A 40,761-nucleotide genomic window follows, 5' to 3' on the forward strand; every position below is an offset into this window, starting at 1 on the left:
GCATCGGGGGTCGATAGCTCTGCGATTGAGGCAAACTATGACCGCGACGACCCGGGGGAGTTTCTCAATAGCCTGTTAGGCGCCCTCACATTTCTCTACAACAAGCATCCTGCGGCTACATTGGTTCCACTGCTAGTTCTTGGCTATCTCAGTCTAGTTTTTTACTTCGGCGCGTTCTTCCTCAAGCACCGAATCACGATACCTGGTGTACACAGCAAGGCTCTGCAAGACCTCCTTTCTGGCTTCCTCGCGATTGCTCTGGGGTTTGGTGCAAATCGGCTTGTCCAGCTTGCTGTCTCCGCTTTTTCTATCGGTACGCCCTAACCATTCCGTAAGAGACTTCCCGTCAACGCCACGCGCTTGATGCTCTTGCCCTGAGCTTTCGAGCCAATGCTGGTCATCGTATTGTCCTCTCTGATGCGTCATGCGTGTCAGTGCTGCGCGGGTTGCAACGATAGTCAGACTGCATTTCCGTAAACGGTCTTGTTGCATCGGTGTGGCTGATGCGGACCAGGGTATAAACCGCGCCCGGGGACCTCGTTCATTCATCGGTGTCGTCGGTGTTCGGGGATCAGCCGAAACACGTTTAGCAGCGGTATTCATTTCAGGGGGAGTTCGTCGCAACATGAAGCAGATCGCACGCACCAGCATCAGAGCAGCCTCGGCCAGCGTCGTCGCAATCGTTTCGCGTGCGACCGACGTCCCCCGGTTTTGAGTAGCACCGTGGTTTGGAGTCCAATCCCCCACCCGGAAAATATTGAACGTGAAGACGCGTTTTTCGGAAGAACCGATCTTCGGCTTCTGGAGGAAGCCGGGTCAGGGTTGGCGATGAAAGAGCTGTGCCGTCGGCATGGCTTCTCGGAGACCATCTTCTACCTGTGGCGCAGGTGAGCAGACACCATGGCTGAAAAGAAACCGGCAGGAAACGCCACGCGAAAACCCACCCGCAGCGCCACCGCGCCCGGCGAGGCTCCCACGGGATTCACGGCGGAGGAGCGCGCCGCGATGCGGGAGCGCGCCCGGGAGCTGAAGGCCGCAGCGCGCCCGCACGCGGGAGGCGCGAATGAAGAGGGCGCCGTGCTCGCAAGGATCGCCGCGATGCCCGCTGCAGATCGCGCCATGGGCGAGCGGCTGCATGCGCTCGTCCGGGCCACCGCGCCGGACCTCGCGCCGAAGCTCTGGTATGGGATGCCCGCCTACGCGAAGGACGGCAAGGTCGTCTGCTTCTTTCAGGGCGCGCAGAAGTTCAAGACGCGGTATGCGACCTTCGGCTTCAGCGACAAGGCCGCCCTCGACGAGGGCCACATGTGGCCCACGGCCTTCGCACTGAAGGAGCTGACCGCCGCCGCCGAGGCAAGGATCCGCGAGCGCCTGCGGCGGGCGGTGCGCTGAAGGTTCCGCCCGGAAGACGCGCGACAGGCGCGATAATGGCCGCCCCGACCGGCGACGTACCCGTCCGCGCCGGCCGCCGGTCCGACCAACGAGGACAGCGTCATGAGCAATCCGAGCACCTTGGCATTGACCGGTTTCATCGCGTGGACGCTGCTGCTCCTGGTGCTGATGGAGGTGCTCCGGACCCGGCTTGTGCTGCACCGGAAGATCCCCGCCAACGGGTTCGTTCCCGACAATGCGAACCTTTCGCCATTCATGCAGCGGCTGGCCAGGGCCCATGCCAACTGCATCGAAGGCCTCCCGGTTTTCGGCGGATTGCTGCTGGTCGCCATCGGCACCGGGCACACCGCGGTCACGGACGGCGCGGCCTGCCTGTTCCTTGCCTGCCGCGTGCTGCAGTCGCTCATCCACCTCGCCTCGGTGAGCGCGGCCGCCGTCACGCTGCGTTTCACGGCCTTTGCGGTGCAGACGGCCATCGGCGTGTACTGGGCCGTCGAGCTGCTTGCATCGGCGTGAAGCGCGCCGGGCAACGGCGAGGCCGCCGACCGTACCGGGACGGGTGCGGATGCGCGTCGCCGCCGGCAGTGCCCGTGCGTTGGCCGCTGAACCGGAGGCCGACGGCTCCGCCGGTTTATGCATCGACTTAACCTGCCGGCGTGCAGGCTGGAAAGCGGACCCGAAGTGCGGCATGTTGGCGAAGCCCGCCATGCCCGTCGCCTGCCGCACGCCACCCCGGGCAGCGATGCCTGCCAGCCCCACGGAGAACCTCACCGCCATGCCGATCCCCCGCTCGGACGCCCTGGTCTTTTTCGGCGCCACCGGCGACCTGGCCTACAAGAAGATCTTTCCGGCGCTGCAGGCGATGATGCTGCACGACGGGCTGGACCTGCCGATCATCGGCGTGGCACATGCGGGCTGGGACGTGGAGCGGCTGCGCCAGCGCGCGCACGACAGCCTGACGCACGCGGCGCTGGAGCAGGGCGGCCGGGTCGACGAGGCCGCGTTCGCGAAGCTGGCGGCGCGCCTGCAGTATGTCGACGGCGACTACAACGACCCGGCCACCTTCCGGCAGCTGAAGCAAACGCTGGGCGGGGCGCAGCGGCCGCTGCACTACCTGGCGATCCCGCCCGGTCTGTTCGGGGTGGTGGCGAAGGGTCTCGAGCAGGCCGGCTGCGCCGGGGAGGCGCGGATCGTGGTGGAGAAGCCGTTCGGCCGCGACCTGGCCTCGGCGCAGGAACTCAACCGCACGCTGCACGCGGTGTTCCCGGAGTCGGCGATCTTCCGCATCGACCACTACCTGGGCAAGGAGCCGGTGCAGAACCTGCTGTACTTCCGCTTCGCCAACACCGTGCTGGAGCCGGTGTGGAACAACCGCTACGTGGACCGCGTGCAGATCACCATGGCCGAGCAGTTCGGCGTGGACGGCCGCGGCGCGTTCTACGAGGGCGTCGGCGCGATCCGCGACGTGCTGCAGAACCACCTGCTGCAGGTGACCTCGCTGCTGGCGATGGATGCGCCGATCGGCGGCGGGCCGGAAGCGCTGCGCGCCGAGAAGCTGCGGCTGTTCCGCGCGATGCGCCCGCTCGACCCGGCCGAGGTGGTGCGCGGCCAGTTCCGCGGCTACCGCGAGGTCGCGGGCGTGGCCGCCGATTCCAACGTGGAGACCTTCGTGGCGCTGTGCCTGCACGTCGACACCTGGCGCTGGGCCGGCGTGCCGTTCCATATCCGCGCCGGCAAGCGGCTGCCGCTGACCACCACCGAGGTGATGGTGGACATGAAGGCGCCGCCGCTGTCGGTGTTCGACCCGGTCGGCGCGGCGCAGTCGAACTACTTCCGCTTCCGGCTCAGCCCGGAGGTGATCCTCGCCGAGGGCATGCGGGTGAAGCAGCCGGGCGAGGAGATGCGCGGCGAGCCGGTGGAGCTGGTGGTGCGGCATGACCTGGCACCGGAGAAATCGCCGTACGAGCGCCTGCTCGGCGACGCGATCCGCGGCGACAACGCGCTGTTCACCAGCGATGAATGCGTGGAGGCGGCGTGGGCGGTGGTCGACCGCGTGCTGGCCCACGAGGGCGCGGTGGAGTTCTACGAGCCGGGCAGCTGGGGGCCGCCCGGGGCGGCGCGCATCGTCGGCGGCGACGAGGGCTGGCATGACCCGCGGGCGGAGGAGGGCAAGCCATGTTGAGCAATCACGCGGCCGGGGCCGCCGCGGTGGTGTTCCTGCTCGACGTGGACAACACCCTGCTCGACAACGACCGCTTCGGCGCCGACCTCGGCGCCACGCTGGAGGCGGCGTTCGGCGTGGCCGGACGCGAACGCTACTGGGCGATCTACGAGGAGCTGCGCCAGCAATTCGGCTTTGCCGATTACCTGGGCGCGCTGCAGCGCTTCCGCGCCGGCCTGGACAACGACCCGTCGCTGCTGCAGATGTCCGGCTACCTGCTGGACTACCCGTTCGCCGACCGGCTGTACCCGCACGCGCTGGAGACCGTGGCGCACCTGCGCACGCTGGGTCCCACCGCGATCCTGTCCGATGGCGACGTGGTGTTCCAGCCGCGCAAGATCCAGCGCGCCGGGCTGTGGGCCGCGCTGCGCGGCGAGGTGCTGGTCTACGTGCACAAGCAGCAGATGCTGGTGGCGATGCAGCAGCGTTACCCGGCCGCGCACTACGTGATGGTGGACGACAAGCCGCCGATCCTGGCCGCGATGAAGCAGCGCCTGGGCCGCAGGCTGACCACGGTGTTCGTGCGCCAGGGCCACTACGCGGCCGCCAGCGCCGGCGAAACCGTCGAGCCGGCACCGGACCTCACGATCGCGTGCATCGGCGATCTGCGCCGGCGTAAGCTTGAAGACTTCCTGCCGAGCGCACCCGCAATCAGCCTGCCGGCAGACTGAAATCATCTATCGATCGAACCGGAAACACGGAGCAAGCATGAAAGCGACCCGCCAATTGCACGACCTCGGCCAGAGCCTGTGGCTGGACAACATCACCCGCAGCCTGCTCGACGACGGCACGCTGGCGCGCTACATCGCCGAGGATTCGATCACCGGGCTGACCTCGAACCCGAGCATCTTCGACGCGGCGATCGGCGGCGGCGACGCCTACGACGCCGGCATCCACGCCAAGACGCTGGCCGGGCTCTCCGGCGAGGCGCTGTTCACCGAGCTGGCGCTGGAAGACCTGCGCCGCGCCGCCGACCTGTTCCGCCCGGTGTTCGACGCCACCCGCCAGGTGGACGGCTGGGTCTCGATGGAAGTCTCGCCGCTGCTCGCCGCCGACACCGCCGGCTCGATCGCGGCGGCGCGGCACATCCACCACCAGGGCCGGCGCGACAACCTGTTCGTGAAGATTCCCGGCACCCCGGAAGGCGTGCCGGCGATCGAGGAGGCGATCTTCCTCGGCATCCCGATCAACGTGACCCTGCTGTTTTCCTGCGCGCAGTACCAGGCCGTCGCCGAGGCGTACCTGCGCGGCATCGAGCGACGCCTGGAAGCCGGGCTGGACCCGCGCGTGGGCTCGGTCGCCTCGCTGTTCATCAGCCGCTGGGACGTGGCCGCCAACCCGCAGCTGCCGGCCGATCTGCACAACCGGCTGGGCATCGCGGTGGGCCAGCAGACCTACCGCGCCTACCGCGAGCTGCTGGCCTCGAAGCGCTGGCAGAAGCTCGCCGCCGCCGGCGCGCAGCCGCAGCGCCTGCTGTGGGCCAGCACCGGGGTGAAGGACCCGTCCGCGCCGGACACGCTGTACGTCAGCGCGCTGGCCGCGCCGGACACCATCGACACGATCCCGGAGAAGACCCTGCACGCGTTCGCCGACCACGGCCAGCTGCATGGCGTGCTGGCCGCCGACGGCGGCGATGCGGACGCGGTGCTGGCGCAGGTCGCCAAGGCCGGCGTGGACCTCGACGCGCTGGCGCTGAAGCTGCAGCAGGACGGCGCCGCGGCGTTCGTGAAATCGTGGCAGCAGCTGCTGCAGCGGATCGCCGACAAGGCCAGCGCGCTGGAAAAGGAATCCGAGCTGCCATGAGCGAGCCGCGACTGACCCGCCTGCCGCCATGGCAGGCGTTGCAACGGCATGCCGACGCGATCGGCCGGCGGCACCTGCGCGAGTGGTTCGCCGCCGATCCGCAACGTGGCGAGCGCTTCGTGCTGGAGGGTGTCGGCCTGTACCTGGATTACTCCAAGCAGCGGGTGGATGCCGACGCGCTGCGCCTGCTGCGCGAACTGGCGGTGGCCTGCGGGCTGCCGCAGCGGATCGAGGCGATGTTCCGCGGCGAGCGCATCAACACCACCGAGCAGCGCGCCGTGCTGCACGTGGCGCTGCGCGCGCCGGCGGGCGAGAAAATCCTGGTCGACGGCCACGACGTGGTGGCGGACGTGCACGACGTGCTCGACCGCATGGCCGCGTTTGCCGACCGCGTGCGCAGCGGCGCATGGCGGGGCCACGGCGGCCGGCGCATCCGCCACGTGGTCTCGATCGGCATCGGCGGCTCGGACCTCGGCCCGGTGATGGCGTACGAGGCGCTGCGCCACTACAGCCGGCGCGAGATGACGTTCCGCTTCGTCTCCAACGTGGACGGCACCGACTTCGCCGAGGCGGTGCGCGCGCTGGACGCGGCCGAGACGCTGTTCATCGTCTGCTCGAAGACCTTCACCACGCTGGAGACCTTGGCCAACGCGCACGCCGCGCGCGCCTGGTGCCTTGCTGCCCTGGGCGACGAGTCCGCGGTGGCAAAGCACTTCGTGGCGGTCTCCACCAACGCCGACGAGGTGGCGAAGTTCGGCATCGACACCGCCAACATGTTCGGCTTCTGGGACTGGGTGGGCGGGCGCTACTCGATGGATTCGGCGATCGGCCTGTCCACCATGCTGGCGATCGGCCCGGAGCATTTCCGCGCGATGCTGGCCGGCTTCCACGCGATGGACGAGCACTTCCGCCACGCGCCGCTGGAACGCAACCTGCCGGCGCTGATGGGCCTGCTCGGCATCTGGAACAACAACTTCCTCGACGCCGCCACGGTCGCGGTGCTGCCGTACGAGCAGTACCTGAAGCGCTTCCCGGCCTACCTGCAGCAGCTGACCATGGAGAGCAACGGCAAGCGCGTCACGCTGGACGGCGCGGCGGTCGACTACGCCACCGGGCCGGTCTACTGGGGCGAGCCGGGCACCAACGGCCAGCACTCGTTCTACCAGCTGATCCACCAGGGCACGCGCATCGTGCCGTGCGACTTCATCGGCTTCGGCCAGCCGCTCAACCCGCTCGGCCAGCAGCACGACCTGCTGATGGCGAACCTGATCGCCCAGGGCGAGGCGCTGGCGTTCGGCAAGACGGCGGACGAAGTGCGCGCCGAAGGCACGCCCGAGGCGCTGGTGCCGCATCGCACGTTCCCCGGCAACCGCCCCAGCAGCACCATCCTCGCCGCCAGGCTCACCCCGCACACGCTGGGCACGCTGATCGCGCTGTACGAGCACAGCGTGTTCGTGCAGGGCGTGATCTGGGACATCGACTCGTTCGACCAGTGGGGCGTGGAGCTGGGTAAGCAGCTGGCGAAGGCCACCATCGCCGAGCTGACCGCGCCGAGCGAGCCGCCGCTCGCCCACGACAGTTCCACCAACGCCCTGATACGCCGCTATCGCCGGCTGCGCGACAGCCAGACAACGGAAGGTCCATGAGCCAGAAGATCAGCCCCCTCGCCGGCAAGCCGGCACCGTCGTCGATCCTGGTCGACATCCCGCAACTGCTCGCCGCGTATGCCGACCTGAAGCCCGACCCCGCGGTACCGGCGCAGCGGGTGGCGTTCGGCACCTCCGGCCACCGCGGCAATGCGCTGGAGCGCAGCTTCAACGAAGCGCACATCCTGGCGATCAGCCAGGCGATCTGCGAGTACCGCCGCTCGAAAGGCATCGACGGCCCGCTGTTCATCGGCGCCGACACCCATGCGCTGTCGCAGCCGGCGTTCGAGAACGCACTGGAAGTGCTGGCCGCCAACGGCGTCGAGGCGATGATTTCCAGCGGCGGCGAATACACCCCGACGCCGGCGGTGTCGCACGCGATCCTGGTCCACAACAGGGGGCGCTCGAAGGGCCTCGCCGACGGCATCGTGATCACGCCATCGCACAACCCGCCGGACAACGGCGGCTTCAAGTACAACCCGACGAATGGCGGCCCGGCCGACAGCGACATCACCCGCTGGGTGGAGAACCGCGCCAACGCCCTGCTCGAAGGCGGCCTGAAGGAAGTGCGGCGGATGCCGTACGCGCAGGCGCGCAAGGCGGCCACCACGCACGAGCACGACTACCTCAACGCCTACGTCGCCGACCTGGCGAACATCGTCGACTTCGACGCCATCCGCGGCGCCGGCGTGCACATGGGCGTCGACCCGCTGGGCGGCGCCGGCGTGCACTACTGGGCGCCGATCGCCGAGCGCTACCGGCTCGATCTCACCGTGGTCAGCGCGGTGGTCGACCCGCAGTTCGCCTTCATGAGCGTGGACTGGGACGGCAAGATCCGCATGGATCCGTCGTCGAAGTATGCGATGCAGCGGCTGATCGGGTTGAAGGACCGCTATGACGTCGCGTTCGCCTGCGACACCGACCACGACCGCCACGGCATCGTCACCCGCAGCAGCGGACTGATGGAGCCGAACCACTACCTGTCGGTGCTGATCGACTACCTGTTCCGGCATCGGCCGCAGTGGAGCGCGCATGCCGCGGTGGGCAAAACCGTGGTCAGTACCGCGCTGATCGACCGCGTGGCGAAACGGCTGGGCCGAAAACTCTACGAGGTGCCGGTCGGCTTCAAGTGGTTCGCACCCGGCCTGTTCGACGGCTCGCTCGGCTTCGGCTGCGAGGAAAGCGCCGGCGCCTCGCTGCTGCGCCGCGACGGCTCGGCCTGGGTCACCGACAAGGACGGCCTGGTGCCGGCGCTGCTGTCGGCCGAGATCACCGCGCGCGAGGGCAAGGACCCGGGCGAGCTGTATGCGCAGTTGACCCGCGAACTCGGCAAGCCGTTCGCCAGCCGCGTCGACGCGGCCGCCACGCCGGCGCAGAAGGCGAAGCTGGCGAAACTGTCGCCCGATCAATTGAAAAGCGACCGGCTGGCCGGCGAGAAGATCGAGCAGGTGCTGGACAAGGCGCCCGGCAACGGCGCCGCGATCGGCGGAATCAAGGCGATCGCCGCCAGCGGCTGGTTCGCCGCACGGCCGTCCGGCACCGAGGCGATCTACAAGGTCTACGCCGAAAGCTTCCAGAGCGAAGAACACCTGCAAGCGTTGCTGAAGGAAGCCCAGAGCATCGTCGACAGCGCCCTGGCCTGATCGACGCGGCCGCTCGCGTAGGAGCCCGCTCGCGGGCGATGCTCCTGCTCTGACGTACGATGAAAGATGCGATCAAGAGCATCGCCCGCGAGCGGGCTCCTACGCGGACGATCAATCCACCACCGGAGATACCGCCATGTCCCACGCCCTCGACCAGCAATGCATCGACCTGCTGCGTTTCCTGTCGGTGGACATGGTGCAGCACGCGAACAGCGGCCACCCCGGCCTGCCGCTGGGCGCCGCGCCGATGGCCTACGCGCTGTGGACGCGGCAGCTGAAGCACAACCCGGCCAATCCGCACTGGCCCGACCGCGACCGCTTCGTGCTGTCCGCCGGCCACGGTTCGGCGCTGCTGTACAGCCTGCTGTTCGCCACCGGCTACGACCTCGCGCTGGACGACCTCAAGCAGTTCCGCCAGTGGGGCAGCAAGGCGCCGGGACACCCCGAGTACGGCCACACGCCGGGCGTCGAGATCACCACCGGCCCGCTCGGCCAGGGCCTGGCCAACGCGGTGGGCATGGCGATCGGCGAGGCACACCTGGCCGCGCGCTACAACCGCGACGGCCACACGGTGATCGACCACCGCACCTGGGCCATCGTCAGCGACGGCGACCTCATGGAAGGCGTGGCCAGCGAGGCCGCTTCGCTGGCCGGCCACCTGAAGCTGGGCAAGCTGGTCTGCCTGTACGACGACAACTACGTGACGCTGGCCGGCGGCACCGACATCACCTTCTCCGAGGATCGCGCGAAACGCTTCGAGGCCTACGGCTGGCAGACCATCCAGGTGACCGACGGCAATGACCTGGCGGCGATCGACGCCGCCTTGCTTGAGGCGCGCGCCGACAGCGCGCGGCCCACGCTGATCCTGGTGCGCACGCACATCGGCTACGGCTCGCCCGAGCAGGACACGTTCAAGGCGCACGGCTCGCCACTGGGCGTCGAGGACGTCCGGAAGACGAAGGAGAAGCTGGGCTGGCCGGTCGAACCGGACTTTCTCCTGCCGCCGCCGGCGCTCAAGCACCTGCGCGAAGCGCTGGACCGCGGCGTGGCGGCCGAACGCGCCTGGAACAGCCGCATGGACGTCTATACCAAAGCCTTCCCCGAGCTGGCCGCCGAGTTGCAAGGCCGCCTGGATGGCGAACTGCCGGCGGGCTGGGACGCTGACATCCCGGTGTTTCCCGCCGATGCCAAGGGCCTCGCCACCCGCGTCGCCGGCGGCAAGGTGATGAACGCGATCGCGCCGAAACTGCCCGCGCTGGGCGGCGGCTCGGCCGACCTCGACCCGTCCACCCACACCGCGCTGAAGGACCTGGGCGACTTCAATCCGCCGCTGGCGCCGGGCGAGGACAGCCAGGGTTCGGACGGCGGCGGCTGGAGCCATGCCGGCCGCAACCTGCACTTCGGCGTGCGCGAGCATGCGATGGGCGCGATCGCGAACGGGCTGGCCGTGCACGGCGGCTTCATCCCCTACGGTTCGACCTTCCTGATCTTCTCCGACTACATGCGCCCGGCGATCCGCCTCGCCGCGCTGATGGGCGTGCACGTGGTGCACGTGTTCACCCACGACAGCGTGGCGCTGGGCGAAGACGGCCCCACCCACCAGCCGGTGGAACAGCTGGCCAGCCTGCGCGCGATCCCCAACCTCAGCGTGATCCGCCCCGCCGACGCCAACGAGACCGCCGTGGCGTGGAAGGTGGCGCTGGAAACAAAGCGGCGGCCGGTGCTGCTGGCGCTGACCCGGCAGAACGTGCCCACGCTGGACCGCACCCGCTACGCCAGCGCCGACGGCCTGCGCCAGGGCGCGTACGTGCTCAGCGATGCGCCGAACGGCAAGCCCTCACTGATCCTGCTCGCCAGCGGCTCCGAGGTCGGCCTGATCGTCGAAGCCGCCGACCAGCTGCAGGCCGACGGCATCGCCGTGCGCTGCGTGTCGATGCCGAGCTGGGAATTGTTCGACGCGCAGCCGCAGAGCTATCGCGACCAGGTGCTGCCGCCCGACGTGCCGGCACGGCTGGCGGTGGAACTGGGCGTGTCGCAGGGCTGGGACCGCTACGTCGGCGCGAAGGGCGACATGCTCGGCATCGACCACTTCGGCGCCTCCGCGCCGGCCGAGGTGCTGCTGCGCGAGTTCGGCTTCACGGTGGACAACGTGGTGGCACGAGCGAAGGCGCTGCTGGCGCGGTAACACCGGAGCTCGCGCAATCGCACGGGATCACAAAACGTGTCCCGGCAAGCCATCAAGGCGACGGGCAGAAGGCATGCCCGGGCATTTACTAGCGGCTTATATTAACTTCTATGCAATTTTTGATATAAATGCCAAGAACTCGCTAGAGACGGCCATGGATCCCTACAGCAACCCCTTCAATCCCGGCGCCGGCGTCAGTCCACCCGAACTGGCCGGACGTTCGGAGGTGCTCAGCCAGGCCATCACGGCACTGGAACGCACCAAGCGCGGTCGGCATGCCAAGTCATTGATGATTCTTGGCTTGCGCGGCGTGGGCAAGACCGTATTGCTGAACGAGATCGCCCGGGAGGCCAGTGAACGGGGTTATCTCACCGAACAGATCGAGGCACGTGACGGCGAAGATTTACGCCAGCTGCTGATACACACATTACGCAAAGTGCTTCTGCAACTGGACCGAAGCGCGCAGGCCATCGAGGCCGTGAAAAGAAGTCTCCGCGTGCTGCGCAGTTTCATCGGCAATGTCACCGCAAGCGCCGGCGGCGTGGACGTGACCCTGGGCGTGGACCCGGAAGCCGGGCAGGCGGACAGCGGCGATCTGGAAGCAGACATCAAGGACGTTCTGGTAGCTGCCGCACGAGCCGCGCAGGCGGCCTCCCGTCCGGTGGCTTTGTTGATCGACGAACTGCAATACGTGCCGCGCGCGGAACTGGGAGCACTGATTCGCGCCATCCACGCCATCAACCAGGCGGGATTGCCGCTGTTGCTGTTTGGTGCGGGCTTGCCGCAGTTGGCGGGTCAAGCCGGCGATGCCAAGAGTTATGCCGAACGGCTGTTCGACTTTCCGCGACTGGACAGGCTGCAGGAAGAGGATGCATATAAGGCGATCCGCGAACCCGTGGAGGAAGAAGGCGCCCGTATCGAGGACTCTGCACTGGCGGAAATCTATGTGCAGACCCGTGGCTATCCCTACTTCCTGCAGGAATGGGGCTACAACGCGTGGAACGCGGCCGCCGACAAGGTCATCACGGTGGACGCCGCCACTGCCGCCACCGACCAGTCCATACGTAAGCTGGACCAATCCTTCTTTCGTGTGCGCTTCGACCGGTTGACACCGCTGGAACGCGACTACATGCGTTACTTGGCAGAGTTTGGCGAAGGCCCGCAGCGATCATCCGACGTCGCCAAGGCCATGGGCAGGGGCGGAAGCAGCCTGGGACCGACCCGCGACAACCTGATCAAGAAAGGCATGATCTACGCACCGGAACACGGCCTGATCGCTTTCACCGTGCCGCTGTTCGATGAGTTCATGCGGCGCGTCATGCCGTTGTCGCCGTAGCCGAGACGCAGCGGCGTCGCCTCGGCACGACGGCACAAGAATCCTCAGTTGCGCGACTGCAGCTTCGACAGCAGGCGCAGCAGTTCCAGGTACAGCCAGACCAGGGTCACCACCAGCGCGAAGGCGCCGTACCACTCCATGTACTTCGGCGCGCCCTGCTGGGCGCCGGTTTCGATCAGGTCGAAGTCGAGGATCAGGTTGAGCGCCGCGATCACCACCACCACCGCGCTGAACGCGATGCCGATGCCGTTGCTGCCGTTGATGAAACCCATCGAGTGGCCGAAGAAGCCCATCGCGAAGTTCGCCAGGTACAGCAGCAGGATGCCGCCGGTGGCGGCGGCGACGCCGAGCTTGAACTTCTCGGTGGCGCGGATCAGCCCGCTGCGATAGGCCAGCAGCATCGCGGCCATGGTGCCGAAGGTCAGCCCCACCGCCTGCATCACGATGCCGGGGTAGCGCATCTCGAAGATCGCCGACAGTGCACCGATGAACAGCCCTTCCGCCACCGCGTACAGCGGCGCGGTGATCGGTGCCCAGGTCTTCTTGAACACGGTGACCAGGGCCAGCACAAGGCCGCCGATCGCGCCGCCGAGCACCAGCGGCATCATCGCCGGCAGGCTCCCGGGGCCGGCGAACCGGCTCCAGCTGACCATCGCGCCGACCAGCACCAGGATCAGCAGCAGGCCGGTCTTGTTGACCGTGCCGTTGATCGTCATCGCCTCGTCGCCGCGGGTGAGGACCGCGCCGCTGGCGGCATCGAGGAAGGTGTTCTTGTTGAGCGCCGGATTGCCGCTTTGCATGATCTGCTCCCGTGGTTTGCCATCATCGTAGCGGCTTTGCCGCCGCCCTGCGCCAATGTGCCGTTGCGCCGCCGTACGCAAACTACGCGACAATGTGCGCCTGTCGAACGTCGCGGAGCCCCGATGAACCCTTCCACCCTGCGTATCGCCACCCGCAAGAGCGCGCTCGCGCTGTGGCAGGCCGAGCACGTCGCCGCGCGGCTGCGCGCCACGCATCCGGGGCTGGCGGTGGAGCTGGTGCCGATGAGCACCCGCGGCGACGAGATCCTGGACCAGCCGCTGGCCACCATCGGCGGCAAGGGGCTGTTCCTGAAGGAGCTGGAGGTGGCGATGCTGGAAGGCCGCGCCGACCTCGCCGTGCATTCGCTGAAGGACGTGCCGGCGCAGTTGGAGCCGGGCTTCGCGCTGCCGGCGATCCTGCCGCGCGCGGACGCCGCCGATGCGTTCGTCAGCAATCACCACGACAACCCCGCCGCGCTGCCCCACGGCGCGCGCGTGGGCACCTCGTCGCTGCGGCGGCAGGCGCAGTTGCGCGCACTGCGGCCGGATCTTGAACTGCTCGACCTGCGCGGCAACGTGGGCACCCGCCTGGCCAAGCTCGACGCCGGCGCCTACGACGCGATCGTGCTGGCCTGCGCGGGACTGGAGCGGCTGGGCCTGGCCGCGCGGATCCGCTCGCGGCTGGCCGCGCCGGACTGGCTGCCGGCGCCGGGGCAGGCGGCGATCGCGATCGAGGCACGCGAGGGCCAGCCCGGCGTACTGGCGCTGCTGGCCGCACTGGACGACGCCGACACCCGGCTCACCGTCAGCGCCGAGCGTGCGATGAATCAGGCGCTGGGCGGCAGCTGCACGGTGCCGGTCGGCGCGTGGTGCACGCTGGGCGAACACGGCCTGCACCTGCGCGGCATGGTCGGCGACGCGGCCAGCGGCCAGCTGCTGCATGCCGAGGCCAGCGGCCCCGCCGACCAGGCGATCGCGCTGGGCCGGCAGGTGGCGGCGGCGTTGCTGGCGCAGGGCGCCGCCGAGCTGCTTAGACTCTGAAAAACGGCGCCGATTTTCAACGCCGGTCGCAGCCTCGGCAGGGCGGGCACGGCCCGCCGCCTTTCGCGTTGCATGGCAAGAGCGGCGGGCGGTGCCCGCCCTGCAAAAACAAACGGCCCCGCCGCTCGCGCGACGGGGCCGTTTCCGTATCGGTGACACTCGAACTCAGAAGCTGTAGACCAAATTGGTGGTGGTCAGCGTGTCGGTCTTCTTGGTCTTGGTGGCGGCCACCACGTCGCTGTTGTGGCGCACCTGGAAACCGACCTTCAGCGCCAGCTTGCGGGTCATGCTGACCGCCAGGCCTGCGTCGTTCTGCAGGTAGGTGTTCTTCGAGCCCGCTTCCATCAGGAACGTGTCCTCGAACGCGGCGTTGTCGCTCAGCTTGTACTTGTAGTTGACCAGGCCGCGGGCAACCATCTCGCTCTGGCTCGGCTGCCGCTGCCTGGTCTCGACGCCGTTCACCACCAGGTCGATGTCGGCCGGACGGTAGCGCTTGTAGCCGGGGCCGATTTCGAACGACAGCTCGTTGCGCTCGTCCTTCAACGCGATGTAGCCGTAGCCGAGCGAGACGATGCCCTGCCACAGGTTCGCGCCGAAGTCGTCGTGCTCGTAGCGAGCCGCGCCCACGATGTAGCTGCGCGGGTCGAGCTTGAGGCCGACCGAAGCGCCGCCGTCGTAACGGTTCGCGGTGGTGTTGAATTTCTTGATGGTGTTGCCGCTGCTGTCGACCACGGTCTGCTGGCTCTTCGAGCGCAGGCCGTCGAGGAAGAAGGTGTTCTTCCACTGCTCGTTTTCCTGGCTCAGGCCGAGTTTCGCGTTGACGTTCTCCGAGCGCGAGTTGCCGGTGGACGAGGCGAAGCCGAATTCGCCCGAACCGCTCCAGCCGCCGTTGCTGGACGGGGTGGTGTCGGCATCCTGGGCCTGCACGGCGAAACTGGCGAAGGCGGCCAGCAGCAGGCCGGCGATCAAGGTCTTTTTCATCGGGAAAGAGGATCCATTTGTTAAGCAAAAGTAAGGCCGCTACCTTAACGCGGCGGCTTGAACTTGCAATGAACACCGCCGGCAAGCCATCGGAGGCGCTTCCATCGCACGCCCGGCGTACATTCGAGGCCGGTGTCGGGAGATGGCTCCAGCCAGCAGCCGTCCGCAGCACGGACGGCATGCACGCTGCACCCGCAGTGGCGGCGCGGTGACTTGCAGCCACCACGACCCGCCTCCATGCTACACAACGCCTCCCTCCCGACGATATGCCGACGCTTCCATGGATCGCTACGAACGCATACTGACCCTGCACCGGCTGCTGAAGTCGGCGCACTACCCGATCCCGCTGTCGCGCCTGCTCGGCGAGCTGGAATGCTCGCGCGCCACGCTTTACCGCGACGTGGCGTTCCTGCGCGATGCGCTGGGCGCGCCGATCGAGAGCGCCGGCACCGACCAGGCCGCGTTCCGCTACGAAGTGGGCGAGGGCGAGAAGTTCGAGCTGCCCGGGCTGTGGCTGACCTCCGACGAGCTGGCCGCGCTGCTGGCCTTGAACGAGCTGATCAGCCGTTCCGGCCCCGGCGTGCTGGCCGGCGCGCTGGCGCCGTTCAAGGCGCGCATCGAGGGCCTGCTGTCGCACCAGGACAACGGCAGGGCGCTGCCGATCGAGCGCATCCGCGTGGTCGCCTGGGGCGAGCGCAAGCTCGACCAGCAGGTGTTCCGCATCGTCGCCGGCGCGGTGCTGGAGCGCAAACAGCTGCGCTTCCGCTACCGCGCGCGCACCACCAACGCGGACAGCCGCCGCACGGTGTCGCCGCAACGGCTGACCCACTACCGCGACAACTGGTACCTCGACGTGTGGGACCACGACCGCCAGGCGCTGCGCAGTTTCGCGGTCGACCGCATCGCCGACGCGCAGGCGCTGGACACGCCCGCCACCGACGTGGCCGACGCCGACCTCAACGAGCTGCTCGCCTCCAGCTACGGCATCTTCGCCGGCAAGCCGAAGGCGTGGGCGACGATCCGCTTCTCGCAGCACGCCGCGCGCTGGGTCGCCGACGAGCACTGGCACTCGCAGCAGCAGGGCGAATGGCTGCAAGACGGCCGCTACGAGCTGAAGCTGCCCTACTCCAATTCCAAGGAACTGCTGATGGACGTGCTCAAGTACGGCCCGGACGCGGAGGTGGTGGCGCCGCTGTCGCTGCGCGAGGAGATGAAGATCCTGCTGCAGCTGGCGCTGGGCGGCTACCAGCAGTCGCCGCGCTGAGCACGGATCCGATGGCCGCCACCGATACCGCCGGTGCCGCGCCCGCCGCGCGCAGGCCGACCGTGGCGCTGGCGCTCGGTTCCGGCGGCGCGAAGGGGCTGGCGCACATCGGCGTGATCGAGGAGATCGAGGCGCAGGGCTACGCGATCGTGGCGATCGCCGGCACCTCGATGGGCGCGCTGATCGGCGGCATCCACGCCACCGGCCGGCTCGACGTGTACCGCGACTGGGTCTGCGCGCTGGCCAAGCTCGACGTGCTCAGGCTGGTCGACTGGACCTTCAGCGGCGGCGGCCTGATCAAGGGCGACAAGATCATCGAGACCATGCGCGGGCTGGTCGGCGACGCGCAGATCGAGGAGCTGCCGCTGGCGTTCACCGCGGTGGCCACCGACATCGAGCGCGGCCGCGAAGTGTGGCTGAGCCGGGGCGGCCTGTTCGAGGCGATCCGCGCGTCGATCGCGATCCCCACCGTGTTCCGCCCGCACACCATCGACGGCCGCCGGCTGGTCGACGGCGCCCTGCTCAACCCGGTGCCGGTGACACCGCTGATCCGCGAGAGCGCCGACTACCTGATCGCGGTGAGCGTGGACGGCCCGGCGATGACCACCGTGCCGCCGGAACCGCCGGTGCACGATGCGGCCACGCCGGAAGGCGGCTACCGCCAGCGCCTCGGCGAATTCATCGGCCGGATGCTCCCGCGCGGCGAAAGCCGCCCGCGCGAGCCGGGCACGCTCGAACTGCTGACCCAGTCGATGGACCTGATGCAGGCGAACCTGTCGCGGCTGCGCCTGGCTGCGTACGCGCCGGACCTGCTGATCCAGCTGCCGCACGACATGGCGCTCGCCTACGAGTTCTACCGCGCGCGCGAGCTGATCGAAATGGGCCGCGCGCAGGCGCGCGCGGCGCTGGCGAACTGGCCGCGGGCCGGCACGCCGCAGCGCGAGGCCTGAGCCGCGCCTGGGCACCCTAGCGTGGACCGTGCATGTGCAGCCAGTTGTCCAGGTACGCCTTCAGCGCCACCGCGTTGTTGTGCTCTTCGTCGCGCGCGCCGAAGAGCAGGGTGACGGTGTGCCGCGCGGCGCGCTCGGCCAGTGGCTGCCAGTGCTCGGCCAGCGCATCCAGCTCGCTGGCGTAGCGGTGGCGGAAACCGTCCCAGCGCGCCGGATCGTGGCCGAACCACTGGCGCAGGGCGGTCGACGGGGCCAGCTCCTTCGCCCATAGGTCCAGCGGCACCGCCTCCTTCTTCAGCCCGCGCGGCCACAGCCGGTCGATCAGCACGCGATAACCGTCGGCTTTCGCGGCCGGTTCGTAGACACGCTTGACGGCGATGCTCATCGGATGAGCCTCCCTGGGGGAAGATCCCCAGCATACGACCGGCGGCACCAGGCGGCGTGACGCGGATCAGAGTTCCTCGACTTTCGTCACCTTGCCCCGGCGCATCAGCCAGGCCACGCCGCGCAGGTCGGCCAGGCCCACCCACAGCCGGTCCAGCATGCCGTACTTGGACACGCCGGCGGTGCGCGGGCGGTGGCCCACCGGCACGCTGGTGCTCTGGAAACCGGCGCGCTTGACCAGCGCCGGCAGGTAGCGGTGCATGTGGTCGAAGTAGGGCAGGCGCAGGAACACCTCGCGCTCGAACAGCTTCAGGCCGCAACCGGTGTCCGGCGTGGCGTCCTTCAGCATGCGCGAGCGCACCGCGTTGGCGACCTTCGAGGAGATCCGCTTGTTGAAGCTGTCCCGGCGCGTGGTGCGCCAGCCGGCGAACAGGCGCACCTCGGCGGCGGCGGTATCGCGCGCGGCGAGCAGCTTCGGGATGTCGGCCGGGTCGTTCTGGCCGTCGCCGTCCAGCGTGGCGATCCACGGCGACGACGCCGCGCGCACGCCGTTCCACACCGCGGTGCTCTGGCCGCTGCGGGTGACGTGGTGCAGCACGCGCAGCTCCGGGTGCAGCGCCTTCTGCGCGGCCAGCACGGCACGGCTGTCGTCGGTCGAGTCGTCGTCGACGTAGACCACCTCGTAGTCGACCTTGCCGCGCAGCGCGGCGGCGATCTCGGCCAGCAGCAGCGGGATATTGTCGCGCTCGTTGAAGACGGGGACGACGACGGAGAGTTGCGGCATGGGGAGGCCTTGAGTATTTGCGTGAACGTGAAGCGTGTGGCGGAGCGAGGAGTGAGGGAAGAGGAGTGAGGAGTGAGAAAAGGCGTAGCGCCGGCCAGGCTTCCCTCTCGCTCCTCACTCCGCTTCCCTCACTCCTGTTCTTTCAGCGGATCTTGCCGAGGATGCCTTCGAGTTCGTCGTTGCTGTGGTAGTGGATCACCAGCTTGCCGTGGCCGCCGCGGCCCTGCGCCAGTTCGACCCTGGTGGCCAGGCGTTCGGCCAGTTCGCGCTCCAGCGCGGCGATGTTCGGGTCGCGCGCGGGCGGGTGCTTGGCCTTGCCCTTCGGCGCGGTCTGCGCGCGGCGGGCGGCTTCCTCCAGCTCGCGCACCGACCAGCCCAGGGTCGAGGCCTGGCGCGCCAGCGGCACGGCGATGGCTTCCTCCAGGGTCAGCAGGCAGCGGGCGTGGCCCATCTCCAGCTTGCCGTCGTCGAGCAGGCGCTTGATCGATTCCGGCATCTCGGTGAGCCGCAGCATGTTCGACACCGAGGCGCGCGAGCGACCCACCGCGTCGGCGGCCTGCTGGTGGGTGAGGTCGAAGTCGTCGATCAGCCGTTTCAGCGCGTCGGCTTCTTCCAGCGGGGTGAGGTCCTGGCGCTGGATGTTCTCGATCAGCGCCATCGCCGGCACCGCCGCCTCCGGCACCGCCTTCACCAGCGCCGGCAGTTCGCTCAGCTGGGCGCGCTGCGCCGCCCGCCAGCGGCGCTCGCCGGCGATCAGCTCGTAGCTGTTCCTGCCGATCTCGCGCACCACCACCGGCTGGATCAGGCCCTGCGCCTTGATCGAGGCGGCCAGCTCGTCCAGCGCCTCGTCGTTCCAGTGCCGCCGCGGCTGGTACTTGCCGGGCTGGATCTGCTGGATCGGCAGGATGCGCAGCTCGCCTTCCTGCGCCAGCACCGACGGCGCGGCATCGCCGTCGCCACCGAGCAGGGCGTCCAGTCCACGTCCCAATCCCCGTTTTTTCGCAGCAGCCATGTCTAGAGCCTGTTCATGATCTCCAAGCACCCCGCGCCGGAAGCTGTTTGCGCGCAGGCCAAGGAAGAGTGAGGGAGTGGACGTCCGTCCACGACCGAATGATGACGCCGGCCCGCACGCAAACAGATCCGGCCCGACAGGCTGTCATCCCATGGCCGCCATACGCAGCGCGGCTTGGCCTGCCGGCCAGACAAGCCGGCACCACGCACTGCCACCTGACAGCCACGGGATGACAACGCGGAGTGCTTGGTGATCACGAACAGGCTCTCATTCCTGGTGATTGGCGGCCGGCGCCTTGAGCGTCGGGCCGCTGTCGCCGTATGCCGGCGGTTCGATGTCGTCGAGCGCCTCGGCGTGGCTGGGACGCGGCGGCAGCCCGCGCTCACGCCGGATCACCTCGCCGGCCAGGCCGATGTAGGCGATCGCGCCGCGCGAGCTGCGGTCGTACAGATGGATCGGCTGGCCGTGGCTGGGCGCCTCGGCCAGACGCACGTTGCGCGGGATGATCGAGCGCAGCACCTTGTCGCCGAAGTGCTGGGTGAGCTGGGCGGACACTTCGTTGCCGAGGTTGTTGCGCACGTCGTACATGGTGCGCAGCAGGCCCTCGATCTCCAGCGCGGGGTTCAGCCGGTGGCGCACCGCCTTGATCGTGTCGAGCAGGCTGGACAGGCCTTCCAGCGCGAAGTACTCGCACTGCACCGGGATCAGCACGCCGTCGGCCGCGGTCAGCGCGTTCAGCGTGAGCAGGTTCAGCGAGGGCGGGCAGTCGACCAGGATGGTGTGGTAGTCCGCCGCGATCTTCGCCAGCACCTCCTTCAGCCGGTGCTCGCGCGCCAGCGCGTCCATCAGCTTCAGCTCGGCCGCGGTGAGGTCGCCGTTGCCCGGCAGCAGGTCGTAGTGCGCGTCGGTGGGCACGATCGCCGCGGCGATCTCCACTTCCTCCAGCAGCACCTCGCAACCGCTCGCCTTGATGTCGCGCTTGTTGATGCCCGAGGCCATCGTGGCGTTGCCCTGCGGGTCCAGGTCGACCAGCAATACCTTGCGCTTCGCGGCGGCCAGCGCAGCGGCGAGATTGACGGCAGTGGTGGTCTTGCCGACGCCGCCCTTCTGGTTGGCGACAGCGATGATGCGGGCCATGGATGGATAGCTACCGTACGCGGGAGAGGGTTAGTGTAATGCCTCGCCCTGCCCAGCGCTGCCCGTGCTCAGGCGCCGATCCGCGTCCCGCCGGCGGCGTCGAACAGGTGCAGCCGATCGGCCGCCAGGCCCAGCGCCAGCGTGCTGCCCGGCTCGGGCAGGGCCCGCGGCGACACCCGCGAAACCAGCGCCTGGTCGCCGTAACGCAGGTTCAGGAAGACCTCGTTGCCGACCGGTTCGAGCACTTCCAGCCGCGCGCCGAATGCGGCCTCGCCGGCGTCCTGCGGCTGCAGGTGCTCCGGGCGGATGCCCAGCACCACCTCGCGGTCGCGCCACGGCTGCCACGCCGTCGCCTGCGGCGGCTCGCCCAATGCGATGTCGCCGTGGGCGGTAGCCAGCTTCCAGCCATCGGCCAATTTGAGCGTGCCGCGTAGCTGGTTCATCGCCGGGCTGCCGACGAAGCCGGCGACGAACAGGTTGGCGGGCTTTTCGTACAGGTTCATCGGCGTGTCGATCTGCTGGATCACGCCGCCATCCAGCACCACGATGCGCTGGCCCAGGGTCATCGCCTCGATCTGGTCGTGGGTGACGTAGATCATGGTGGCCTTGAGCTGGCGATGCAGCCGCGCGATCTCCACCCGCATCGACAGGCGCAGCTTGGCGTCCAGGTTGGACAGCGGCTCGTCCAGCAAAAACACCTTGGGATCGCGCACCAGCGCCCGGCCCAGTGCCACGCGCTGGCGCTGGCCGCCGGACAGCGCGGACGGGCGCGAGGCCAGCCGCGCTTCCAGTTCCAGCGTCTTCGCCGCCGCCGCCACGCGCTGGTCGATGTCGGCCTGCTTGTGGCCGCGCAGCTTCAGGCCGAAGCCGAGGTTCTCGGCCACCGTCATGTGCGGATACAGCGCGTAGTTCTGGAACACCATTGCGATGTCGCGATCCTTCGGCGCCACCTCGTTGACCACGCGGCCGTCGATGGAAAGCGTGCCGCCGCTGATCGATTCCAGCCCGGCGATCATCCTGAGCAGGGTGGTCTTGCCGCAGCCGGACGGCCCCACCAGCACCAGCAGCTCGCCATCGGCAATCTCGAAGCTGGCGTCGGCCACGCCGACGTGGCCGTTGGGGTAGACCTTGCGCAGCTGATCCAGACGTACAGCAGCCATCGGCATCTCCGGTGCGGTTGGCCACGACGGCCGTCCCGCGCAGCATGCGCTGGTCTGCACTTCCGCGGGGCATTGGGCTATTCTGCCCATGTAATCGTTTACATCAAGCCTTGCCCGAAGGACCGCCCATGTCCCGCCCCCGTTTCCGCTTCCCCGACGGCTTCCACTGGGGCGCCGCCACTTCGGCCTACCAGATCGAGGGCTCGCCGCTGGCCGATGGTGCGGGCCCCAGCATCTGGCAGCGCTTCGCGCACACGCCGGGGATGATGGCGAACGGCGACACCGGCGACGTCGCCTGCGACCACTACCGCCGCTACAAGGGCGACGTCCAGCTGATGAAGGCGCTGGGCCTGAAGGGCTACCGCTTCAGCGTCAACTGGGCGCGCGTGCTGCCCGAGGGCACCGGCCGGGTCAATCCGAAGGGGCTGGATTTCTACTCGCGGCTGGTGGATCAATTGCTGGAAAACGGCATCGCGCCGAACGCCACGCTGTTCCACTGGGACCTGCCGGCGGCGCTGGACGACCGCGGCGGCTGGCTCAACCGCGACATCGCGCACTGGTTCGCCGAGTACGCCGAGGTGATGTTCAAGGCGCTGGACGATCGCGTGCCGCGCTGGTCCACGCTCAACGAACCGTGGGTGGTCACCGACGGCGGCTACCTGCACGGCGCACTGGCGCCCGGCCATCGCAGCAAGTACGAGGCGCCGCTCGCCGCGCACAACCTGATGCGCGCCAGCGGCGCCGGTATCCAGGCCTACCGCGCGCACGGCAAGCACGAGATCGGCGTGGTGTTCAACATCGAACCGAAGTACCCGCGCTCGGACAGCGCCGAGGATCTCGCCGCCACCCGCCGCGCGCACGCCTACATGAACCAGCAGTTCGCCGACCCGGCCCTGCTCGGCAGCTACCCGCCCGAGCTGAAGGAGATCTTCGGCGACGCCTGGCCGGATTTCCCCGCGGACGACTTCGAGTTGACCAAGCAGCCGGTCGACTTCGTCGGCATCAACTACTACACCCGCGCCGTGGTGAAGCACGACCCGAACCAGTACCCGCTGAAAGCCTCGCCGGTGCGCCAGCCGAACAAGACCTACACCGAGACCGGCTGGGAAGTGTTCGAGCAGGGCCTGACCGACACGCTGACCTGGTTCAAGCAGCGCTACGGCGACATCCCGCTGTACATCACCGAAAATGGCTCCGCGTTCTACGACCCGCCGGTGGCCGAGGCCGAGGTGCTGGACGACCCGCTGCGCACGAACTACCTGCGCCGCCACCTCAAGGCGCTGCACCGGGCGATCGCGGCCGGGGTGAACCTGAAGGGCTACTACGCCTGGTCGCTGCTGGACAACCTGGAGTGGTCGCTGGGTTTCTCCAAGCGCTTCGGCCTGTACCACGTCGACTTCGCCACCCAGCAGCGCACGCCGAAGGCCACCGCGAAGCTGTACGCGCAGGTGATCGAGAGCAACGGCAGCGTGCTCGACGAGTAGGAGCGCACCCTGTGCGCGATGCCCTTAGAGCATCGCGCACGACCGAAGGAAGTCCCTTGTGGACAGGGTGCGCTCCTACGAAACCGAGCGACCGAGCACCAGCAGGTGGCGCTCCGCCGGCAGCCCCGGCACCGCCAGCTCGTGCATGCCGCGCACTTCGAACCCGGCCGGGATGCCCGGCAGCTCGTCGTCCGGCCGCTTGCCCTTCATCGCCAGCCAGATCCCGTCCGGTGCCAGCAGGTGGCCGCCCCAGCCCAGCATGTCGGCGAGGCTGGCGAACGCGCGCGCGGTGATGCAGTCGAACCGGCCTTCGACCTCTTCCACCCGCGACTGCAGCGCGCGCACGCCATCCAGCTTCAGCGCGCGGATCGCCTCGCGCAGGAAGCGCACCTTCTTGCCGTTGGAATCGACCAGCAAAATCTCCCGCCCTGGCGCGGCGATCGCCAGCACGATGCCGGGCAGGCCGGGGCCGGTGCCGAGGTCGGCCAGGGTCTGGCCCCGCACATACGGCAGGATCGCCAGCGAGTCGAGCAGGTGGCGCGTGACCATCTCCGCCGGATCGCGCACCGCGGTGAGGTTGTAGGCCGCGTTCCAGCGCTCCAGCAGGGCCTGGTAGTCGAGCAGCCGCGGCACCGCGTCGGCCGGCAGTGCCAGGCCCAGCGCGGCGATGCCTTGTTCGAGTCGGGTCTGCAAGGCGGCGCGGGTGGTCATGGGCTCACTCGGGGAATGGGGCGCAAAGTATCCGCGGCACCTGCCGGGCTTGCCAGCCCCGGCCAAAGAAAACCCGCCGGATGGCGGGCCGAAGACTTGCAAATCCCCTGTGGCGCGGGCGCTCTCGGGCGCCCTGGCGCGTGTCGTGCTCAGGCGACCTCGAGGTCGACCCGGGTCACCATCATGCCGCGCTCGCGCAGCGCGCTGTTCAATGACTGCTTCACCCGCGCGCCCAGGTCGCGACGGTCGGTGCGAACGGCCGCCGGCTCGCTGCGCAGGGCTTCCTGCGCGCCGCGGCGGATCAGCTGGTCGACCTGCTCGAACACCGCGTCGGCACGCTCCGGCTCCAGCACCTGCCAGTACACCGTGCCGCGCACGTCGTGCGCATCGGCCAGCAGCTCCTCGAAACGCAGGGTCTGCCCGGCCAGGTCGATCTTGTGTGCGACCCGATCAAGCAGCGGCAACACCAGATGCGTACCCGACTGCAGCACGCGTACCAGCTTGCCGTGGCGGTACAGGCTGTAGACCTGCCCGGCCGGCACGCGCCTGACCGCGCTGATGATCAGCACGGCGGACAGCAGCAGCAGGGTCGACAGCAGGGTCATGGTATGCAAATCAGCCACTTGATGAATGTTTCTTCGCTACAGCGACAACTTCAGGGTACAGTCGACTGAGCGCACATAGATTAACCCTGATTTAACGACAGGGAGAAATTTTTAACAACAGGCAAAAACGACCCGGATTGCGACGTCGTCCACAAATACCGTTCATCCGTTCCGATCCGGCACCCGCCTCATCCACGGCTTGCTGCATTGCCATAACGCGATCCACCCGATCGGACCGTACGTTTTCCGCTCGGCCAGCCACTTGCCCGGCTCGTCCATGAAAACGTTTGCATAAACCTTTTGCGGCGCAGCAGAAGCCTTGTTAGCGGATGCTTTACAACGCTTTATGAAAACGATTACGTTGTCGCCGCAGTGGAGTTCGGCGCTCGGGGCAACTCACATGGCGACAGTGACGATCAAAGACGTGGCGCGTGAGGCCGGTGTTTCCGTGGCCTCGGTGTCGCGCGCGCTGAACAGTGGCGGCGGCGTCACGGCCGAAACCGCCCAGCGCATCCGCGACGTGGCCACCCGCCTCAGTTACGTGCCACACGCGGCGGCCCGCAGCCTGATCACCCGGCGCACGCATACCATCGGCGCGCTGCTGCCGGATCTGCACGGCGAATTCTTCTCGGAGCTGATCCGCGGCATCGACCAGGCCGCCCGGGCGCGCGGCCTGCACCTGCTGGTCTCCAGTTCGCACGACGGGGCCGCGGATGCCGCCACCGCCTTGCGCGCGATGCAGGGTCGGGTCGACGGCATGCTGATCCTGTCCAACCATGTCGACGCCGCCTTCCTGCGCAGCAACCTCCCGGCCAGCGTGCCGGCCGTGCTGCTCAACAGCGCGGTGAAAAGCAAATCGTACGCGGTGCTCAACGTCGACAACTACGGCGGCGCTTACGCGATGGTGCGGCACCTGCTGCAGGCCGGCCATTCCGGCGTGACCTTCATCGCCGGCCCGGCCGACAACTTCGATGCGCAGCAGCGCGAACTCGGCTACCGCGCCGCAATGGCGAAGTACGCGCCGCATGCACCGCTGGACGTGGTGGCGGGTGATTTCAACGAGGAGGCCGGCTACCGCGCCGGGCACCAGCTGCTGGCACGCAAGCCGCGGCCGCAGGCCGTGTTCGCGGCCAACGACATGATGGCGGTGGGCTGCCTGTATGCGTTCAAGGAGGCCGGCGTGGACGTGCCGGGCGACATCGCGCTGGCCGGCTTCGACGACATTCCGATCGCGCGCTACGTCACCCCGCCGCTCAGCACGGTGCGCGTGCGCATCGCCGACCTCGGCCGCAGCGCGCTCGAACAGCTGGCCGCGCTGCTGGAAGACTCCAAGCACGCCACGCCATCCAGCCACACGCTCGCCTGCGAGATCGTCGCCCGCGCCACCTGCGGCGGCGACCGGCAAGCGGCGCCGCACGAGCACGCTCCAAAAAACGCTGTTTCAACTTCGGGGAATCGGTCATCCGGTACGGGAGGGAAAGCATGAACACACCAATGCAACTCAGAAAGAAGCTGCTCGCAAGCCTGATCAACGCCACGGTGATCGCGGTGGCCGGCGCGCCGATGCTGTCGTGGGCACAGACCTCCGACGCCAACCTGCGCGGCAAGGCCGCGGCCAGCGCCACGATCACCGCGCGCAACGTCGCCACCGGCTCCACCCGGCGCACCACCGCCGGGGCGGACGGCGGCTACACGCTGGTCGGCCTGCCGCCCGGCACCTACCAGGTCGACGCCGGTCCGGGCACCGCACGCATGGTCACCCTGACGGTCGCTTCGACCGCCACGCTGGACCTGACCGCCGCGGCACCGGCCGCGTCGACGGCGAACGCGACCACGCTCTCCGGCGTCACGGTCAGCGCGGCCACGCTGACGGAAGTGAAGACCTCCGAACTGGGTTCGACGATCTCGCTGCACCAGATCAACACGATCCCGCAGGTCTCGCGCAACTTCCTGGAGTTCGCCGACACCGTGCCGGGCATGGTGTTCAACGTCGACTCCTCGGGCCACACCTCGCTGCGCGGCGGCGCGCAGAACAACAGCTCGGTCAACGTCTACATCGACGGCGTCGGCCAGAAGAGCTACGTCAAGGAAGGCGGCGTCAGCGGCCAGTTCTCCAGCCAGGGCAACCCGTTCCCGCAGCTGGCGATCGGCGAGTACAAGGTGATCACCTCGAACTACAAGGCCGAGTACGACCAGATCTCCAGCGCCGCGGTCACCGCCGACACCAAGTCCGGCACCAACGAGTTCCACGGCGAGGTCTTCGGCACCTACACCAACGATTCGATGCGTGCGCGCACGCCTTCGGAGAACGACGCGGGCAAGAAGACCAAGTCGCACGAGAAGGAGTACGGCTTCGCGATCGGCGGCCCGATCATCAAGGATCAGATGCATTTCTTCTTCACCTACGAGGCGAAGAAGTTCGATACGCCGATCACGGTGACGCCGGGCGTCACCGGCACCGCCGCGTTCCTGCCGGCCGGCGCTTCCGCGCAGCTGGGCCCGGCCGACCTGCCGTTCAACGAAGACCTCTACTTCGGCAAGATCGACTGGGAGCCGACCGACCGCGACCGCTTCGAGCTGAGCGCGCAGCTGCGCAAGGAAGGCCAGTACGACAACATCGGCAACCAGACCGCCGCCTCCGCCGGCATCGACGTGATCAACCGCGACACGCGCATCGCGGCGCGCTGGCAGCACAGCGGCAACTCGTACTTCAACGAACTCCTGTTCACCCACGAGAACGCCTACAACAACCCGACCCCGCTGCACTTCGCCGACGGCGCGGCCTACACCTGGGCGCCGCAGCAGGACGCCACGATCCTGATCGCCGGTTCGGCGAATGCGCTGGCAACGCAGAAGAAGGGCCAGAAGGGCCCGGCGATCCAGGACGACCTGACGTTCAACGACCTCACCTGGCACGGCGACCACGTCATCAAGATGGGCGTGAAGTACAAGAAGGTGGACCTGAACGCGCAGGACGCCGGCAACAGCAACCCGCAGTTCACCTACAACGTCGATCCGACCGGCACCGCGGCGACGCCGTACAAGGTGTTCTTCCCCAACCCGGTGCCCGGCCTGAACCCGGTGGCCCGGTCCAGCGACAAGCAGTTCGGCACCTATATCCAGGACGACTGGGCGGTCAACGACAAGCTCACGCTGAACCTCGGCGTGCGCTGGGACTACGAGAAGAACCCGTCCTACCTCAACTACGTCACGCCGGCCAACGTGATCGCCGCCTTCAACAGCCCGAACCCCGACCCGAGCGCACCGGCGGGGCAGACCTATGCCCAGGCCCTGGCCCTGGGCGGCGTGAACCTCAACGACTACATCAGCAACGGCCACAACCGCAAGGCGTACAAGGGCGAGATCCAGCCGCGGCTGGGCTTCTCCTACGACCTCGATGCCGACGAGCAGCACGTGATCTTCGGCGGTGCCGGCCGCGCCTACGACCGCGACCTGTACGACTACCTGCAGCTGGAGCAGACCAAGTCCTCGCTGCCGCAGCTCACCGTGTATTTCCAGGACCCCGTCACCGGACTGTGCCACAACAACAGCTCGCCCTGCTTCGCCTGGGATCCGAAGTACCAGAACAACCTCGCCGCGCTGCAGGCGCTGGTCGCCTCCAGCAACACCGGCCAGGAGGTGGATGCGATCAACAACCACCTGAAGGCGCCGTATTCCGACCAATTCAGCCTCGGCATGCGCAACAAGATCGGCGACTGGAACACCAGCGCGGCGATCTCGCGCATCCTCAGCCACGACGGTTTCGCGTTCACCCTGGGCAACCGCTATCCGGACGGCGCGTTCTTCAAGAACGGCAGCCAGCCGTGGGGCAACGGCGTACCGGGCTTCGGCGGGCTGATCATCGGCAACAACGGCATCGCCACGCGCACCACCCAGCTGCTGCTGTCGGCCGACAAGCCGTACACGAAGGAATCCGGCTGGGGCACCACGTTCGCCTACACCTATACGCGGGCGAAGCAGAACCGGGACGTCAACGAGCATTACTCGTTCGACGAGGCGACGATCCAGCAGTACCCGTTCATCGATTCCAACGCCGCCGCCCGGCACCGCTTCGTCGCCACCGGCACGATCGACGTGCCGTGGGGCATCACGCTGTCGGCCAAGCTGACCCTGGCCACGCCGCTCCCGTTCAACGGCATCGCCTGCTACGGCGTGACCTATCCGAACGGCAGCGGCTGTACCCCGATGGCGGCCACGCCGGGAGGCAACGGCAAGTTCCTGGTCGGCGGGAAGGTGTTCGGCTATCGCGACATCGACTTCCAGGCGACCAAGGATTTCGACCTCGGCCACGGCCTCAAGCTCTACGGCCGCTTCGACGTGCTCAATGTCTTCAACTTCAGGAACTACACGGACGTCCTGGTCAACTGGGGTTCCAACGGCGTGGCGAACCCGAACCCCGCGATGTACAACCCGACCGGCAACATCACCTTCGTGCCACGCACGCTGAAACTCACGATCGGCATGAAGTTCTGACGCCATCCCCGGTGGCATCGAGGCGACGATAGAGGCAGCACCGCAAAGCCCGCTCCCCTCGCGGGCTTTGCTTTTTCACCCGACCCTGTCACAGGTTCCCCATGACCGATCCGCGCATCAGGAACATCGTCATCGTCGGCGGCGGCACCGCCGGCTGGATGGCCGCCGCCGCCTTCGCCAAGGTGCTCGATGCCGGCTGCTCGATCCGCCTGGTGGAATCGGAGGAGATCGGCACGGTCGGCGTGGGCGAGGGCACCGTGCCCCACCTCAAGCTGTTCAACAACCTGCTCGGCATCGACGACGTCGAGTTCGTGAAGAACACCCAGGGCACGTTCAAGCTCGGCGTGCAGTTCAACGACTGGGGCCGGCTCGGCGACAGCTACGTGCACGGCTTCGGCACGATCGGCCACGACGTCGGCCTGCTGCCGTTCCACCAGTACTGGATCAAGGCGCGCCGGGCGGGCAAGGCGGACGAGATCGGCGCGTACTCGCTGAACACGGCGGCTGCGCCGCGCGGCCGCTTCATGCCATCGGCCAGCGATGCGCCGCCCGGCTCGCCGTTGGCGAACATCGCCTACGCCTACCATTTCGACGCCGGCCGCTACGCGCGCTTCCTGCGCGGCTACGCCGAACAGCGCGGCGTGCGGCGCACCGAGGGCAAGGTGGCGCAAACCGTGTTGCGGGGAGACGACGGCTTCGTCGAGGCGATCGTGCTGGAAAGCGGCGAGCGCATCGAGGGCGAGCTGTTCATCGACTGCTCCGGCTTCCGTGGCCTGCTGATCGAGCAGGCGCTGCACACCGGCTACCTCGATTTCAGCCACTGGCTGCCGTGCGACCGCGCGCTGGCGGTGGCCTGCGAGAAGGTCGGCCCGCCGACGCCGTACACCCGCGCGTCGGCGCGGCCGGCGGGCTGGCAGTGGCGCATCCCGCTGCAGCACCGCACCGGCAACGGCTACGTGTATTCGAGCGCCCACGTCAGCGACGACGAGGCGGCCGCCACCCTGCTCGGCCACCTCGACGGCGAGCCGATGGGCGAGCCGCGGCTGCTGCGCTTCACCACCGGCGTGCGCCGGCAGGCCTGGAACCGCAACGTGGTCGCGCTGGGCCTGGCCGGCGGCTTCATGGAGCCGCTGGAGTCGACCAGCATCTACATGATCCAGTCCGGCATCGCGCGGCTGCTCAACCTGTTCCCGCAACGCGATTTCAGCCCGGTGCTGATCGACCGCTACAACGCGCAGTCGCGCTTCGAGTACGAGCACATCCGCGATTTCCTGATCCTGCACTACCACGCCACCGAGCGCGACGACACGCCGTTCTGGAACCAGTGCCGCACGATGTCGATCCCGCCGCAGCTGGCGGACAACATCCGCTTGTTCCGAGACAGCGGGCGCTTCTTCCGCGACGGCGAGGAGATGTTCGCGACCCCGAGCTGGGTGCAGGTGATGCTGGGCCAGCGCATCGCGCCGCGGAGCTACCACCCGCTGGTCGACCAGATGCCCGACGCGGAGCTGGCCGGGTTCATGGCCAGCGTCGGCCACGTGGTCGCCAGCTGCGTGGAGGTGATGCCGGCACACCAGGCCTTCATCGACCGCTGCTGCACGGCGCCGGCGATGACCGCCTGACGAACTCCCCCGGCCGTGGCGGCTATCGCGCCACGGCCGCATTGGCCCCCTCCCCGCAAGAGAGAGCGCTTCAGCATGTCCAAGTCCTTCCGGATCCTGCGCACCGTCGCCTTCGCCGCCCTGCTGGCGTTCGGTGCCGGCTGGCAGCCGCCCGCCGCGGCGCGGCCACCGAGCCCGGGCTACGCCGACCTGCCGGCGCGGCAGCAGGCGCTGGTCGACGACCTCCAGCGGCGCAGCTTCGACTGGTTCTGGCAGAGTGCGGATCCGAAGACCGGGCTGATACCCGACTCCTGGCCGGGCCAGTCGTTCTCCTCGATCGCCGCGGTGGGCTTCGGCCTGACCGCCTACGGCATCGGCGTCGAGCGCGGCTACATCACGCGCGACCAGGCGGTGGCGCGCACCCTGACCCTGCTGCGCTTCTTCGCCGACGCGCCGCAGGACGCCAGCGAGGACGACGCCAGCGGCTACCACGGCTTCTTCTACCACTTCCTCGACATGCACAGCGGCAGGCGCTTCGCGCGCTGGACCGAGCTGTCCAGCGTGGACACCACCCTGCTGCTCGGCGGCGTGCTGTTCGCGCAGTCGTACTACGACCGCGACACGCCGCAGGAAGGCGAGATCCGCCAGCTCGCCGACCGCATCTACCGCCGCGTCGACTGGCCCTGGATGCAGCCGCGCAAGCCGCTGATCAGCATGGGCTGGACGCCGGGCGGCAAGTTCATCCCGTCCGACTGGAAGGGCTACAACGAAGGCATGCTGGTCTACATCCTCGCGCTCGGCTCGCCGACCCACCCGGTCGGGCCGGAGGCATGGACGGCCTGGCTGTCCACCAACCACCTCACCTGGGGCACCTTCCAGGGCCAGACCTTCCTCAATTTCGCGCCGATGTTCGGCCACCAGTACAGCCAGAGCTGGATCGACTTCCGCGGCATCCGCGACGCCTGGAGCCGCGAGCACGACCTCGACTATTTCGAGAACAGCCGCCGCGCGACCTACGCGCAGCGCAGCTACGCGATCGCCAACCCCGGCCACTGGACCGGCTACGGCGCCAACGTGTGGGGCCTCACCGCCAGCAACGGCCCCGGCGGCCTGGTCGTGAAGGGTGCCGACGGCGAGCGCACGTTCCACGGCTATACCGCCCGCGGTGCCGGACTCGACTACATCTCGGACGACGGCACCATCGCGCCGACCGCCGCGGCCGGTTCGATCGCGTTCGCACCGGAGATCGTGATCCCCGCGCTCGCGACCATGAAGCAGCGCTACGGCAAATACATCTACGACGACCACGGCTTCGTCGACGCCTTCAACCTCAGCTTCCACATTCCCACCACGCTGCGTACCGGCAGACTGGTGCCCGGGCTGGGCTGGGCCGACAGCCTGCAGTTGGGCATCGACCAGGGCCCGATCGTGCTGATGACCGAGAACTGGCGCAACGGCTTCGTGTGGAACGTGATGAAGAAGAACCCGTACATCCGCAAGGGACTCGAGCGCGCCGGCTTCACCGGCGGCTGGCTGGACGCGCCGGCGCCGGCCCCATGAGGCAACACGGCCGCCCGCAGCGATCGCCGCGCGCATCCGCGATGCGCCGCGGCCTGCGGTTGGCCGCACTCGCCCTGGCCGGCGCGCTGCTCGTCAGCTGCGCGCGCCCGGCGGCGGGCGGGCACGAGCTGGTGTTGTGGACAATCGGCCGCGAGGGCGAGGCGATCGTCCAGCTGCTGCCGGCATTCGAGCAGGCGCACCCGGGCATCCGGGTGCGGGTGCAGCAGCTGCCGCTGACCGCGGCGCACCAGAAGCTGCTCACCGCGATCGCCGGCGGTTCCACCCCGGACCTCAGCCAGCTCGGCAACACCTGGCTGCCCGAGCTGGCGGCGCTGCACGCGCTGGAACCGCTGCAGGCGCGCGTGGACCGCTCCGCGGTGGTGCGGCCGGACGACTACTTCGCCAGCATCTGGGCCACCAACGTGATCGACGGCACGCTGTACGGCGTGCCGTGGTACGTCGACACCCGGCTGCTGTTCTACCGCCGCGACCTGCTCAAGCAGGCCGGCTTCCACGCCCCGCCGCGCAACTGGGAGGAGTGGCGGCGCCAGCTCGCCACGCTGAGCGACCCGCCGCGGCACCGCTACGGCATCCTGCTGCCGACCAACGAGTACGAGCAGCTGATGTCGCTGGCGCTGCAGCAACCCGACCCGCTGCTGCGCGACGGCGACCGCTACGGCAACTTCGAGAGTGCCGGCTTCAAGCGTGCGCTGGCGTTCTACGTCGACACGTTCCGGCTGCACCAGGCGCCGCCGATCAGCAACGTCGAAGCCGGCAACCCGTGGACGGAATTCGGCCGCGGCACGTACGCGTTCTACCTGTCCGGCCCGTGGAACATCGGCGAGTTCCGTTCGCGCCTGCCGGCCGCGCAGCAGGACGACTGGGCCACCGCGCCGCTGCCCGGACCGCGCATCGCCGGCGTCGGCGCCGCCGGCGGTTCCAGCCTGGTGATCTTCCGCGCCTCGAAGCAGCAGGACGCCGCCTGGCAGCTGCTCGAGTACCTGTCGCAGCCGGCGGTGCAGCAGCGCTTCTACGCCCTGCTCGGCGACCTGCCGCCGCGGCGCAGCTCGTGGCAGGGCGGCGCGCTGCGCGACGACCCGAAGCTGCGCGCGTTCCGCGAACAGCTCGAACACGTCAGGCCGACGCCGGCGGTGCCGGAGTGGGAGCGCATCGCCAACGAGATGCAGCTGGTCGCCGCCGAGGCGATCGCCGGCCGGCTGACGACCGACCAGGCCGCCGCCGAGATCGACCGCCGCGCCGCCGCGATCCTGGCCAAGCGCCGCTGGGTGCTCGACCATGCCGCGCCCGAGCAGCCCCGGGAGCACCCGCCATGAACCCGCCGCGCGCCGCCTGGCTGTTTCTCGCTCCGGCGCTGCTGGTGCTGGGCGTGTTCTTCCTGCTGCCGGTGCTGGGCGCGCTCATCCTCAGCCTCACCGACTACGACCTCTACGCGCTGGCCGACCTGCACAACCTGCGCTTCGTGGCGCTGGGCAACTATTGGGAGCTGCTGCAACGGCCGCTGTTCTGGTCGGCGCTGGGCCACACGGTGTATTTCGTGGCGGCGGGCGTGCCGCTGTCGATGGGTGCTTCGCTCGGCGCGGCGCTGCTGCTGAACTCGCCGCTGGCGCGCTGCAAGCCGCTGTTCCGCACCGCGCTGTTCACGCCGGTGGTGACCACGGTGGTGGCGGTGGCGGTGATCTGGCGCTACCTGTTCAACACCCGGTACGGCATGGCGAACCACGTGCTGGGCCTCGCCGGCATCCACCCGGTCGACTGGCTGGGCGATCCGCACTGGGCTATGCCCACCATCATCCTGTTCGCGGTGTGGAAGAACTTCGGCTACAACATGATCATCTTCCTGGCCGGGCTGCAGGCGATCCCGCCGGAGCTGTACGAGGCCGCGCGCATCGACGGCGCATCGAACTGGCGGCAGTTCCGCCACATCACCCTGCCGATGCTCGGGCCGACCCTGCTGATGGTGGGCATCCTCACCGTGTCGGGCTACTTCCAGCTGTTCGCCGAACCCTACGTGATGACCGAGGGCGGCCCGCTGCAGAGCACGGTAAGCGTGCTGTACCTGATGTACGACGAGGGCTTCAAGTGGTGGAACCTCGGCTCCGCCTCGGCGGTGGCGTTCCTGCTGTTCGTGATCATGTTCGCGGTGACCGCGCTGATGCTGAGGCTGGTGCGGCGCGGGGAACATCCCGATGGAGGGCCGGCATGAGCCCGCGGCTGGCGAAGGCGCTGGTCAACGGCCTGCTGATCGGCCTGGCGGCGGTGGCGCTGTTCCCGCTGCTGTGGATGCTGTCGGTGTCGTTCATGGCGCCGGGCGAGGCCGGCGCGCTGCCGCCGCCGCTGCTGCCGGCGCATCCCGGCTGGGCGAACTACCGCGAGCTGTTCCTGCGCGCCGGCATGGGCCGCTACCTGCTCAACAGCCTGCTGGTGTCCGGCGCGATCACCGCCCTCTCGCTGGTCTTCAACCTGATGGCCGGCTACGCCTTCGCCAAGCTGCGCTTCGCCGGCCGCGAGCGGCTGTTCCGCGCGCTGCTGGGCGCGCTGGTGATCCCCGCCCAGGTGGCGATGCTGCCGCTGTTCCTGCTGCTGAAGTACGCGGGTCTGGTCAACAGCTATGCCGGCGTGGTGATGCCGGCGATGGCCACCGTGTTCGGCATCTTCCTGGTGCGTCAGTACGCGCGCAGCATCCCCGACGAGCTGCTGGAGGCGGCGCGCATCGACGGCGCCGGCGAATGGCGCATCTTCGCGCGGATCGTGCTGCCGCTGCTGAAGCCGATCATCGCGACGCTGGCGATCTTCAGCTTCCTCGCCGCGTGGAACGACTTCATGTGGCCGCTGATCGTGCTGACCGGGCAGGAGCACTACACGCTGCCGATCGGGCTGGCCTCGCTGGCGCGCGAGCACGCGCAGGACAGCGAACTGATGATGGCCGGCTCGGTGGTCACCGTACTGCCGGTGCTGCTGCTGTTCCTGTCGCTGCAACGCTACTACCTGCAGGGGCTGCTGCTGGGCAGCGTGAAGGGCTGAACCCATCCCTTGCTAACCGCCGCGCCGCGCATCGCTCGGTAGGAGCTCGCTGGCGGGCGATGCTCTTAGCGCGGGATTCGGGATTCGGGATTCGGAAAAGCATCGCCCGCCAGCGGGCTCCTACCGGGCGGCGATCTCAGAACTTGCCCGTGCGGAAATCGGCGATCGCTTCGTGGATCTGCTCGGGCGTGTTCATCACGAACGGTCCGTAGCGCGCCACGCTCTCGTTCAGCGGCTTGCCGGCGACCACCAGCAGGCGCGAGGGCTGGTCGCCGCCGGCCAGCTGCAACTGTTCGCCCTCGGACAGCACGCCCAGTTCGCTGCGACGCAACTGCTCGCCGCCGACCAGGGCCGACTCGCCGTCGAACACGTAGGCGAAACCATGGTGGCCGACGGGAAGGTCCAGCGTGAACTTCGCGCCGGGCTGCAGGCCGATGTCCAGGTAGACCGGCGCGGTGACGATGCCCTCGACCGGGCCGGTGGCGCCGGCCAGCGTGCCGGCGATCACCTTCACCTCGACGCCGGCGGCCGGGTGCACCACCGGGATCCGCTCCGGGCCGATGTCCTGGTAGCGCGGCGCGGTCATCTTGTCCTTCGCCGGCAGGTTCACCCACAGCTGGAAGCCCCACATCAGGCCGTTTTCCTGCTGCGGCATTTCCGAATGCAGGATGCCGCGACCGGCGGTCATCCACTGCACGCTGCCCGGGGTGAGGTCGCCGCGGTTGCCGTGGTTGTCGCCGTGCTGCATGTGCCCGGCCAGCATGTAGGTGACGGTCTCGAAGCCGCGATGCGGATGCTCTGGGAAGCCGGCGATGTAGTCGTCGGCGCTGTCGGAGCGGAACTCATCGAGCAGCAGGAACGGATCGAGCATGTCCAGCCCGGGCTGGCCGATGATGCGCTTCAGCTTCACGCCGGCACCGTCGGCGGTGTCGATGCCGTGGATGCGGCGGGTGATATGGCGGTCGCTCATGGCGTACTCCGGTTCAAGGATGACTGGCCGCCAAGATGGCCCCGTTCGCGCACCGATCCAAGCACCGGCGCCGGAACGGATCGTTCACGAAGAGCGAGGAGTGAGGGGAGAGGAGTGAGAAGTGAGAAATGAGAGAAAGCACCTGGTGCGCCCGGCTTTTCTCTCACTTCTCACTCCTCTCCCCTCACTCCCGCTCTCAATGCACCCAGTGCCCGCTGCGCTGGCGCGGCGGATTGCCATCGTCGTCGTCCGTGGGCTGCTGCTGGCGCACCATCGCCTCGACTTCCGCCTCGGTGGCGGGCTTGGCCTGCCAGTACTGGTTCACCGCGCCGAGCACGGCCGGCACCTGCGCCAGGCATTCGTCGTATTCGTCGTCGCTGAGCTTCTCGAACTCGGTGTCGGCGCTGAGGATGCCTTCGTCCACCGCCAGCGCCATCACCGGGCCGAGCAGTTCCATCAGCTGTGGGTCCTCGGCCAGCCGGCTCTCCCACAACCCGGCACGCAGGTCGATGCCGCGACTGAAGCCTTCACACCAGCCGGCGGCGGACAGCATCGGGCCGCCCTCCATCTCGACCTCGCCGAGGATCGGCTCGTAGGCGTCGACCTCGAGTTCGGCGATGATCGAATCGTTGAGCTTGGCCAGCAGCGCCAGCACCCGGTTGCCTTCGTCCTCGTCGGTGAACGGCTCGTGCAGCACCTCGGGCAGCCATTCGTCCGGCAGCACCAGCAGCGGGCCGACCGCCAGCGCGCTGAGCAGGCCGTGCACGCCGTCCAGCAGCAGGTCGCCTTCGCCGGTATGCGCGCGCAGGTAGCGGTCCAGCTCGTCCAGTTCGTTGTCGTCCAGCGAGCTGGGCCATTCGGTCTTCGAGGTCATTCAGATATCCAGGTCCAGCGTCACCGGCGTGTGGTCGGAGGGGCGCTCCCAGCGGCGCGGTTCGCGGTCGATCGCCGCCGCGGTGGCGGCGGATTTGAGGGCCTCGCCGATCAGGATCAGGTCGATGCGCAGGCCCATGTTGCGGCGGAACGCGGCCTGCCGATAGTCCCACCAGCTGTAGTGCCCGGGCTCCGGCTGGAACAGCCGGAAGCTGTCGTGCAGGCCGAGATCGGTGATCGCCTTCAGCGCGGCGCGCTCCGGCGGCGAGCACAGGATGTCCTCGCCCCAGGCGACCGGGTCGTAGACGTCGCGGTCGTCCGGGCAGATGTTGAAGTCGCCCAGCACGACCAGGTTCGGGTGGCGTTCCAGCTCGCGCGCCAGGAATTCGCGCACCCTGGCCAGCCAGTCCAGCTTGTAGGCGTATTTCTCGTCGCCGACCGCCTTGCCGTTGACCACGTACAGGTCGACCACGCGAAGACCGCCAATGGTCGCCGCGAGGATGCGCCGCTGCGGATCGTCCAGGCCGGGGATGTCGGTGACGATGTCGCCGAAACCGTGATGGACTCCGTCGCGGGCCAGGATCGCCACGCCGTTGTAGGTCTTCTGGCCCGAATACGCCACGCGATAGCCGGCCGCCGCGAGCTCGTCGACCGGAAATTTCGCGTCCTCGAGCTTGGTTTCCTGCAGCGCCACGACGTCCGGCTGCGTGTCGGCCAGCCACTGGGTCAGCTGCGGCAGGCGCACCTTCAGCGAATTGACGTTCCACGAGGCGATCTTCATGGCGGCATTGTACGGGATGCACCGGCGGCCACCGCGGCGCGGGCGGGCCCGCGGCGGGATCCGGCCGGGCGGCGGCACAAGATGAACGGGAAATGCGGAAAATCCACCGGCTGCGCTTATTCCGGTGTATGCTGACGGGGCAAGAGTCTGAGGAAACTCCTATTTTTGCTCCTATTGCGGCCCGTGCCTTCGCGCACCGGACCGCAAACACATCCATGCTTCAAAGGTAAAGTTACATGTCGGATCGTCAGAGCGGTACAGTCAAGTGGTTCAACGACGCCAAGGGTTTTGGCTTCATCACCCCGGAAAGCGGTGATGACCTGTTCGTGCATTTCCGCGCGATCCAGGGCACGGGCTTCAAGTCCCTGCAGGAAGGTCAGCGCGTCACGTTCATCGTCACCAAGGGCCAGAAGGGCCTGCAGGCTGAGGAAGTCCAGGCGGCCTGAAGTCCTCCGGACTTGGAACGCCTCGAAAAAGCCCGCTTCGGCGGGCTTTTTTGTGCCCCTACGCCAGCCCGTGGCTGCGCAGCAGTGCCTCCGGCTCCGGCTTGCGGCCGCGGAACGCGACGAAGCTTTCCAGCGCCGGGCGGCTGGCGCCGACGGCGAGGAACTCGCGGCGGAAGCGCTCGCCGGTGGCGCGGTCGATGACGCTGCCGCTTTCCCCCGCCTGCTCCTCGAACGCGCCGAACGCGTCGGCGCTGAGCAGCTCGGCCCACAGGTAGCTGTAGTAGCCGGCCGCGTAGCCGCCGGCGAAAATGTGGCTGAAGCCGTGCGGGAAGCGTTGCCACGCCGGCGGATGCATCACCGCGACCTGCTTGCGCACCTCTTCCAGCACCGCCAGCGCACGCGCACCCTGCGCCGGGTCGTACTCCAGGTGCAGCAGGAAATCGAACAGGGCGAATTCCAGCTGGCGCACCAGGAACAGGCCGGCGTGGAAGTGCCGCGCGGCCAGCATGCGTTCGAACAGCTCGTCCGGCAACCGCGCGCCGGTCTGCCAGTGCCGGGCGAACAGGTCCAGCGCCTCGCGGTTCCAGCCGAAGTTCTCCATGAACTGGCTGGGCAGCTCCACCGCGTCCCATTCCACGCCGTCGATGCCGCCGATCGAGGGCAGCGCGATGCCGGTGAGCAGGTGGTGCAGGCCGTGGCCGAACTCGTGGAACAGGGTCAGCACGTCGTCGTGGGTGAGCAGGGCCGGCTTGCCCTCGGTGGGCGGCGCGAAGTTGCAGGTGAGGAAGGCCACCGGCTGCTGCGGCCCCGCGCCTCCCGGATCGGCGCCGTCGTCGAAGCGGGCGCGGCAGACGTCCATCCACGCGCCGCCGCGCTTGCCGTTGCGCGCGTACAGGTCGACATAGGCGCCGGCGAACACGCGGCCGGCGGCGTCGCGCACGTCGTAGTAGCGCACCTCGGGATGCCACACGTCGACGCCGTCGCGCGGGGCGAGGGTGATGCCGTAGAGTTTTCCGGCGAGGCCGAACAGGCCGTCGATCACCGCCGGCAGCGGGAAGTACGGCTTCAGCTGTTCCTCGTCCAGCGCGTACTCGCGCTGGCGCAGCTTCTCCGCGGCGTAGCCCACGTCCCACGATTCGAGGTTGTCGAGTTTCAGCTCGGCGCTGGCGAACTCGCGCAGCCGGGCCAGCTCGAGCTGCGCCACCGGTTTCGCGCGCGCGGCCAGGTCGTGCAGGAACTCCAGCACCTCGGTTGGCGAAGCGGCCATCTTGGTCGCCAGCGATTCCTCCGCCGCGTTGGCGAAGCCGAGCAGCTGCGCGGCCTCGTGGCGCAGCGCCATGATCCGCTCGATGCGCGCACTGTTGTCGAACTTGCCCGCGTTCGGGCCCTGGTCGGAGGCGCGCGTCTGGTAGGCCCAGTACACCCGCTCGCGCAGGCTGCGGTTGTCGGCGTAGGTCAGCACGGCCTGCACGCTGGGCTGCTTCAGGGTGACCAGGTAGCCGTCCAGCTGCTGGTCTTCGGCATACTGGCGCAGCACGGCGCGGCCGGATTCGGGGACGCCGGCAAGATCGCGCTCGTCGGTGACGTGCTCGTGCCACGCCTCGCTGGCGTCCAGCACGGCGTTGGAGAATTCGGTGGAAAGCCGGCTCAGCTCCACCCCAATCTCGCGGAAGCGCGAACGCGCCGGCTCCTCCAGCGCCACGCCGGACAACTTGAAATCGCGCAGCGCATGCTCGACCAGCGCGCGCTCGGGGCGCGACAGCGCGGCGAAATCCGGCGCCTCGGCCAGCGCCCGCACCGCGGCGTACAGGTCGCGATTCTGACCCAGTTCGATCGCGTGCTCGGTGAGCTTCTCCTCGGCCGGCCCGTAGACCTTGCGCAAGGCCTCGCCGTCGGCCACCGAATGCAGGTGCGACACCGGCGCCCAGGCCCGCGCCAGGCGCTGCTCCAGCCGTTCCTGGACCAGCATCACGTGGCCGAAGTCGCGCGGCGCGCCGGGCGCGACCAGCGCGTCGATGCCGGCGCGGTAGTCGGCCAGGATGGCTTCGATCGCCGGTTCGACGTGTTCGGGGCGGATCTGCGAGAACGCCGGCAGCGCATCGTCGGCCAGCAGCGGGTTGGGGTGACTCATGGACGCTCCTTGGCAGGCCGCCAGCGTGGCGAGCGCGCCGGGCGAAATCAAGCGCGGCGATGTGACGGGCGGCCCGGGCGCGCGGCTAGAATGCCCGGATGAATCCCCTGCGCAGCTTCAAGGGCATCGCGCCCAGCCTCGGCCAGCGCGTCTACGTCGACCCCGCCGCCAGCGTGATCGGCGACGTGGCGCTGGGCGACGACGTCTCGATCTGGCCGGGCGCAGTGCTGCGCGGCGACGTCAACCACGTCCGCGTCGGCGCGCGGACCAGCATCCAGGACGGCGCCATCGTGCACGTCGCCCATGCCGGCCCGTACGGGCCGG

36 protein-coding genes and 1 pseudogene are annotated in these 40,761 nt (G+C 68.6%); 24 read left to right on the plus strand and 13 right to left on the minus strand.

What is annotated here, in order from left to right; genetic code table 11:
* The 11 genes and pseudogenes from RHOFW104R8_RS17905 to RHOFW104R8_RS14985 form a co-directional block, all read left to right on the plus strand.
* Nucleotides 1-324 (plus strand): hypothetical protein (locus RHOFW104R8_RS17905; protein WP_235605154.1); only part of this gene is annotated, 324 nt, incomplete at its 5' end.
* Nucleotides 325-763: 439 nt separating this feature from the next.
* Nucleotides 764-885, plus strand: a pseudogene (locus RHOFW104R8_RS17910) (transposase); the annotation flags it as partial.
* A gap of 15 nt (nt 886-900) precedes the next feature.
* Nucleotides 901-1,392 carry an iron chaperone gene (locus RHOFW104R8_RS14945; protein WP_082823659.1) on the plus strand — a complete coding sequence of 164 codons (492 nt, stop codon included), beginning with the start codon at nt 901-903 and terminating at the stop codon, nt 1,390-1,392.
* A 102-nt stretch (nt 1,393-1,494) separates the two neighbouring features.
* Entirely contained in the window at nt 1,495-1,908 is a 414-nt protein-coding gene (locus RHOFW104R8_RS14950) for an MAPEG family protein (RefSeq protein ID WP_068094967.1), read from the plus strand.
* Between the two features lie 259 nt (nt 1,909-2,167).
* Entirely contained in the window at nt 2,168-3,574 is a 1,407-nt protein-coding gene (zwf, locus tag RHOFW104R8_RS14955) for a glucose-6-phosphate dehydrogenase (protein ID WP_068094971.1), read from the plus strand.
* Nucleotides 3,568-4,284, plus strand: a complete 717-nt coding sequence (locus RHOFW104R8_RS14960; protein ID WP_068094965.1) for an HAD family hydrolase — start codon at nt 3,568-3,570, stop codon at nt 4,282-4,284. The genes zwf and RHOFW104R8_RS14960 overlap by 7 nt, the downstream gene beginning before the upstream one ends.
* Before the next feature lie 37 nt (nt 4,285-4,321).
* Nucleotides 4,322-5,416, plus strand: a complete 1,095-nt coding sequence (gene tal, locus RHOFW104R8_RS14965; protein ID WP_068094961.1) for a transaldolase — start codon at nt 4,322-4,324, stop codon at nt 5,414-5,416.
* On the plus strand, nt 5,413-7,062 hold the full coding sequence (gene pgi, locus RHOFW104R8_RS14970; protein WP_068094958.1) for a glucose-6-phosphate isomerase: 1,650 nt from the start codon (nt 5,413-5,415) through the stop codon (nt 7,060-7,062). Before tal ends, pgi begins: the two co-directional genes overlap by 4 nt.
* Nucleotides 7,059-8,705, plus strand: coding sequence for a phosphoglucomutase (alpha-D-glucose-1,6-bisphosphate-dependent) (pgm, locus tag RHOFW104R8_RS14975; RefSeq protein WP_068094955.1), 1,647 nt, complete (start codon nt 7,059-7,061; stop codon nt 8,703-8,705). Before pgi ends, pgm begins: the two co-directional genes overlap by 4 nt.
* A 136-nt stretch (nt 8,706-8,841) precedes the next feature.
* Nucleotides 8,842-10,890 carry a transketolase gene (tkt, locus tag RHOFW104R8_RS14980; protein WP_068094952.1) on the plus strand — a complete coding sequence of 683 codons (2,049 nt, stop codon included), beginning with the start codon at nt 8,842-8,844 and terminating at the stop codon, nt 10,888-10,890.
* 154 nt (nt 10,891-11,044) lie between these two features.
* Nucleotides 11,045-12,226, plus strand: coding sequence for an ATP-binding protein (locus tag RHOFW104R8_RS14985; RefSeq protein WP_068094949.1), 1,182 nt, complete (start codon nt 11,045-11,047; stop codon nt 12,224-12,226).
* 44 nt (nt 12,227-12,270) lie between these two features.
* On the opposite strand, the gene RHOFW104R8_RS14990 is transcribed toward RHOFW104R8_RS14985, so the two are convergent.
* The gene (locus RHOFW104R8_RS14990) at nt 12,271-13,026 is read right to left on the minus strand and encodes a Bax inhibitor-1/YccA family protein (protein ID WP_068094944.1); all 756 of its coding nucleotides are present in this window, start codon (nt 13,024-13,026) and stop codon (nt 12,271-12,273) included.
* 123 nt (nt 13,027-13,149) lie between these two features.
* Here RHOFW104R8_RS14990 and hemC point away from each other — a divergent pair, with 123 nt between their 5' ends.
* Nucleotides 13,150-14,067, plus strand: coding sequence for a hydroxymethylbilane synthase (gene hemC / locus RHOFW104R8_RS14995; RefSeq protein ID WP_068094941.1), 918 nt, complete (start codon nt 13,150-13,152; stop codon nt 14,065-14,067).
* A gap of 165 nt (nt 14,068-14,232) precedes the next feature.
* Here hemC and RHOFW104R8_RS15000 read toward each other — a convergent pair whose 3' ends face one another.
* Complete coding sequence (locus RHOFW104R8_RS15000) at nt 14,233-15,048, minus strand: YdiY family protein (protein WP_068093530.1); 816 nt, start codon at nt 15,046-15,048, stop codon at nt 14,233-14,235.
* A gap of 280 nt (nt 15,049-15,328) precedes the next feature.
* Between RHOFW104R8_RS15000 and RHOFW104R8_RS15005 the strand changes: the two genes are divergently transcribed.
* Together RHOFW104R8_RS15005 and RHOFW104R8_RS15010 are read left to right on the plus strand one after the other, a co-directional pair.
* Nucleotides 15,329-16,312: a YafY family protein gene (locus RHOFW104R8_RS15005; protein ID WP_068093534.1), complete on the plus strand. Its 984-nt coding sequence runs from the start codon at nt 15,329-15,331 to the stop codon at nt 16,310-16,312.
* Nucleotides 16,313-16,323: 11 nt separating this feature from the next.
* Entirely contained in the window at nt 16,324-17,262 is a 939-nt protein-coding gene (locus RHOFW104R8_RS15010; protein ID WP_068093536.1) for a patatin-like phospholipase family protein, read from the plus strand.
* Nucleotides 17,263-17,278: 16 nt separating this feature from the next.
* Here the strand turns inward: RHOFW104R8_RS15010 and RHOFW104R8_RS15015 are convergent, their stop codons facing one another.
* The 5 genes from RHOFW104R8_RS15015 to RHOFW104R8_RS15035 form a co-directional block, all read right to left on the minus strand.
* Nucleotides 17,279-17,647, minus strand: coding sequence for a DUF488 domain-containing protein (locus RHOFW104R8_RS15015; RefSeq protein WP_068093539.1), 369 nt, complete (start codon nt 17,645-17,647; stop codon nt 17,279-17,281).
* Between the two features lie 66 nt (nt 17,648-17,713).
* Nucleotides 17,714-18,430, minus strand: coding sequence for a glycosyltransferase family 2 protein (locus tag RHOFW104R8_RS15020; protein WP_068093542.1), 717 nt, complete (start codon nt 18,428-18,430; stop codon nt 17,714-17,716).
* A gap of 142 nt (nt 18,431-18,572) precedes the next feature.
* Complete coding sequence (locus RHOFW104R8_RS15025; RefSeq protein WP_068093543.1) at nt 18,573-19,442, minus strand: ParB/RepB/Spo0J family partition protein; 870 nt, start codon at nt 19,440-19,442, stop codon at nt 18,573-18,575.
* 267 nt (nt 19,443-19,709) lie between these two features.
* Nucleotides 19,710-20,579, minus strand: a complete 870-nt coding sequence (locus tag RHOFW104R8_RS15030; protein ID WP_068093549.1) for a ParA family protein — start codon at nt 20,577-20,579, stop codon at nt 19,710-19,712.
* A 68-nt stretch (nt 20,580-20,647) separates the two neighbouring features.
* A complete protein-coding gene (locus RHOFW104R8_RS15035) occupies nt 20,648-21,739 on the minus strand; it encodes an ABC transporter ATP-binding protein (protein WP_068093552.1) in 1,092 nt (363 codons plus the stop codon).
* Between the two features lie 128 nt (nt 21,740-21,867).
* Here RHOFW104R8_RS15035 and RHOFW104R8_RS15040 point away from each other — a divergent pair, with 128 nt between their 5' ends.
* Nucleotides 21,868-23,223 carry a GH1 family beta-glucosidase gene (locus RHOFW104R8_RS15040; RefSeq protein WP_068093554.1) on the plus strand — a complete coding sequence of 452 codons (1,356 nt, stop codon included), beginning with the start codon at nt 21,868-21,870 and terminating at the stop codon, nt 23,221-23,223.
* Between the two features lie 75 nt (nt 23,224-23,298).
* On the opposite strand, the gene rsmG is transcribed toward RHOFW104R8_RS15040, so the two are convergent.
* Both rsmG and RHOFW104R8_RS15050 read right to left on the minus strand, forming a co-directional pair.
* Nucleotides 23,299-23,934: a 16S rRNA (guanine(527)-N(7))-methyltransferase RsmG gene (gene rsmG, locus RHOFW104R8_RS15045; RefSeq protein ID WP_068093562.1), complete on the minus strand. Its 636-nt coding sequence runs from the start codon at nt 23,932-23,934 to the stop codon at nt 23,299-23,301.
* A gap of 149 nt (nt 23,935-24,083) precedes the next feature.
* Nucleotides 24,084-24,539: an SPFH domain-containing protein gene (locus RHOFW104R8_RS15050; protein ID WP_068093565.1), complete on the minus strand. Its 456-nt coding sequence runs from the start codon at nt 24,537-24,539 to the stop codon at nt 24,084-24,086.
* Nucleotides 24,540-24,939: 400 nt separating this feature from the next.
* Here RHOFW104R8_RS15050 and RHOFW104R8_RS15055 point away from each other — a divergent pair, with 400 nt between their 5' ends.
* The 7 genes from RHOFW104R8_RS15055 (at nt 24,940) to RHOFW104R8_RS15085 (ending at nt 35,236) form a co-directional block, all read left to right on the plus strand.
* Nucleotides 24,940-26,025: a LacI family DNA-binding transcriptional regulator gene (locus tag RHOFW104R8_RS15055; protein ID WP_068093568.1), complete on the plus strand. Its 1,086-nt coding sequence runs from the start codon at nt 24,940-24,942 to the stop codon at nt 26,023-26,025.
* Entirely contained in the window at nt 26,022-29,033 is a 3,012-nt protein-coding gene (locus RHOFW104R8_RS15060; protein WP_068093572.1) for a TonB-dependent receptor, read from the plus strand. The genes RHOFW104R8_RS15055 and RHOFW104R8_RS15060 overlap by 4 nt, the downstream gene beginning before the upstream one ends.
* 101 nt (nt 29,034-29,134) lie before the next feature.
* Nucleotides 29,135-30,655, plus strand: a complete 1,521-nt coding sequence (locus tag RHOFW104R8_RS15065; RefSeq protein ID WP_068093575.1) for a tryptophan halogenase family protein — start codon at nt 29,135-29,137, stop codon at nt 30,653-30,655.
* 75 nt (nt 30,656-30,730) lie between these two features.
* The gene (locus tag RHOFW104R8_RS15070) at nt 30,731-32,194 is read left to right on the plus strand and encodes a glucoamylase family protein (protein ID WP_068093578.1); all 1,464 of its coding nucleotides are present in this window, start codon (nt 30,731-30,733) and stop codon (nt 32,192-32,194) included.
* Nucleotides 32,191-33,528, plus strand: coding sequence for a sugar ABC transporter substrate-binding protein (locus RHOFW104R8_RS15075; protein ID WP_068093580.1), 1,338 nt, complete (start codon nt 32,191-32,193; stop codon nt 33,526-33,528). The genes RHOFW104R8_RS15070 and RHOFW104R8_RS15075 overlap by 4 nt, the downstream gene beginning before the upstream one ends.
* A complete protein-coding gene (locus tag RHOFW104R8_RS15080; RefSeq protein ID WP_068093582.1) occupies nt 33,525-34,418 on the plus strand; it encodes a carbohydrate ABC transporter permease in 894 nt (297 codons plus the stop codon). The genes RHOFW104R8_RS15075 and RHOFW104R8_RS15080 overlap by 4 nt, the downstream gene beginning before the upstream one ends.
* Nucleotides 34,415-35,236 carry a carbohydrate ABC transporter permease gene (locus tag RHOFW104R8_RS15085; RefSeq protein ID WP_068093584.1) on the plus strand — a complete coding sequence of 274 codons (822 nt, stop codon included), beginning with the start codon at nt 34,415-34,417 and terminating at the stop codon, nt 35,234-35,236. Before RHOFW104R8_RS15080 ends, RHOFW104R8_RS15085 begins: the two co-directional genes overlap by 4 nt.
* 136 nt (nt 35,237-35,372) lie before the next feature.
* Here the strand turns inward: RHOFW104R8_RS15085 and RHOFW104R8_RS15090 are convergent, their stop codons facing one another.
* From RHOFW104R8_RS15090 to xth, 3 genes are all read right to left on the minus strand, one after another.
* Entirely contained in the window at nt 35,373-36,206 is an 834-nt protein-coding gene (locus RHOFW104R8_RS15090; protein WP_068093587.1) for a pirin family protein, read from the minus strand.
* A 196-nt stretch (nt 36,207-36,402) separates the two neighbouring features.
* Nucleotides 36,403-37,080, minus strand: a complete 678-nt coding sequence (locus RHOFW104R8_RS15095; RefSeq protein WP_068093590.1) for a YecA family protein — start codon at nt 37,078-37,080, stop codon at nt 36,403-36,405.
* Entirely contained in the window at nt 37,081-37,860 is a 780-nt protein-coding gene (gene xth, locus RHOFW104R8_RS15100) for an exodeoxyribonuclease III (RefSeq protein ID WP_068093593.1), read from the minus strand.
* Between the two features lie 236 nt (nt 37,861-38,096).
* Here xth and RHOFW104R8_RS15105 point away from each other — a divergent pair, with 236 nt between their 5' ends.
* A complete protein-coding gene (locus RHOFW104R8_RS15105) occupies nt 38,097-38,306 on the plus strand; it encodes a cold-shock protein (RefSeq protein WP_008438719.1) in 210 nt (69 codons plus the stop codon).
* A gap of 58 nt (nt 38,307-38,364) precedes the next feature.
* Here the strand turns inward: RHOFW104R8_RS15105 and RHOFW104R8_RS15110 are convergent, their stop codons facing one another.
* The gene (locus tag RHOFW104R8_RS15110; RefSeq protein WP_068093594.1) at nt 38,365-40,437 is read right to left on the minus strand and encodes a M3 family metallopeptidase; all 2,073 of its coding nucleotides are present in this window, start codon (nt 40,435-40,437) and stop codon (nt 38,365-38,367) included.
* A 98-nt stretch (nt 40,438-40,535) separates the two neighbouring features.
* On the opposite strand from RHOFW104R8_RS15110, the gene RHOFW104R8_RS15115 reads away from it, so the two are divergent.
* Nucleotides 40,536-40,761 (plus strand): gamma carbonic anhydrase family protein (locus tag RHOFW104R8_RS15115; RefSeq protein WP_407071452.1); only part of this gene is annotated, 226 nt, incomplete at its 3' end.

The sequence above is a fragment of the Rhodanobacter sp. FW104-R8 genome (assembly GCF_001617365.1).
Lineage (GTDB): Bacteria > Pseudomonadota > Gammaproteobacteria > Xanthomonadales > Rhodanobacteraceae > Rhodanobacter.

Coding starts and splice junctions, on each gene's coding strand:
- RHOFW104R8_RS14945 (WP_082823659.1), top strand. CDS start 901: ATGGCTGAAAAGAAACCGGCAGGAAACGCCACGCGAAAACCCACCCGC.
- RHOFW104R8_RS14950 (WP_068094967.1), top strand. CDS start 1,495: ATGAGCAATCCGAGCACCTTGGCATTGACCGGTTTCATCGCGTGGACG.
- zwf (WP_068094971.1), top strand. CDS start 2,168: ATGCCGATCCCCCGCTCGGACGCCCTGGTCTTTTTCGGCGCCACCGGC.
- RHOFW104R8_RS14960 (WP_068094965.1), top strand. CDS start 3,568: ATGTTGAGCAATCACGCGGCCGGGGCCGCCGCGGTGGTGTTCCTGCTC.
- tal (WP_068094961.1), top strand. CDS start 4,322: ATGAAAGCGACCCGCCAATTGCACGACCTCGGCCAGAGCCTGTGGCTG.
- pgi (WP_068094958.1), top strand. CDS start 5,413: ATGAGCGAGCCGCGACTGACCCGCCTGCCGCCATGGCAGGCGTTGCAA.
- pgm (WP_068094955.1), top strand. CDS start 7,059: ATGAGCCAGAAGATCAGCCCCCTCGCCGGCAAGCCGGCACCGTCGTCG.
- tkt (WP_068094952.1), top strand. CDS start 8,842: ATGTCCCACGCCCTCGACCAGCAATGCATCGACCTGCTGCGTTTCCTG.
- RHOFW104R8_RS14985 (WP_068094949.1), top strand. CDS start 11,045: ATGGATCCCTACAGCAACCCCTTCAATCCCGGCGCCGGCGTCAGTCCA.
- RHOFW104R8_RS14990 (WP_068094944.1), bottom strand. CDS start 13,026: ATGCAAAGCGGCAATCCGGCGCTCAACAAGAACACCTTCCTCGATGCC.
- hemC (WP_068094941.1), top strand. CDS start 13,150: ATGAACCCTTCCACCCTGCGTATCGCCACCCGCAAGAGCGCGCTCGCG.
- RHOFW104R8_RS15000 (WP_068093530.1), bottom strand. CDS start 15,048: ATGAAAAAGACCTTGATCGCCGGCCTGCTGCTGGCCGCCTTCGCCAGT.
- RHOFW104R8_RS15005 (WP_068093534.1), top strand. CDS start 15,329: ATGGATCGCTACGAACGCATACTGACCCTGCACCGGCTGCTGAAGTCG.
- RHOFW104R8_RS15010 (WP_068093536.1), top strand. CDS start 16,324: ATGGCCGCCACCGATACCGCCGGTGCCGCGCCCGCCGCGCGCAGGCCG.
- RHOFW104R8_RS15015 (WP_068093539.1), bottom strand. CDS start 17,647: ATGAGCATCGCCGTCAAGCGTGTCTACGAACCGGCCGCGAAAGCCGAC.
- RHOFW104R8_RS15020 (WP_068093542.1), bottom strand. CDS start 18,430: ATGCCGCAACTCTCCGTCGTCGTCCCCGTCTTCAACGAGCGCGACAAT.
- RHOFW104R8_RS15025 (WP_068093543.1), bottom strand. CDS start 19,442: ATGGCTGCTGCGAAAAAACGGGGATTGGGACGTGGACTGGACGCCCTG.
- RHOFW104R8_RS15030 (WP_068093549.1), bottom strand. CDS start 20,579: ATGGCCCGCATCATCGCTGTCGCCAACCAGAAGGGCGGCGTCGGCAAG.
- RHOFW104R8_RS15035 (WP_068093552.1), bottom strand. CDS start 21,739: ATGGCTGCTGTACGTCTGGATCAGCTGCGCAAGGTCTACCCCAACGGC.
- RHOFW104R8_RS15040 (WP_068093554.1), top strand. CDS start 21,868: ATGTCCCGCCCCCGTTTCCGCTTCCCCGACGGCTTCCACTGGGGCGCC.
- rsmG (WP_068093562.1), bottom strand. CDS start 23,934: ATGACCACCCGCGCCGCCTTGCAGACCCGACTCGAACAAGGCATCGCC.
- RHOFW104R8_RS15050 (WP_068093565.1), bottom strand. CDS start 24,539: ATGACCCTGCTGTCGACCCTGCTGCTGCTGTCCGCCGTGCTGATCATC.
- RHOFW104R8_RS15055 (WP_068093568.1), top strand. CDS start 24,940: ATGGCGACAGTGACGATCAAAGACGTGGCGCGTGAGGCCGGTGTTTCC.
- RHOFW104R8_RS15060 (WP_068093572.1), top strand. CDS start 26,022: ATGAACACACCAATGCAACTCAGAAAGAAGCTGCTCGCAAGCCTGATC.
- RHOFW104R8_RS15065 (WP_068093575.1), top strand. CDS start 29,135: ATGACCGATCCGCGCATCAGGAACATCGTCATCGTCGGCGGCGGCACC.
- RHOFW104R8_RS15070 (WP_068093578.1), top strand. CDS start 30,731: ATGTCCAAGTCCTTCCGGATCCTGCGCACCGTCGCCTTCGCCGCCCTG.
- RHOFW104R8_RS15075 (WP_068093580.1), top strand. CDS start 32,191: ATGAGGCAACACGGCCGCCCGCAGCGATCGCCGCGCGCATCCGCGATG.
- RHOFW104R8_RS15080 (WP_068093582.1), top strand. CDS start 33,525: ATGAACCCGCCGCGCGCCGCCTGGCTGTTTCTCGCTCCGGCGCTGCTG.
- RHOFW104R8_RS15085 (WP_068093584.1), top strand. CDS start 34,415: ATGAGCCCGCGGCTGGCGAAGGCGCTGGTCAACGGCCTGCTGATCGGC.
- RHOFW104R8_RS15090 (WP_068093587.1), bottom strand. CDS start 36,206: ATGAGCGACCGCCATATCACCCGCCGCATCCACGGCATCGACACCGCC.
- RHOFW104R8_RS15095 (WP_068093590.1), bottom strand. CDS start 37,080: ATGACCTCGAAGACCGAATGGCCCAGCTCGCTGGACGACAACGAACTG.
- xth (WP_068093593.1), bottom strand. CDS start 37,860: ATGAAGATCGCCTCGTGGAACGTCAATTCGCTGAAGGTGCGCCTGCCG.
- RHOFW104R8_RS15105 (WP_008438719.1), top strand. CDS start 38,097: ATGTCGGATCGTCAGAGCGGTACAGTCAAGTGGTTCAACGACGCCAAG.
- RHOFW104R8_RS15110 (WP_068093594.1), bottom strand. CDS start 40,437: ATGAGTCACCCCAACCCGCTGCTGGCCGACGATGCGCTGCCGGCGTTC.